Origin of the sequence: Arcicella lustrica, assembly GCF_034930985.1 — a bacterium.
Lineage (GTDB): Bacteria > Bacteroidota > Bacteroidia > Cytophagales > Spirosomataceae > Arcicella > Arcicella lustrica.
In genome coordinates this window covers 57,672-115,342 of the sequence record NZ_JAYGIM010000019.1, presented here as the reverse complement: position 1 = coordinate 115,342, position 57,671 = coordinate 57,672, and the positions used below count along the sequence as shown (strand labels likewise).

The window sequence follows — 57,671 nt, the reverse complement described above, 5'->3', positions numbered from 1 at the left end:
CCTTTACCTACTCCATAAGTAGTAATAGTAGGATCTTTTTTGGACATATAAAAAAACTCCATAATTTTATTGGCTAAATTCCCATAGCAATCTGGAGAAACCCAGCCAGGTTCATGACTTGTCCCTTTGGGGGTCATAAAATAAAAACCCGCAGCTTTAGTTGAAGAAGCAGGATTCCCAAGCGTTGGCATACTACTAGTTAAATTAGTCATTGCCCCTGTAAACTGCTCTATTCCACATGCTTCTAAAACATGGTGAAAAGTAATGGCAGGAAATGCACCATAAGTAGTAGGGTCTAATTTTGACATAGCGAGAGCGGCTCCATAAACAGACATGGCCGCTTCCATTGTTTGGTTGGTTACAGCATCACGACGATTTACTACGCCAAAATCAAAGCTTGCTTTAAATATCTTTAACCACTGAACTCTGCGAGTAAGCCCAGAACCACCACCCAAATCTACTACATCGTCCAACCCTGTCAATTGGTCGTACACGATATAAGCCCCATAAGCAGAACGTCCAAATGCACCGCCCCAAGAAGAGCTTGCGAGGATTGTTCCATTATTGGAATTAATTACATGTTGATCAATCGCATTTCTAATTTTAGTAATAACAGAAGGGTTATGGTAAGCCACTGAATTATCAGGTCGATGATAAGCCTCAGCCAATACTTCTATGGTGTTATAGTAGTTATTGGGATCTGTAACAATACTATTAGACCCAGCTAACAATGAGGTAATTTTGGCTTCATTCCTTTGAATAATTCCAGCCCTAATTGTTGCCATGTCATCAGCAGTTGCAGGTAATGTACTGTAATTAGGCGTATTACCAACTAAATCCTCTGATGGTAAAGTAAATAAAGGATTAGTATGAATATAAGCACGATAAACCCCACAAGTATTAGCATCTAATGTTCGCTGATAACTTGCATAAATATGTGGGGTTCCATAAGCATAGTATCGTCCTGTAGAGCGCAAACGAACTAAAACAGTTTTTTTCCCATCAGTCAATGATTTAGGTAAAGGTACTGTTCTAAAGAAAAAAGCTCCTTGACTGATTACTTGTCCGTCTTGTGTTTTATCCATAAATATTTCTTCATCTCCTCCTGCTCTTAAACCAACCTCTTTACCTTCTACATTTAGCAAAATACGCCCCCCATTGTATTCGTCACCACCAAACTTTATTGTAAAGTAGTTTTGCTTTGTACCATCTACCCTGAGGACAAATGATATTTCACCCCCATAAATACCTACATAACTCCCTTGATAAGGATTGGTTAAATCTGGCAAAAAACGTTTAGCTGTTTGTCCTTCCTGTCCAGTATAAGTATCAACCTTAGCAGGATTATAAGTTGTAAGTCCATGTACGGTTTCACTGGTCGAATTCCCAAATATTACTTCATCAAGATGCTGGGCTTGAAGGGGAATTCTGACACAAAAAGATACCATGAGCATGAGAAATGCTCTGTAAAAATATTTCATAGTTATGTATTGATAAAATTGTTAAAGGAAATTTAGATGATTATTACCTAGACGATAATCCTATGATGATTACTTAGTGTTTAATACAAAAAATGATTATTTATAGATATAAAAAATAGTTTATTGAAGAATAAATAAATTACAAGCAAAATTAATTTTGGAAAGGAATGACTATAACTTTTCACAACACATTACCTTTATCTAAAGCCTATTTGGCAAAAAGTACTAATGTTGACATTGGCTTAATACTTACTTCTTTACTACTAACTACTTGTCCATTTGCCACATTTTCAGCTTTTTGAAAACGTTTAGGAATAGCAACATGGTCAATATTATTGTTGGAATTATTCATTACAATAAAGTAACTACCATATTCTAATTGATAAAAATTAGCTCGTCCAGCATAAGGATTTTCGTCACCAATTTTATATTTCATCCCTGTTGGTATTTTTGCTATTGGTTGTTTTTCACCAGCATGGGCTAATACTAAACCATCTGGATAGTTTAATCCTCCATTTCCAAAAGCCATATTGGTATAATTTGGTACAGAATAGGTATTGCCACTATCCTCAAATTTTTCATCTACTGCTACAGTAGCGATATTATTATAATTCGGTGTGATATAATGTACCCTAGCCAAATTATTGATAGCACTTCTGGCACGCCAATACAGTGAAGCATATAATATTTCTTGGTTATTTTTGATCACAACTACCCCATCTTCTTCATCTGAAAACACCAAGTTAGGCTGTTTCCAGCCTAACGGCATTTCATCACTTAGTGGTTGGTGGTCTTTAATTTTCTCATATTGCTCTGGTACTGGCAATAACCCTGCTGTTACTCTAAAACCTTGATTTTTCATTTGTTCATCTAATACCGCAAAAAATTGATTTTCCATCAACATTTTTTGGGAATAAGCCACTAATTTAGGGTTCATAGTAGCGGTTGCTATTTGGAAAGGTCCACCATCCCATGAAGGGCGCTGTGCATAACAGACATCGCCAGGATAATGGCTGTCTCGCCAACCAACTATGGTTTCCATACGCATTGCTTGATTGCCCTCATTATCGACAGTTGGGTACCTGAAATAGGTTCTTGCCAAAGCTATTTTTTCTGCCTGTATTTTAATTTTGGCATCACCATTAGGCACTAAGTCAGATTTTGTAGCTTCTAAAATCTCGGCTACCCAGTCTAATACTTCGCCGTAATTGCCTACATAGCCCAATTCTTTGGTTAGTCCTTTGGCTGTTAATTGCCAATAATCATTCCCAGCTGTTTTTGTTGGCTTACCCTGTTGGTCATCACTACTCAACCAAGGTTCTAGCCCTACAGATTCATATAAATAGTGGAGTACTTTATTTTCATCTGATGCCTTTTCTGGAGCAACAACTTGTAACCCTTTATTGGCATAATATATCCCGTAAAGGTCATTAATCATCGATTGATTGGTATATAAACGACGGTTTTGTTGATGACTTACACGGCAATCAACTAACATTGCCGTGTAAGCTTCTTTACGGCTTATTGTTAATGCAGATACATTTTCTTTGAAAGATGAAACTAACTCATTGCGTAATAAATAAATAATTTGCCCGCAAATACCTAAACCAAACCAATCGGCATTCCATGTTGCTGGGTCTGAATATGCCAATTTTGGATTTTGCAAATACTTTTTATACAATTCGTCTATGCCTTTCAAGCTAACTTTTACTACTTCTGGATTATGATATGCCAGCGACCATTGCGTATGATATGCCTTAGCCAGAAACTGCATTTGTACTTGTGAAAGCGGTTTGCTTGCTTTAAGTAAACCCGAAATTTCTTTGTTCACTCGTTCTTTAAGAAGTGTTAATACCTCTTCATTTGGTGATTTTCTATTTTTGCTTGCAGGTGCTGTTCCTTGTTTTTCCTTTTTATCAGGTACAAAGTCTGGATTGGTATGGGCATAAATGGCATAAATACCTCTGGTGGGTTCTACCATATCTTTTTGGTATTTATCCCAAGTTTGTCCATAGCCCCAAATCGGGCCATTACTCCTAATTTCTACTTGAATCTGACTTTTACCTTTGGTCAAAGACAATGGTAAGGGTGTGGTAGTGTAAAAAAAGCGGTCGTTATAAAAAGGGGCATCGCTACCAACATCTAGCATATCAACATCTCCTAAATGTCTTGAACCTATTTGCTTACCTTCGCAAACCAAGTACAAACGGTTTTGGGTTATATCATTTCCCCAGAATTTACTAGTAAGGTAATTAGGTTTATCTTTATCCACTTTCAAGGTAAATGATACCGTACCACCTGTCCACGATGGTGTTTGGGGTGGCAATAAAACAATAGCGGATTGTTGTAAGCCCCCTTCAACGAGTTTGGTATTTTGGCTTTTTAGTTGATGTACCTTTTCAGTATTATTATCACCAAAATATAGCTTATCTGTAACTTGAGCCATGATTGAAAGGGTTGAGAACCAGAATAAAATCGTTAGTATCAAGCATCTATTTAAATAATAATTAAGTCTCTTTTGCATATTATGAATCATTTTATTGATTGAGATAAATTCAAGAAATACCTTAAAATGATAGGAGCATTTAATAAATGCCCCTATACACATATTGGTTAATTTATAGCACTGTAAGATTATTTACTAGCAGAAAGCTGCCCTCTTACAATTCCATTTGGAAACTTTTTGGTATGAATAACATAATACCATTTACCATTTAAAAGGTCTGCTTCTTCTTTTTCATTAAAAGCTTCTTTTGTTCCAGCAATTGCGTAAGTGGTGCTATCTGTAGGATTCAACAATTTGGTGGTAGGAATATAAATCGAACGCACAGCTGTTCCGTTCTCTCCTTTTGCCGCTGGTGAATAAAAACCAGCTTTTACGATGGTATCTTTAATGCCAGTATTTACCCAAAGATTTGCCCAACGCAAAGTATATGTCATGCTATTTAATTCAATATTATAATTTGCAGAAAACTTTCCTGTAGCTGTGTTTGTAAGTGAAGGCACCATTTGGTCTCCACTGCCATCACCCACAACTTTATAGTCTGCCCATAATAATGACTGTAGCTCTCCGCCTTGAGTACACCCAAAAGTACCGAGAACGATTATGCCCAAAAAGACATATAATATGTTTTTTAAAATACCTTTTTTCATTTTTAAAATCGATTAATATTTTTAAATCTTAGTGCTATGTGCTATGATTCATCCAAACATCCTTAATAACCCGGATTCTGCTTCAATGCTGGTGCTTTAATAATTTCACTTTGTGGAATTGGCCAAAAGTACATTTCAGGTTTAAACACATGCTGGCGAGTTGAAATCTTTGTATAAGTATAAGTACCATTGGCTAATCTGTTGATTTCCATACCTGTCATAGTTTTGTTTTCGATTTGTTCTGCAATTTTCCATCTTCTTACGTCCCAATAACGGTGTTCCTCAAATGCCAATTCAACTCTACGTTCATTCATGATGGCACTACGCATTTCTTCTTTAGTCATGTTGGCTTTCAATCCATATAAATTATCAGCACCAGCAGTAATTCCTGCTCTTTTTCTGATTTGAATCAGATAGTCATATACCTTAGTCGTTGCTCCGTAATATTCATTATTGGCTTCGGCCGCATTCAATAAAATTTCTGCATAACGAATCAAAGGGTCGCAACGTCCCGTTTCACTACCCCCTGCGGTTACTGCAGTCTTATCAATCATTTTGTAACAATAATATCCCGTTGTAGTAATCGTATAAATTTGATCTGAGCCACTACCCACATAGCTATAAACGGGTTGTTCTGTAGAAAAACCAGAACGGAAACGCAAAGCTCCATTATAAATAATGGTATAATAAAAACGTGGGTCACGATTGGTATAAGGATCATTTGGATTATAGCCTGATTTGTCATCAGTAATTGGCAATCCGTTTTTCATCCCGAAGGCATCTACCATTTCTTGGAAAGGAAAACACTTTGGTGTGTTATTTCCACGACTAGGCATATCAAACAAGTTTTCTACATACTTGTTATTACCACGCATAAAAGTAAAAATATATTCATTATTAATTCTTTTAGTGAAGGTTTCATAAAAACCAGCACCTGGCGTTGTACTTGTAGAAGTATTCAAAACATATTGATTCAAATTAATTACGGCTTCCGCAGCATCGAGGGCTTTTTTCCAACGCTCAGGGTCGGCATTTGAATAGCCTAATAATTTGGATAAATTGGCATCAGTCGTTACTGTAGCTATTCCACCATTGAATAGCGGACTAGCAGCATATAATAATGCTCTTGATTTTAGGGCTAATACTGCTCCCTTTGTAATTCTACCATAATCAGGCGTACCATTATAATTCAAGGGCAAATCTGCTGCGGCAACATCACACTCCCCTAAAATATAATTTAAGGTTTCCTCATAACTAGAGCGAGCAATGTTTAAGTTATCCGTTAATTCAAAGACCTTATCACCCATCAATGAAATGCCCCCATAATGTTTCAACAAAGTAAAATAATACCAAGCTCTCAGAAATTTTGCTTCAGCTATCATCCTTGTTTTTAAGGCTGCAGAAACGGGTATTTTATCCTTATTTCTCAACATCAAATTAATACCTCTGATACGCTGATAAGCAACCGTCCAAATTGTTTTATCAACATTGCTAGCATTCCCAGCTCCAGCTATTAATCGTAATACATAAGAGTTGGGTTGGGCATTATCCAAGTCTCCTTCATCAGACGCAGCATATAAGCCCATACCACCAACCCCCATTGTTCTATTTAAAGACCAAGAAAAGTTGATGTCTGCGTAAATACCTGTTAAATACTGAACAGAACGAAGACTATCAGTAAAAACGGTTTCTTCATTTAATACTGTGAGTACCTTTTGATCAAGGAAGTCACTATCGCAAGATGAACACCAAAGCATGATGGCACTCAGGGTAATCATTATATATTTTTTCATAGAATTTATTATCTATTGAATTAAAATCATTCTTAAAAACCAACTTGAACACCTAAATTGAAGTTACGAGTATTTGGATAGGCATTTCCGTAACCGTTAGACACCTCTGCATCTTGCTGAAACTTACTCATGTTATTTACATTCAGAAGATTATAGCCAGATATGTAAAATCTTGTACTTTTCACGATAGAGTTGTTAAAGAATTTACTTGGTAATTGAAAGGCTATTTCTACAGATCGCAAACGAATATATGAGGCATCTGCATTCCAAAAATCAGATGCTGTTGTAAATGAAGAGTTATTGACACTAGCATTTAAACCCATTCTTGGAAAGGTAGCGGTTTCGGATGTTGAGCTCGTCCAGCGTTGTATGTGCCAAGGAACAATATTCCCATAAAAAGCATCACTGCCTTCACCTATTACCCTAACAGTATAGTCGTAAGCACCCTGCACTAAAGCTGAAAAACTCAGTCCTTTGTAAGATAAGCCCAAATTTAAACCATAAGTAGATGTTGGTAGATTGGGTTTACTTGCAAAAGTTCTGTCAGCATTGGTAATAAAGCCATCGTTATTCAAATCAACGTATTTCATATCTCCTGGCTGTACTTTAGACCATGTTGGCGCTGGTACTCCTGCTTTTACATTACCACTTTCATCAAAATCACTCAGTTGATAATATCCTGCCCATTTGTACAGAATATCCATACCTATTTGACGACCCGTTTGAGCTAAATATGGATAATCTGGAGCTTCAGATATATATAATATTTTGTTTTTAGCATAAGAGAACGTTCCCATTATAGAGTAATTTAATCCATTTTTATTACCTCCTTTATAACTGACCATTACTTCAAAACCACGATTGACGGATTCACCATTATTCCGTTGTGGTATCGACTGCCCGATGAATAAAGGCGTAGCATTTTGGCTAATTAGTTGATTGTAACGATAATTATCGAAATAGTCGGCCGTAATGTTTACTTTGCCTTTAAACATATTTACATCAATCCCGATGTCTGTTTTTCGTTCAGTTTCCCAAGTAATATTGGGATTTACTAAAGCCCCTTCTCTGATATAAGGATGTACCGAATAGCTTGTTCCAAAATTAGGTGTTGCTACGCCACCACCAGAAGTAGAATACACTTGATTCAAAACAGGTGCTGAAATACCATTATCAGAACCTACTAAACCATAAGAGGCTCTGATTTTAAATAAATCAAAGACTGGAAATACCCTAGAAAAGAATGCATCTTCGGCAAGGTTGTATCCGACGGAAACCGCTGGAAAAACACCATAACGATTACTTTCTTGGAAAAGGTCGTTCCCATTTCTGGCAACGTTCAACTCAATGATGTATTTGTTTTGGTAATCGTATCCAACTCTTAGTGTAGTTGCTAAATAATTTTGAGGAAGTACAGCTCTGTCAACAAATGTTCTACGGTTGTACATCAACAATGATGAAACATGATGATAGCCAAAAGTTCTGGCATAATTCAACATTCCTTGTAGAATTACTGTACTATTGAAGCTATTATTTGGTGCCGACAACGAATAAATTGGATACCTCACTACTGTACTTTTTGGTGTATAAATCCCTGTTGTTTGATTATAGTTAAAAGAAGGAAGAGACGAATAATTTCTTAGTAAGTTCCTTGAATCCTGAACGGCACTTGCATAAGACAAATTTCCTTTTATCGACAAACCCTTTGTAATAAATTCAAGCTGTTGTTCTGCTCCTACTACAATGTTCAAATCATTATTATAGGTTCTATAATATCCACCATTAGTCAACTCATTGATTAAATTTGTTGAAGCTATACCACCACCGCCGGTGGCTTTATAAACACCATAACCGTAGCTTCCGTTGGGGTTTTGTAGTGCACTATAATAAGGTGCAGAATAATTGTATTGAGATAACTCAAACATAATTCCTTGATTACTATTGGTAGTATTGGCATTAAAACCGTTAGGTCTGTTAGTAGTTGCAAAACGACCATTAATATCAAAACGTAATTTCAAGGTTTTGGTAGGAGTAATATCAAGGTTGGATCTGAAGTTCGTTTTGTTGTAAAAAAAGTTATTATAAATATCACTACCAGCAGGTGTAAAGTTTTTCACCATACCGTCTTGACTATAAACCCCTGCTGAAACAAAATATTTTATCAAATTGCCACCCCCACTAATATCTATATTGGCCTTGTATTGCGGAGCACTTTTATTCAAAACAGCATCTACCCAATTTACGTTAGGATGCCCATAAGGGTCTGTACCATCCTTGAACAATTGAATATCTCTGTCCGAAAACTCAAGAGCAATAGGTGCACTCGATAAGACGTTGTTATCATTTACACGAGCTTCATTATTCAACATCGCAGTTGTATATGAGTCCATGTAAGTAGGCAATCGAATGGTGTTTTGTGAACCATATTCAGCAGTAACATTGATTCTTGGCGTTCCCGAAATTCCTCTTCTAGTAGTGATAACCAATACCCCATTAGCTCCTCTAATTCCATAAATAGCAGTTGAAGAAGCATCTTTTAGGATAGATATATTTTCAATTTCTTCTGGATTTAACTGCTGAACTTGATCATAAGTATATTCAATATCATCTACAATAATCAACGGTCTGACATCACGGTTTCCCAATGAGTTACTTCCACGAATATAGAAATCAACAGCATTGTTTCCAGGCTGACCAGAACGTTGCTGAGAGAAAAAACCCGGTAATCTACCCGAAAGCGTATTGGCAATATTGGTAGTAGGGATACTTCTGATAACCGCCGCATTGATTGAACTCACTGCCCCTGTATTTGTAATTTTCTTTTGTTTGGCAAAACCTACTACAATTACTTCTTCAAGCCCTTTGGTATCTGGTTCTAAAGCTATCGTCAAAGGTTTTTGTCCATCTACCTTTATTTCCTTACTGATATAGCCAACAGATCTTACCTGAATGGTTTTACTCTTACCTCTTAAAGTGAATTTAAAGTATCCCTTACCGTCTGTAGTTGTTCCGTTTTGTGTATAACCTACCTCTATGATGCTTGCACCAGCCATGGTCTGCTTGTCTTCATCAAGTACTTTCCCTTGTACAACCACCTCTTGCGAAAAAGCTTGTTGTGAACACAATAATGTTATCAATAACATTATTAGGTACATTCCTCTTGTGTGATAAAAAGTATGTACAAATTGTAATTTATCTATTTTCATGTTAGTAAATCTCTTCGTTAAATCATTAGTAGCCTTCATTTTGAATCAATTTTGAATTTTTCAAAATCTCAGCATTATCAATCGGAAAAACATACATATAAGAGGCAAAAAATGGCGTGGTTACGTCTATCTTCTCGTACATAAATTTGCCTGCAGTATTTTTAGTAATTTTAACGCCATGGAGTGTTGTGCCATAAACACTTTCTGCGGTTTTCCATCTTCTAATATCCCAGAATCGTTGCTCTTCAAAGGCAAATTCAACTCTTCGTTCATTACGGATGATGTCTCGCATTTGGGTTTGGGTCAATCCATTGGCTAAAGCATACGGCACCAACCCAGCACGGTTGCGAATAGCCTGAACAGCATCATAAACACCATTTATGGTTTTCCCGTCTGCAGTAGTTGTAGTGCTTGCTGCACCTGGACCTGCATATTCATTTAGGGCTTCAGCATACATCAATAATACATCGGCATATCTAAAGATTGTCCAAGCTCCATTTACTGTCGAGTAAGTTGTACTATTAGCATCGTTGGCTAATAATTTTTTAGAATAATAACCCGTTTTAGTTTGAACAGCTATCGAAGTACTATTGGGTTTATCTTGCCCACCCTCAAACGTTTCCACCGCTCTTCTTAACCAAGTCTGTCCGTTATAAAAAATTGTTTGATCTAAACGTGGGTCACGATTAGCATAGGGATTGGTCGCATCATAGCCCGAACCTACTTCAGTGATTGCTTTTCCATTTTTCATCCCAAAGGCATCAACTAGCTCTTGGGTAGGACTTATCCTTCCAGCACTTGCGGTATTGCCTGGACGATAACCTACAGGTGATACCTCATATACATAACCATTGGCATTACTTCCACCCTGACGAATAAAAATATTCTCATTATTTACTCTTGCAGTAGCAAGTGTATAACGGTTGGCTTCTAAAGTATAAGCTCCTAAGTCTATTACCTCTTTGGCTGCATCTGCTGCCGCTTTCCATTTACTAAGGTCGTTGGTTGTATTATAGAGAGGACTTGCCGCCAGCAACAATACTTTTGTTTTTAAGGTAAGGGCGGCGGCTTTTCCTACTCTTCCAAAAAAAGTAGAAGGAATTGGGTCTGTCCTTAATGAATCTTTAATGGCATCACATTCAGAAACAAGGTACTGAAAACATTCACTAACTGAATTTCTTGGAAAATTCAAGTCATCTGTTAAAGTAAGAACTTTATCACCAATGAGAGGAATACCTCCATAGCGTTTTACTAATTCAAAATAATGAATAGCACGAATAAAGCGTGCTTCGGCTGGAAACCATTTTTTCTTCAAGGGGTCGAGCCATGCTACTCTTTGGTAGTTTGCCAAAAAAATATTCGCCTTACGGATACCTGCATACGAAGTAGCCCATTTATCATCAAATGTACTTGTTGAAGAATATCCAGACCGTATTACCGACCAAGTTCCAGAGCCATCATCGGATGGTACAGCATCATCAGTAGCACAGTCTAATGCTACTCCGTTCAGTCGATTTCCTCCCCCTGGAAGTGTCGCATAAATACTTGAAATAAAATACTCGGCGTTCAATGTCGTTGGATCAGACCAAATGTAATCTTCAGAAATTACATTCCGTGGTTCTGATTCATACTCACTGATACAAGACACCAAAGTTGAAATGAGGCATATTGTGTAAAATATGGTTGAAAATCTTTTCATTGATTTGAATGTTAATTGTTATTGCCCAATTCAGTGGACTTACTCCTCATGATTTCGAAATTAAAATTTTAGATTGATACCAAAATTGACTACCCTTTGCAATGGATATGCCGTTCCGTAGGTTTCGGGGTCAAAACTTCTGTTTTTGATGACTGAAGTAGTTAACAAATTGAGTCCGTTTACAAACAAGCGAATACTATTTGCTCCTACTTTTTTACTAATGTTTTCAGCAATAGTATAGCCTATTTCAGCATTTTTTAAACGGATGAAAGAAACATCTCTCACCCAATAAGTAGAGGGCAATTCATTATTAGTATTGGTTCCTAGCCATACTCTCGGATAGCTTGCATTAGGATTCTCTGGAGTCCATCTATCTAAATTATGATCAAAAGCATTTCCTCTTCCTCCTGTTCCTGCAAAAGCAATTTCCCCCTGGCGATCTAAAATGTTTATTGTTGCATTATTGCCAATGCCCTGAAAGAGTATCGAGAAGTCAAATCCTTTGTATTTTCCACCCAAGTTCAAGCCAAAGAACATAAATGATTTAGTACTCCCTATTACACCACGATCATCGTTATTGATTACCCCATCATTATTTCTATCCAAATAGCGAATGTCCCCTGGACGGATTGAAGTTCTTGTTCCAAACACTGCATTGGCAGTATTATTAATTTCATCATAACTTTGCCATAAACCAATGGCAGTGTACCCTGTTCTGATACCTACTGGTAGGCCAGTAACTGCCTGATATGGATATTTTTGTACTGCTTCGTCAGAGAAAATATTTTTTGAACTACTGGAAGTAAAATTACCAGTAACAAAATAAGAGAAATCTTTTATGTTATTCTGAAAAGTAATGCTGACTTCTGTACCATAAAATCTACTAATTCCACGGTTCTCGGCTGGATAAGTTTTTCCTAAAATAGCAGTATTCAAACCTCTTTGTTGCATCAAATCAAAGTAACGGTTATTGTAATATTCTGCAGTTAGGGTCAGTTTGTTTTTCCAAAGACCAAGGTCAATACCCAGATTAAGCTTATTCGCTTTTTCCCAAGTAATGTTAGGGTTTGCCAAAGCCGTATTGAGTTCAGATGAACCACGGTCTAAGCTGGCATTTGGTCCCCACCAATAAGCATTTTCACCAAGGTTTCGACCATCATCCCAAACGGTATATTGCTGGATATAGTCAAAATATCCTGTATTCTGTTGTCCCGTCAATCCATAAGAACTACGAAGTTTTAAATTACTAATACAAGTTATATTATCTTGTATAAAAGCCTCATTATGGATATTCCAGCCTAGTCCCCCTGCATGAAAGAAACCAAATTGAGTACCTGGTCTGAATCGGTTATAACCTGCATAACTTCCTGCATATTCTGCAAAAAAACGATTATCAAAACCATACAATACTTTAGCAGCATAATCAGTATAAATTTCAGGAATAAGCCCACCTGTTGGATAAGTTGTTTGATTATTTGCTACAACAGTAAAACCAAGCTTTTGTTTACCTAAAATCTTATCGTAACCAACCAACAATTCTGCATAAGTAACAGCTATTCTATCGCCAGCGGCTCCACTATTGGCTTGGTCTGAAGTTGTATTAATTTGTCGATACGCTGTTGCTGAAGTAGGCGTAAAAACGGCAAAAGACTTATTACGTGTAGAGGTATAAACACCTGTATAGTTATATGAACCTTGTACTTTAGTATATAAGCCAGCCAGTATATTGTCTAATCGTTGAGTCAATGTTAAATCTACTGAAACATCTCTTCTATCTGTTAGTTTATACCCCGAATAAACCGATTGTCCCCAGATATTATTGCTGTAAATATCATTACCCCCTAAACTTCCATTAGGATTAAAAACAGGGTAGGCATTTTGTGGTGTTGTTACCAATGTACTCATAATACCACCTAAACCATCGTTTCCGGGTTGATTCCCGGTTTGTATTCTCCCAAAAATATTAACTTGTAAATTAGTTGTATTAGTTATATCTGCCCCGACATTAGAACGCATAATGTAGCGACTTTGCTGAGCATTGGTATTATACACATTGATATCGGATGTTTTCAATAAAGCATTATCAGACAGATAGTCTAAGTCAACAAAGTAACGTACAGTTGGTCCGCTTCCTTGAATATTAAAATTATAACGGTCTAATTTTGAAGATGGATTAAGAATAGTCTTATACCAATCTACATTCGGATGTCCAAATGGGTCAGACCCATCTTCGTAAGCTGCTATATCAGCAGTCGTAAATTTTTGAGGGGCATTACCCGTTGCTAAACCCCAATCATTTTTCTGAGCCTCATTGTATAGACTTGCATACTGCGAAGCCGATAATGGTTTGGGTAAAGACAAAGGACTTTGAATAGCAGTTTGGGCAGTGAAAGAAATTTGTGGTGTACCTTTATCTCCTTTTTTTGTGGTAACATAAATAATCCCGTTTGAAGACCGCTGACCAAACATTACCGTTGAAACCGCATCTTTCAATACTGAAATAGATTCTATTTGTTCTGGATCGATTGATGTAAACGAACGTTGCACACCATCTATCATAACAATTGCACCTCTGCTACGAAGGTTATAACCAATACCTGCACCATCGCCACCAGGTGCGCCACTGGAAATAAAAATGTTCAATCCAGTTAGCCTGCCTGGTAAGCCTTGTACAAAGCTAGCACTTGGCGTACCTAACAACGAACTTCCATCAAGGATGCCAATGGATTGAATAATAGAGCCTCTCCGTTGACTTCCGTGTAGAATTTCAACAGTTTTTTCAGAAGAAGTACTATCAATCTTAACACGCTTTGATACTTTTTGTCCGTTTGCTTCCAAAATTCCAGTACATAATACAATAGGAATAATCAGAACAAGCCTCCTGCAAAATAAAAATGATAATCGTTTATTCATCTTAATTATGATTGGTTAAAAATACAATGCTTCAAATTTTAATTATAAAAGTTAATCGTTTGTGCTACTAAATACTTTAATTCGGGCTGATTATAAAAAAACCTATATTATTCAACATTAAAGACTAAAAACTATGCTACTATTTTGATAAAATACTATTTTTTTAAGCTTTTACACTCCATTAATTCAGTACTAAGAATATTTAGACTATTTTCAAAATACTTACTTAATTGTTTAAGCGTTCATTTAAAAAAAGCCTGATTTAATTAAAAAGATATTATTTATATTCTTCTGAGCTACAAAATGGTTTTGTACAAAATAGTCAAGTTTATTTCATATTATCCTTGACGAACTAAGAATTAGAATTACTTAGTCTATTTGAGGTTTTTTTAATCTTTTTTCAAAGAGAAATAAAAAGGACTAATTAGTAATTTGAATAGTTAAGGCTTTCTGTACTTCCTGAGTACCAGAGATATTTACATTAGAAGCGACAAAGACAACGTTGTAGATACCAGGGGAGGTAAATTTATAAGCATAATTAGTAATTAACTGAGATGTATTTTTGATAGGAGTTGCTAAATCTGGAGCAATACGAGACATATTAAATGCTTTAGAAATCACCCAGTCTTCTTCTAGGCTAGAAAGATTTGTAGATAATCCCTCATTAATCATCAAGGTACTATTTATTGCCCACTTGATGGTTGCTCCTTTTATACTTAGTGCTTGAAAACCCGCAAGTCTAATATCATTAGTATTGGTATTATATGGATAGATTTTACCTTCAGGAAAAATATTATTCCAGACAAAATTACTTAATGTCCATCTACTGGCTTGTAAACTTGGGGAATCTCTAAGATATTTAAAGGCTATATAAAGCGTATCACGCTCAGTTTGAAATGCTGTGACGTCTATTATTCCTGAAAACAAAGGTGTACTTGTACTTGCCCATGTTATTCTACTAGAAATATCTTTCCAACTAGCTTTATAAATACTGGTGGAATCCATTATTCCGTTAAAATCATTTGACAATAATACTGATAAATTTCTCAAAGCATTGTTTGGAGAAACTGAAGAATTAAATGAAAAAACATTAGTAGCATTTGAAGCATTAGTCCGTTGGCGGTTCTCGTATTTTTTTCCGACTTCTCCAGAATAAAAATAAATTTGATCTGGATTTCCCTTGAACTTAAAAATAACATTAGTATTTACTTTGTAGGAATTACTATCAATCAATACTTCAAAATCAGGCGGTAAAACATCTTTACTATTGCAAGCAACAAAACATAGAACAAACCCAATTAATAATCCAACAAAAAGGTATTTTATCTGTTTTCTACATTTCATTGCTAAAATATACTTTAACAAATTGACTATTTGATTTTGCGTAAATGGTGCTTGAATATTAAATTTATCACTATAAGCTATTAGCCAACAAATATACTCTATACAACTAAATCTCTCTTTAATACTATTATATTCTCTATTAAATGATATTGAAGTTAAAAACCTACATTTTGGGCCATTTTAGGATTTAGAATAAGGTCTCTGATAGGAATTGGCCAGAAAATGTCTCTAGCAGAAATATTATTAACTGGACCAAGGGCTTCAACAGCTAAGTTGACAGGTGCGACAGGAATACTTAGACTATTTCCATTAATATCATTTGCTAGACTTTTGAAGGTAGAAACCAATATTCCCCAACGTCTTAAATCTGCAAAACGTAACCCTTCAAAAGCTAATTCTCGATAACGTTCATCTTGAATCGCTTTTCTGAAAGTAGATTTTGAAAAATTCATCGGTAATTCTACAGTCGGTTGATTACTCAAAATCGCTATAACCTGAGCCGACGGCCCAACGTAAGTAAATACTGCACCTGTTGTTGCAGCACTAGAAGACCCAGAGCCATTACTTGGAGCGGTATTTGTACTTGTTCCTGCCAATGTTACATTATATAATCTACTCGCTACAGCCACTTGTGTACCTGCACTGTAATAGGTATTGTTTTGCCATTGATTCCCGATACTAATCGTCGGCGAACTGGTATAAGAATTACCCTGATTACGAAGAATAAGATGTACCCTTCCTGATACCACTGTGGGTAAAATACTTAAGCCTATTCCACCTCCCCCAGTAATTGTAATGCTTGGAACACTCGTATAACCAGAGCCTTGATTGGTCATCAATAATGTATTCACTACTTTTGTTGGAATAATCGCCCTTCTTCTTACTTGATTTATAGCTTCATAGGCTAAATCTGTAGGTCCATTTACTTCATTTTCGGCTTCTGCCAACATCAATAGTACATCAGAATAACGTAATAAAGGAAAATTAGTAGAATTAGAACGTTGCTCAGAGCGTATCTGTGCAGATTCATACTCTCTTCTCCATTTAGCTGGCATTCTTTCCCATAGTTGTGTTGGGCTTAAGTAGGTACGTATGCCATTGTTATAATTATAGTTGCCAATTGTCCAATCTCTGCGTACATCACCAGCTTCATAAATATTATAAAGCCTTGGATGTACTTTTTCATAACCATATACATAACCACTATCATAAGACACCACACCATTTACCATGGGTGTGTATGTTTGTGCTACGCCAGCATATACGCCGACTACACCAGAAGCATTTTGGCTTGAACCAGAACCCACGAAAGAATAACCAACCTCCCAAATGCTTTCTTTTAAATCATATTTATCTTGTGAATGATTGATAAATATTTGCCTGAAATCAGAATTAAGAGCATGTTCGCCACTGGCAATCAACTTTTTAGCCCAAAACAAGGCATCTTTATATCTCTTTGTATCATTGACTGGTTCACCTGCGGCATATAAGCAAACTCTTGCCAATATTCCCTCTACTGCACTTTTGGTAACTCGTTCGGCATAACCTATCCTTATTAAAGTTTGATCTTCCAACAAGCTGTCGGCTTCAGTCATGTCTTTAATAATCTGGTCATAGACTTCTTTTACGGGTTTTCGTTCACGAATGCCATCGTTTGCATTTTTACTAGCGTCAAGGTGTAACGGTACATCTCCAAACCATTGAGCCAATAAAAAATAATAATACCCTCTTAAAAATTTGGCTTCTCCTCTTGCATGGTTTTGAGTCGTAATATCCAAAGTAGAAGATTTTTCAAGCCCTTCAAGCAAATTATTGGCATAATTAATAGCCACATAGCAAGCCTGCCATACTTGATATATATCACTATCATCTGCAGAATTACTGATGGTTGCAGGGCCAATTCTTACTTTTGAAAAATAATACCCTTCATCAGAAGGAGCTATTACTCGAATCAAATAATTTTCCCCTAAAGCCGTACCTTTTAATGGAGCATAAAGTGCCGTTAAAGCATTATTTATCTGTTGTTTAGTTTGATAATAGGATGATGTAGTCAAAGAGTCTTCGGGCTTAATATCTAAAAAGCTTTGACACGATAAGCTCATGAAAGCCATTAATATCCCCAAAAAAAAGCTAGTTTTATTAAACATCGTTATAATATTTAAAAAGTAATGTTTAGTCCTGTTACAATCGTTTTAGCCCTAGGATATGGCGAAAAATCAAAACCTGGTGTTAAAGGGCTATTTTTGGTAGATACTTCAGGGTCTGGCCCTTGGTATTTAGTCCATGTCAATATATTTTGTGCAGAAAAATAACATCGTAGGTTTTCAATTCCCAAATTTTTAAGCCATTTTTTGGATAGTCTATAGCCAAACGAAAGTGTTTTTAACCGTAAATAAGAGGCGTATTCAATCAAATCTGAAGTATAAGCACGCCTAGAACTTGAGTTTACCAAAGCCCTTGGATAACGAGCTGTCTGGTTTTCAAAAGTCCAATGGTCAGCATAAGCCGCAAACATATTCAGTCCTAAACCTCGGCTATCTCCAGAGGTAGTTCCTTCCATTTGCAAGCGGTTGCCATTAAATACTTGATTACCATAAGACCATTGCATAAATACCTGTAAATCAAAATTTTTGTACGTGAGTGTGTTGGTAAAACCCCCAATATGAATTGGCAATGGATGACCGATAACGGTCATATCATTATTATTTAAGATTCCATCGCCATTGAGGTCTTTTAATTTTATATCTCCTGGTTGAATGGCACTTCTATTTGTTCCTCCATAAGGTACTCCTTCTTTTAAAATATAAGTAAATGTGCTTCCTGTCGGAATCTTTTCAAAGTCTGCTACTTGGTAAAGTCCATCTGAAATAAATCCATAGAATTGGGCAACAGGCATTCCAATTTTAGCAATATAAAGCGGTATGTTATTGAGATCGGCTGTATAAGAGTTTGAAACGGAACTTTCTAGTCGAGCTATTTCATTATTAGCTAGCCCTAATACTTTGTTACTATTAAACGCTATATTAAAATTACTATTCCAAGTAAAGTTTTTTGTTTTGATATTTTTCCAATTCAAGGTTGTTTCTAATCCGTCATTTTGAATATCACCAATGTTTTGAATGGTACTATTAAAACCTGTAGTACTAGAAATATTTGCATCTAATAAAAGATTGTAAGTGTTTTTTCGATAATAATCAATTTCAAAGGATACTTTATGATTAAATAGAGATAATTCAAGCCCCACATCTAGCATAGCAGCTGTTTCCCAACTAAGGTTTGGGTTGGCAATAGAAGCTGGTGCTACTGCTTGTGTTATAGAATTATTAAAGTAGTACCGATTATTATTCACTATTCTTGCATAAGTAGCAAAATCTCCTATTCTATTGTTTCCCGTAAAGCCATAACTAGCTCTTAGTTTTGCTTCAGAAACAAAGTTTAATTTACCCATAAAAGGCTCATCGCTAAATCGCCAAGCAATAGCACCAGAAGGGAAATATCCCCAACGGTGATTTCCTACAAATTTAGAAGAGCCGTCTGCCCGCATTGTTAGAGTCAATAAATACTTACCTTGATAACTATAATTGATACGACCTAGGTAAGATAAAATAGCATTTGTTGTTGACGATTCTCCCACTCTGTAAGCAATCCCTTCATATAAACCATTTATTCCTAAGCTTTCGTTCGGTACTTGTATCGCAGTAAACCATCTTGCTTTACTGGTATTTTTTTGAAGTGTAAAGCCTGTCATTACATTCAAAAGATGATTTTTGTTGATTTTTTTAGTATAAAACAAAAGGTTCTCATTTTGGTAACTCAAAAAATTATTGCTATTGATTGATCCATTAGGACCATTTAAAATACCTAGGCTTGATAGATTACTTCCGAGTCTTGTTTGAGAATTATAAAACTGACGACGTTCGTCGTCCCAAATGTTAATCCCCCCTGTTAATTTAAGCTTAAAGTTTTTGGCAAAAGAATATTCCAAATACACATTTGAAGATAAACTGCGATTGGTGTACTCGTTTACTTCATTCATTGTTTGTATATAGGGATTGAATCTATCTGTATCTCCTATTCCCGCTCCTTGGTCTTCTAGGTTATTCTCTAAATCTGTTAAACTTCCACCACTCAGGGGTCTGTAAGTCCAAATGTTATACATTAAATTATAAAAAGGATAATTGTTGTAAGCGCTAACACCCGATAAAGTTTGAGTATTGGCAATATTCCCGAAGGTGTTAACTACACTATAATTATTGGTAATCCCAACTTTCATGTTTTGATTAATCTCTTGATCTAAAGTAAATCTACCTTGATAACGCTTAAAGCCACTTTTGATAAGAATACCTTTTTGGTCAACAAAATTTCCAGATAGTATATAACTTGTTCTACCTGTTGAGCCCGAAAAGGATAAAGAATGATTTTGATATGGTGCTGGATTGAACATTTTATCTTGCCAATCAATCGTCTGAGCATTTCGGTAACTTTCAAGTGTTCTACCGTTGGTAAAATAGTTTTGGGTTGCCCAAGTAGGATTAATTTCTGATTGAAGTTTTACAAATTCATAGGCATTCAATAATTCCATCTTCTTGATGATACTTTGTGTGCCATAATAAGCATTGTAGATAAATGTCGGTTTGGGTTTTGTTCCTCGTTTAGTTATAATAATTAATACACCATTTGAACCTCTAGCACCATAAATAGCAGTTGAAGAAGCATCTTTTAGGACTTCTATCGAAGCAATATCGTCCATATTCAAGGCATTGAAATTGATGCTTTCCTGAATAAAACCATCAATAATATACAAGGGTCCTGTACCTTGTGATATTGAACCAATTCCTCTAATCACAATATCACTATTTGCTCCTGGTTGCCCATCTGGTGAAACTACTTGTACTCCAGCTATTCTTCCTCCCAAAGCTTCATCAACAGAACGCACAGGGGCTTTAGATAAATCTGACATTTTGATACTCCCTGTTGCACCTGTATGATCTCTTTTATTAATCATTTCATAGCCTGTGGAAATGATTTCAATTTCATCTAAAGTATTGGTTTCTTCACGTAAAACAATGCTAAAGTTTGTCTGATTTTCAACCAAAATCTCTTGGCTTTTAAATCCTATATAACTAAATATAAGTGTTGTATAAACTGGGGTAGATATTTTGAAATGCCCATTTTCGTCTGTATAAGTCCCTTTTTTTGTGTTTTTAAGGAGGATATTTACTCCTGAAATTGCTTTACCTGTGCTGTCTTTTACAATTCCTGTAATATTGATTAGACTAAGAATATTGTCTGATGATTGTTTATTATTAGCTGTTTGAGGAGCGATGTTTTCTTTAATAGAATTCGCTTTATTAGGAAAAATAACATAAACTCCTGTTTGGGTTTTGCTATAGGTAAGGTTGAAAGGCTTTAGGAGAATATCTAAATTATATTCTATTTTCTTGTGGAAATCTAGTTTTGCTGGATTTACTGTAAATCCTTCTACATTTTTGTCGAAAAACAGAATATCTATTTGATAATATTTCTTGAGCTCTTGGAGTACCTCTTTGAGCTTTTTTTTTGGTGTAAACGTGTGCTTATTATACTGTTTTTCAGTAAAGGACAAGTTAGCTTTTAGGTTATTCCTAAAAAGAAAAAAAACTACTAAAAGCAGTCCAAAACGAAAAGACAGCAAGTCTTTTTTCATGTTAAATATACTTTCGGATTTCAGTTATCACTACTGAACAATAATTACTTTTTTTCCTTCTTTTTTAAAATTAAGATTCGATGCTACCGAAATCGTTGCTAGTAATTCTTCTATATTTTTGGCTGGGAATGACCCAGAAATAGTCCATTTTGCTATTTCTTTATCAGGAAGTACTAAGACTAATCCAAAGTTTTCTTGGATAATAAAAGCTAATTCTTCAAGGGTAGTTTCCTCAAAAACAAAGCGATGTTCTTTCCATAAAGAAAATTTTTCAGGATTTTTACTTTGTGAGAAAGCCGTTACACCATTGGCTGTCACCGTCACCAAATCACCTGGTTTCATTGTGATTTGCTTTTCTAGTCCTTTAAATTGTACTTCACCTTTTAAAAGCACAACTTTTCCACCTCGTTCCCGACTAAATATTAAAAAATCTGTCCCTAATACTTCTACTTCAAATTGATTATCTGTCCTAACAATAAAATGCTGATTATCAGGCAAGTGCTTGATTGAAAAACTGGCTTCTCCTGTCAATGCAACCGAACGGGTATAATTACTAAACCCAAAGCGAGGTACAGTTAAGGACGAGTTAGCATTCAAGAATACTTCTGAGCCATCATCCAATGTAATTTTTTGGGTTTCTCCGAAAGTGGTTGTATAGGTTATATTGAAAATTGTTTCTTTGAAAAAAAAACTTAATCCTATCAAACATAATAATCCAACAGATGCCGCAATCAAGAATGAGAATGGTTTCTTTTCCTGATTCGGGGCTGTTGTTTCAGCTAGATTTTTGTCTGCGTTGAAATCCTTTATTCTTCTTATATGACGGTGATATCCCTGCTGTGCAGGAGCCCAATATTGCAGATGTTGTTTTTCCCATTGTGCTAAACATTCATAGAAAAACTCCATATTATCAGGATGTTTAACCCATTCATCAATGTATTGTTTCTGCAATGATGTTGCCTTGCCGTCGAAGTAATGATATAAATATTCTTTGGTGATAAGCGGTTTCATAATTTATTCCGTATTTCTTACATGACGAACGCCAAGAGACTAATACTTACTGTTAGTAAAAATTAAAGAAATAAATTTACAAAACATGCTACGATTAAGCTCCATTTTCCTTGAAGAGTTTCCTTTATTTGTCGTACTGCTTGGTATAAATGTCCTTCAACCGTTCTGATAGAGACATCTAAGTCATCCGCAATTTCTTGGCTTTTCTTCCCTTCAAAACGATTTAGAAGATATATTTCTCTCCTTTTTAAAGGCATTTCATTTATGGCTTTTTCAACATCCTGATATAGTTCTTCATACTGTATTACCGAATCTGGATGGTTGTCTTTTTCTGCGACTACATAAATGGCTTCATCTAAAGAAGTATTTTTATGGCGAATTTCTGCTCTGATATAATCGTAAGCTCTATTTCTTACACACATAAACAAATACGCTCTGAAAGATGTATTAATTGTTGTATATAATGCTTTGGTATGAAATTCAAAGAATACATCTGATACAATATCTTCTGCAATTTCTTTTGAAGTAACATAACGAATGGCATGATTACACAAAATGGAATAGTAATTCACAAAAAGTAACTCTATACCTTTGTCAATATTCTCTTTAAACGCTTCTTTAATCAAATATTCGGTATCAAGCATCTTGGTAGTATTCACTCGAATATTATCATTATTTACAATAAAAAAAGATTCAGGTTCTTTTTCTTGAACTGCTATTTTATCATTTAGAATACTCATTGCTTTCGTTAGTATATCGCTTTAAAATCAATAACAGAAAGCCTGAATAAACATTTATATTGAACCTTCTATATTAAAGATAAAAAAAACTACAAATTGTACTCTTTTTCGAATACTTTTTATTTAAAAAAACTTGAAAATTATTTTTGGCACATAGGTATTGAAGAATATTGTAAAAAATGTTAAAACACTTCACCATAGTCATACGTTTGATTTTAAACTCTTTTAATGTCTCTAATCAGCTTATAATTTATAATTGGCTTTAATTGTCATTTTCTTTCAATTGTTCTTCGATTTCCTCAATAGTTGGTAAACTACTTTTTAGATTATCTGGTAAATTAGGTGTAACAATATACTCACTTACTCCTATGGGTTTTGACATATCCCTAAGTGAAAATTCGACTTCTAGATTGTTTTTTTCTTTACAAAGCAATAAGCCGATAGTTGGGTTATCATCAGGCATCTTCACCAGACTATCCACAGCTGAGAGGTAGAAATTTAACTTTCCAGCATATTCTGGCTTAAACTTGGTGTTTTTCAGTTCAATAACCACGTAGCATCTAAGACGTGTATGATAAAATAGTAGGTCAAGGTAATAATCATTATCGGCAATGGTCAAATGATATTGTTGTCCCATAAAAGCAAATCCTTTTCCTAATTCCAACAAGAACTTACTTACGTGTTTGATTAATTGATTTTCAATATCTTTTTCTCTATATTGTGTGTCAAGTGTCAGGAAATCAAAGAGATATGGATCTTTGAGTGTTTGTTGTGCCAAGTCAGATTGTGGCTGAGGCAATGTAGTTCCAAAATTGCTAATGGCTTTATTTTGGCGTAAATGTAACTGATTCTTAATTTGCCAATCAAGCGTTTCACGTCCCCATCCATTTTCAAGACACTGTTGTGCATACCAAAGCCGAGTATCAGTATCTTTTATTTTCTGTATAAGCAAGATATTATGCCCCCATGGCAATTTTGCCACAGCTTGTGGCAAAATTGCCATATCAGGATATTCGTTAAAAAAAGTGAGCATTCTGCTCAAATTTCGCTCAGAGTAACCTTTTTGTTCTGAAAATTCATTTTTTAGATCTGCGGACAATCTAGGAATCACTTTAGCAGACCATCCTTCATTAGCTTGCTTTTTGGCTATCATTTCTCCAATTTGCCAATAAAGTATAATTCCTTCGGAATTTACTGCTAAAGTCGCTCGAACTTGAGCTTGATGAATGGTTGACTTTATTTGATTTAAAAGCGTTTGATATTCTTGTAATTCCATACTAATCAGATATTAAAATTTATTGAGGTGTTGATATTTTTTATTATAATAGAAAATAAAGAATGTATTGAAAATTTAAACCTCTACCCTATCCACCCTAAAGTTCTAAGTTCTTGTTTCAGGCTATTCTCTTGTCTCACAAATGGCTCATCAAGCTCTTTAAATATGGTTGGATACAATTCTCTTACTTTTGTATTTAATACTGCGACAAATGAAGCCCTAGATAAATTAGCTTCAAGACTAAGTTGCTTGTTATATTCAGCCCCAAAGGTTAATCCTTCTATGATTTTTTCTTGAATATCAGGATTTTTGATGAAAAATTCTGATACTAATCTATTTTGATTTTCATAGTAATCAATTCTCAAACTTTCTAGTTCTTTTTCTTTTCTCTTAATTATTACTTTTATATTTTCTTGTTGCTTCGTATCAGTTTTTGGACTTTTAGCTTCTTGCTTTTGAGGAATGAAAAGAACATCCTGAAGCATTAATTTTTGTAAATAACCCATTGGATTTTTAATAACCCTCCCCTCCTTTTGATACTTTTTTAGGGTTTCTATTCTTTCTATAACATATTTAGGTGGATATTTTTCTAACCACTCATTCACAGTTTTAATATTAACCCCTTGAAAATGTTCTATCAAACTATGTATTTCTTTTGATGTTATCTCTTGTTGTTCTTGTTGACTAGCTACTGGCACTATTTCCTCTATATTTTCAGGAAGTTTTCGTTCATCTACAACGGTTTTGTTAGAAAAAATAAAAAAGACGATAGAATGAACAGCTTTCCCTCTTTTATCTTCTTCAAATGTAAACTTGATGTCAGTATAATTCTCTAAATCTTCTTGTGCTTTTAGAATTACCCGTTGTTTGAAATTGGCATACAACGGATACTTGTCCGCTACAGCCAATGTATCTTTTAGTTCTGTAAGCGTAAATGTTCGTTTCCCAATACGTTCATATTGTTTTAATAATTCGTAAATACGTACAGAGAAAGAGCTTTGTAACTGTAAAATATTGCGCACATCATACATCAAGAATTGCGTTTGCAGCTGCAAAAGAAAAGGTTTCATCTTGGGATGAAACGAAATATCTATATAACTTCCCTGACTTTTACTGGTGAAGCTATCTAAGCCCACAGCAATATGCGTCAAAAACTCTTTCTCCCCTTCATCTGTATCCCTTACTATTTTAATTTCCTTTTTCATTAACTTAACTGCGCCACCTTTCAATAAATTATAGGCCTGTTTATCAGTCGTTAAGTTAAAGTCTTCTATTACATCTTTTAAATAAATTCTATATTCTTTAAAATCTTCATCATTAGGTAAGATAAGGGTTAGCATTTTAGTGAAAACACGCATTTCCCAAATATCAAATCGATATTTGCCTTCTACAAGATTGTTAGATTTTCTTATCAATTTAACTGATTGTGATCCATCTTTACCGTTATCCTTTTTTTTCATGCGCAATATTAAATTATATCCTGTAAATATACCTAAATCTGTTATAGTTAGCCCTAATTCTGTTATAGAAAACCCTAAATCTGTTATAGTTAATCCCTAAAAAAGTTATAGAAAACCCTAAATCTGTTATAATAAACCCTAAATTTGCTATAATAAAAGCTATAACCAATTGGTTTTAAAGTAGTTACAAAGCCTGAAAATACATAAAAAACATAAAATAAAAAGTAAAATACTCAAAACAGCAGTTTGCTGTTTTTTTCTAATTTTGTATACTTTTTTAATGATTATTTAATAAAATATATATATTTGTAATATTAGCTTATTATCTTTTTAAACTATCAAAGATTAATAGCCCTAAATTTGGTATAATTGATAATAAAGGCTAAACCATTAATTTCTCCCCTATTTTTGTTATAGATAAATAGCACTCCAACCCTAAATTTGTTATAATATAACCTTCTATATGTATTCCTGATAGCAATTTCTTCCCTAAATTTGTTATAATAAGTCCTTTTTTAAACAAATTGACAACTAAAAATTTAGGGATGACGTAAGAATAAGTCATCCCTAAATTTGTTATAGTAACTTTTTAAGTGCCTCTGAAGCTTGTATTAATTCATCACAAAGCGTTGGATTGGGATTAATAGATAATTTATCGACTATTGCTTGAAGTTTTTTCTTAATTATTGTCAGTTCATCAATATTATCTGAGTTGTTTGGTGAATCTAATGCACTATGTTCGTCCAAAAGGTTAGATACTTCTTCTAATGATGCAATAGATTTTTGATTTACATTTTCAAGTTTAGCAAGTTGTTGTATTGAAGATTTCTTTGCTTTTACTTTGCCTGATAAAATATCTTTTTTAAGACTAGGTGCTAGTAGGTCGATACCTTCTGCAAATTCAGCATCTCTTTTTATAGTTTTTTCACTAACGTTATATTGTTTGGCAAGTTTAAGTGAAGTAGCTTCTTTTTTGACTTCTGGAGCATAAGGGACATTTTGACCTTTATGCTCTTCACGAGAATATTTACCCTTTTCGAGCTTCTCTGTATTATATCGAATACCTCTTAAATAAGAAGCCTGTTCTGGAATTAGATTTCTCCTTCCTAATTGATTATCAATCATATATTCCTTTGCGTCTTTTAATGATTCAAAAGAAACAAGGTGGATTTTAAAATTGATTTGATGTTTTTGGCAAATTCCGTATCGGTTGTGTCCATCTACCAAAACATAGACAGTTGAGTTATCTGAAGTAGTATTATTAATAATGTTTTTGGTAGTTTCCCAAACCATCAAAGCTTCTCTACAACCTTCAGCTAAAATATTTTTTTCTAATTGTGAATATTCTTCTTCTTGGAGCGGTGGAATAAGGTCACGAAGTTCGTCAACGATATAAATCTGTTGTTTGATTGCTTCATGATTTAAAAGACTTTGATCTTTAATGATTGTGGCCGTTCCGAGATTGCCCATATATTTTTTTGCCATGATATTATTCTAAGAAGTTTTATGTGTTTGAGCAAAATTCTTTTGCCAAATTCATATAATCTACTGCCCCGTTTGAGTTTTGATCGTAATCAAAGATGTTGATTTGTGAAATCTGCGATTCCTTTACTGATACATTATTTCTAATCTCTGTTTTGTATATTCTGAAGTTACTTAGCGTTTTATACACATACTCAATCATGTCTCTGTGTACTTTTAAACGCTTATCTACCATTGTTAATACAATCCCTTCCACTACAAGCTCAGGATTAATTCGTTCTCGTACTTGAGAAATTCGTTCAAACAAATTGTTTATTCCTTTCATCGCAGAAACCTCTGGCTGTAAAGTAACCAGACAGCCATTTGAAGCAACCAAAGCAGAGTTTGTAAAGATATTTAAGGCTGGTGGACAGTCAATTAAGATATAATCGTATTTATCTCTAAGTGGATTTAATTTGTTTTTAAGTTGATTGACCCCTCCTACTGCTTGAACAAGTTCTAAATCAGCAAAAGCTAATTCTAAATCACTTGGAGATAAATCGTAATTTTCTGCAATTTGCACTACAGGCAAGTCTTCATTTTTTAGTAAAGCATTAACTACCTGTTTTTCAGGATTATCTATACCCAAGGCCTGAGATAAATTTCCTTGAGAGTCCATATCAACTAATAAAACTTTAAATCCTAGTTTATTTAAAGCTCTACCAAGATTAATGGTTGTAGTTGTTTTACCTACTCCTCCTTTGTGGTTAACGATAGAAATAATTCTAGCTTTATTATGCTGAACCTCATTATATCCATACTTAATCAAAATAGGATAAAGTGCATTGAGATGTTTCGTATTGAGAATTCTATCGCCGTTGAGCGCTTTTGAAAGCGTACTTGCAGGCAATCCAGCTTCTTTTTCAAGAATTGAAACTGAAAGAGCTGGATTTTTTCTTAGAAATAAGATTGTTTTATCGTGAGAGAGCATATTTCTGATTTTATTTGTCTTAAAATTAAGATAAATAAAATTATTTGTCAAGTATTTTTGACAAATAATCGTGACTGTTTTAATTTTTTCTTTCTTCCTTTAGTTATTTAATCACAATTCCCTTCTCCACTTTCCTAAAATCCTCCTTCCGAATAAAATAGCTTCCTGATTGTTCATCAAACTGAATTACCTTAGCAAGGTGTTTGTAATGAGCGAATTGTTTTTCATTGGATTTTAGCATCACCAAACCCATCCAAAACACGGATAAAAAAATAGATATAGCCAAGACAATGCTACCATATTTGCCAATGCCAAGGATTAAAGCCGTTTTAGGATGATCACAATAAATAGCAGGAGCTTGTTGCTTCATCAAAATTTCAATCTGTTTTGATTGATGCTGAAAGCTATCTACAGACTTTTCAAGACGATTTGCCATATTATCAATTGCCATTAAAATAGGAATGATAGAAGGATCTAAATCCTCAGCAGCGATGTCGTATTTATAGGCAAGTTGATGCCTAGTTTCTTTCAAATTCACCATGATGTTCAGCAATAATTAGTTTTACCTGTTCTAATACTTTCCTAATAGTTATTTTACCCATCAGATTGAGAGCATCTTCCCCTTTACCTTCGGTTAAAATTTTAATCACATCTCTACCAGATTCAGCATTTCCTAAATTGCCAAAACCTTTGAAAAGAGCACCAGTATCTATAAAATTTTGCTTAACTAAAGTTATTGTCTCGGCATCTGAAAAAGTACCTTCGTTAATAAGTACTATTATTTGGAAGTGTGTTTCAATGAGTAATTTTAACTTTTCATAATATGAATAACAAGCTACAAAAGCATCTCTACCAGCCATAATAATATAAAATCTAAGGTCTATCCCCATTTGAGAAAGTTCCTCTTTAAGAATATGAGCAGGAATATCAAACTCCAATAACTTTTTAAATTCTTCAGATTCAGCCGCACCAAAATCAATAAAAATAGTAGGGGATTGTACTTTAGACAAAGACTCAAAAAGTGCAATAATTTTCTCCCGTTCTAACCTTTTATAATCGTTTAAAATATCAACATGACGGATTCTATTCTTTCCAACAACCGATTCAAGCCGATTAGCAGATGTTTTGGTCGATTCATCCAAGTCAATAAATGAAGTTTTTTTATCTTTTTCAGCTTGTGCCACAAACCAAGTAAAAAGTGATTTGCCAACGCCTCCTTTGGCTTGTAGGATTAGATTAATTTGTTTCATGATAAAGATGTAATAAAGGTTTTTGTTTTATTAGAAGTCGTTTCCAAAATCAAATTCGTTTGTTTTTTGGTTGGCGAGCTTCATTTGAGCAAATAACTTTTCTGCGGTCGGAGATTCTTGATTTTGTTCAATACTGGATTGAATACCCTTGCTATTATTTTTGAGACTCAATGTTGGGTCTAATATTTTCTTCGTACTCTTTTCAGTATTGTAATACCTGAATTTAATTTGGTAGAGAACCTCTTCAGAGATTACGAAATTATATGTTTCCAAAAGGAATTTTGTGATGGCATCCATAGGCATATTTTCATCAAATAAAGGTTTGATAAATGGGAGTAACGATTTTCTCCACTTACGTTTTCCTGCTGATTTTCGTTGTTTTATTTCATCAATCGTGAGCATAAAAATTAGGTTTTTTTGATTATTCCTCTAATATATTTGAAGTCGTATAGTTTAAAAAAGCTTAAAAAAACACTATTGTCAAATTAATGTAAGATTAATGAAAGACTATTGTCAGATTAGTGTAAGAATGCCTGTTATGGTAATATTTATACAATAATAGTGTAAAAATGATATAAAATTAAGGAATTTAGATAAAAATATTAGTTTGATATATATTAAAATATTTTTCGCTACATTTGTAGTGAAGCAAGATGGAGATTATGTATACATAAACTGGCGTGCAAGCACTTTTTGAGGAAGGAATCATTTTACAGAAAATACACATCAACCTAAAATATCACAGACCTATGGAAGCAAAGAAGCCAAAACAATCAGGACGACCTAGATTAGAAGATGCCTTGGAATGTGTTATTCCAGCGAGGTTCACCCAGACAGAATTTGAAGAGATTAAACAAAAATCAAAAGGTTTAAAAATGTCAAGGTCAGCTTATATTCGTTCCATGACGCTCAAAGGGAAGGTTCAAAATTTGTTTACGGAAGAAGAACAAAAAGCCAAAAAACAATTGATAGGTATTGCCAATAATCTTAATCAACTCTTGAAGCTTTGTCATATTCATGGCATAGAGAAAATGATAAAGCAAGTAAATCTACAGCTAGGAAATATTGATAAAATCTTAGATAAGTACAATCATGGTGGGGGTAGTGAGTGAAAAAGGAAAATCATTTGAAGGCTTAATTAATTACTTATTTGAAGGAAGACTAAAAGATAGAGGAAGTGCTAATAAACGCCCTGAAATCGTGGGTCATGCAGAAAATCTGAGAGTTCCTTTTGGAATAGAAGATAAAGTAGGTCGAAACAGGCTTATCTCAGATTTAATCAATCAAGCAAAACTACATCGCAATTATGGTGATTATAGCACGAAGTATGTTGGAGAGCATATTTTATCTTTTACGGAAGAAGACATTAAAAAATTAGGAAAAGACCAAATAAAAGAACTTTGCGAACAGTATGTAAAAGATGCTGGTTTAGATAAAACTCAATATGTAGCCATCTCACATGCTGATACAGAGAATTATCATATTCATGTTATCTTTAATAGGTGCCAGAATGATAAAACTCTGTATCCAGATTGGAAAGAAAAAGCAAAAACAGCAGAGAGAGCTATAGCGCTTGCTTTAAAATATGATTTAGGTTTAACAGATAAGCAAGAGCAAATGGCAGATAGTAAAGGAGTTTTGGAAATAAGGGCAAATCACAGAGATATTATAGATTTAGCCAAAAATCCAGTTCTCAATAGTATCAGAAATATAAAGCATTTAGAAAAAATCTGTGAAGCTCAAAACATTCCATTTTCACTAAAGAGAGACAAATTGAATGTCGGAAATAAGACCTTCAAGAAGCGAGATTTAGAGGCTGTGTTCTTTAGGAACCGTCAAATGAGCAAAGAAGAAAGAGACAATAGAAAAGCTAATGAGTATTCATCTCAAAAAAGAAAAATCAAACAAAAACCTGCCTATACCCTCAAAAAAGAAAAGATTAAAAGAAAAGCAGAAGAGCAGCAAAATCAAGAAAAGTGTAATATTGACCTGAACATTCCTGATGAACCATTACAAAGTATTCCTCAACCCTTAGAAGAAAATCTGGAGTTTAATTATAAAAAGGCATATGGTAAAAGTGATAAAGAAGAAAAAATGTACTATAAAAGAAGAAAAAGGCGTTAGTATTTTGAAAAATCAGTATTTAGCTCTATAGTTCCCTTAATAATTTGAATACTTCCTATGAATGAACAAACCAAAAATGCAGAGTTTATCAAAGTGATTGGTATTACACTTATTCCTGTACACCTCTTTTTCTTTTACTATCCATTGATGCGCAGAAGCCTACACATTTCATGGCTAGATCCTATTTATTTGTCATTAAATGGAAGGCTTTCCATGGTAAATTCTTCGATACTAATGAACACTTTAGCTGTTTTTATGCTATTAGTATATGCCATTACAACGCCAATAGGTAAAGATAAAGAGCTTAAAAAATCACAAATAGTCAGGAATACTAGCTTTGGTTGTTTACTTATTCTAATGAGTGCTTTCTTGTTTTATGTATTGCCTTATAACCAATGGGGATTTTACGTATACATAATAGGGTTGGGGATAGGATATTATTGCTACATGAGTAATATTGCTTTACTATTACAACTGGTTCAGCTCAATCAATCAGAGGAATTTAATGTTGAAAAGGAGACATTTCCTCAGATGCTAGAAAAAGTAGAAACAGCGCATAGTATTAATATCCCATATCATTTTTACTACAAACAAAAATGGCACAAGGGCTGGCTTAATTTTGTTAATCCCTTTCGAGCCATCTTAGTAGCAGGTTCCCCTGGTTCAGGAAAATCTTTTGGAACAATCAATTTAGCCATCCATCAATTGATTCACAAGGGTTATTGTTTGTACGTGTACGATTTTAAAATACCGACTTTAGCACTAGAAGTATTCAACGGGCTATGGCATTACAAAGAACTACTCAAACAAGAGTACGGGAGCATAGCCCATTGGGAGAAAAAGACAGGAAAGCTTTTTCCCAAGTATTATCAAATAGACCTTAAAAGCCCTCTTAAATCCAACAGAATCAATCCCATAGGTTCCAATTTAATCCTAGAGGTGGTAGATGCCGCAGAAAGTGCCAAATTTATCATGCAAGGCTTAAGAGGAACAGAAGGTGGGGGAGATGGGAGTAGTAAATTCTTCGACCAATCAGCAGAAAACTTATTAACGGCCTGTATATACTTTTTAAAACGAAAGTCTAATCAATATGGAAAGGAGTTTTGTAGCCTTCCCCATGTGGTAGAATTATTACAAAAGCCCTATGAAATACTCTTTCCACTTTTAATGTCCGATCCTTATGTCAGAAATCTCGCTTCAACCTTCAACAATGCTTTTGAGAAAGGCGTTTTTGAGCAGTTACAAGGCCAAGTGGATTCCTTAGTGATACCGATGGGACAATTAAGTGATCCCGGCATCTACTGGGCCTTTACAGGAGCAGATTTTGATATTAATATTTCTAATCCTAAAAACCCCTCTATTTTAGTGATTGGGAATGACCCAGATAGAGAAGATACCTATGGAATATTACTTTCACTACTCAATGGAAAACTCACCAAAACCATCAACAAAAAGAACCAATTACCATTAGCTGTTATTTTAGACGAATTACCCACTTTACCTTTTAATTCGGTTAGTAATCTGATTGCCACAGCACGTTCGAATAAAGTAGCCTGTATTTTAGGGATTCAAGACACTTCACAATTTGTACTGAGGTACGGACAAGAAAAAGCCAACATGATTATTAATATGGTTGGTTCTATTTTGACAGGGCAAATTCGAGGAGAGTTAGCCAAGACGATTTCTGAATGTATTGGGAAAATTAATCAAGAACAGGTTTCAGAAAGTATTTCAGCACAAGGAATTTCCTATAGTGTATCGACCCAGCTTAATGAAGCAGTAACCATTTCTACGATTGCCAATTTATCGCAAGGAGAGATGGTAGGAACCATTTCAGATGATTTTGTTGCACCACTCAAATACAAACGCTTTCACGGGAAAATAGATGCCTTAGCCCATGAAGCATCACCCACGACAAAAATGCCCATCAAAGAAATCCCAGATTTGAATCCAGCCTTTCGTTTAATGAAAGGCGAAACAGAAAGCGATAGAGAAATGCGAGTAAAAATTATGGTGAGAGAAAACTATGAAGCAATCAAAAAAGATTTAGTCCTCTTACAATATTTAGAGCTGATACGCTTTCAGTTTCAAAAGGAAGAAAGTCAAGATATTAATTTAGAAGTACTGGCAGAAGGAATGCTGAATTATATCATGAAAGTGAATAAATACCTCACCAAGGAAGGCTTAAGTCCTCAAGGAGAAGTATTTATGGATAAATTAGAAATCATGAATACCATCTTTCAGAACAATATTGCTAGTAAAATAGCCTTGTCAGAAACTGAAAGTCAGGATAGTTTAGTGGATGGAAAGATTGTGGCAGCTCCCAAGAAATTGTATAATGAATATACCTCTGAAGAAGCCCAAAACTTACAAACTCATTACAGAGAGTTTTTCCAAGTGTATAGCAGTGCTTCTGTTCAAAAACCGATGAATGATTATGAAAGTTATGATGGCGATGATTTTTAAGATTGACTCCACTTTCTCCAAAGCATTTCAAGGACACCCATGTTATTAACCACCAAGAATTTGCTAAAGAAGAGTATCACTAATTGAATGACACAATAGGAGAGGAAGAACTCATTAAAATACCCTTCTATATTGCTGTCAGACCAAAGCCAAATGCTTGTAATAATCATATTTTGAAGTAAATAAATGGTAAGACTTCTTCTACCAAAAGGGATGAAGAAAAGAGCCAAAGAATAGTACTTTTTAATGAGTAGATAAAAGCCAATGACAAAAGATGTAGATAAAGAAAGGATATAAGTAAAGAAGAATATTTTAACCAGAGGACTTCCATTTTCAAGTATAAAAAAGATAGTAGCTAACGCTAAAAACATCATTGATAAAGAAAACCACAAGAGCGTAAACCTTTTTCTAAGAATGCATCCTTCTAAATGAAAGAAGGAGATAAAAAAGCCTATTGAAGCCATTAAAAGCATTTCTAAGTGATAACAAATAGCAAAATATAAAGAATGAAGGTTTAGGTTAATACAGTATTTGAGATTAGCTAGAAAGATAGTTGAATCATGGAAATAGTCTTTTGAGTTACCCGCTTCTTTCATATCAAATGGAATATAATAAAGTGCCAAGAAGGTCAGGAAGCAAATGAATAGGAGGGAAGAAACAGGATATTTTGCTAAAATAGGACGAGCATAAAATAGTATTAAACCAATGATGGCATATTCTTTTAAAATATCTCCGTAGAAGAAAAGATTATTAAAAATTCCCAACAAAAAAAGCAAAAAAATTCTTTTAGCAAAAGCAGATGGCTTGTCTTTAGAAAGCTTAATCAATAGACCAAAACCATAGCCAAAGATGGCACTTAAACAGAACCATCCCTTATCGTTAATGAATAAAAGAATGGAAGAAAGAATAAGATTAGGCTGTATTGCATTAAAAACGGCAAAGGTGTTATATAACCCAATCCACAAAATAAAATAGCCACGAAGCGCATCAATGACGCTGTTGCGATTGTTCTTAGGATTCATGTATGATAGGTTTTAAGGGTAACTCAGTACTCATGTAGAGAGTACTGAGGAGTAAGTATATTGTGTGATTACTTCTTCAAAGACTTAGGAGTACTGATTTCATTTTTAGGTACTTCAAGCACTTCTTTCACAACCTCTTTTTTATCAAGGGAAATGGAAGGTGTTTTTTTTAAAAGTCCTGTATAGGCTGCATCCTCCAAGAGTGGAATTTTTAAGGCTTTTTCATTGGTTTTTGTCTCAGCACTTGGTACAACAGCTTGAGGTTCCCCTTTCTTAAAATTGAAAATGATACCTTTGTCAGCATCTAAAGTAATGTTAGCATCAAATAACTTACCTGTCTTATTGCTGGTAAGTCCTGTGAGGGAAACGGACTCCCCTACACGTAATTGATTTCTTTGCTCCTCAGTGAGTTCTAAACCCAACAATTTTTTAGGAACATCTTGGATGGGTTTAAGTTCCAAATGGCCATCTTTCAAGGAAACAGTGGCACTAAAGAGATTTCCTGTTTTAGCTGAGCGTAAATCGTATAGCAAAACAGTCTCTCCATTTTTAATTTGCTGTTGTTGCTCCTTGTCCAGTTTTACGCCCAATATTTCTTTAGGAATGGATAAATCAACTTTTTTAAAGCTTAAACCTCTGTTAAGCGCATCTACACTGACGACAGCATCCCAATTTTCACCACCATCTTTTGCGCTAAGTCCTTTTAAAAGAATAGGATTACCTTGTTTGAGGTTTTCTTTTTGTTGCTGGGTTAATGTTACACCAAGAATCGTATCAGCAACAGATAATTTAGAAGCACTCATGGTCGCCAAAGTATTAGTCTCTTTATCTAATGAAACATATTTAGGCGTAGCCACTCCCTTTTCGTCCACATAAATGACTCTATTGGCATTACCAAATTGCTGTAATTTATCAATATCCTCCTGACTTAAAAACTGCTTTAAGGCAGCTGGAATTTGTAAAGTTTGCTGTTTTTCAATAAAATGCAAAGTTGGTTTCTGCTCAGGATAGGTTAATACATACTTTCCTTGGCGACTTTCACCTTCAGGATTCATTTCAAGGAGAGGCGTTCTTTTCCCATCCATGAGGTTTTTCGCCATTTTACTTAAATCCCCGATTTCCTTGTAATCATTTTGAACGACAATCATTGCATTCTTTAAGATTTTCGCTAATTCTTCCGAAAGGGCTGTAATATTTTGCAGATGTTCTTTTTCATTAAATTGTGCCATGAGATGAATGTTTAAAAGGTTAAATTATACCTGATTGGCAGGCTTTGAGGAATTACTTTGTGTATTGGCTCCCGATTGAGGAAGTCCGTAAATTTTACTAACATGATTATTACCCCCGCTATTCCCGCCACCATCAGCACTATTGCCACTAGTCCTTGCCATTTCTGCTGCTTTAATAGTCCGAGCCGCTTCAGCGATAGGTTTACTAATGGTCTGTGCGGTTTTAAGGACAAGAAAACTAGTGGCTGCTACAAACGTTGAGCCAGAGATAGGAGAGTTGGTCATTCCTCCCGAAGCGCCACTGACAATTAAAGTCACCAAAGAGGGTGTTTTGAGGACAGCAAAACAGCCAATGATGGTAACACCGATGGACAGAAATACAGGAGTCCAATCAATGTATTGAATGGTATTATAAGCTTCTAGTGTACTATTAGCCGTCGCTAAAGACCCACCAATGATGGTTCCTCCAAGAATATGCGTGTTTTCTGCAAACTTAAGCAGTACATCATAAGCATTTTGGTCAGAAATGTTTTTAAGACGGTAGGCGATGGCTAAACACATATTTGCCACAGGAAACCAGAGTAATTTCCCGACATAGTTGGCATAAAAATTCTTCCAATTATCAGAAAAAGCATGAAAAACAGAAAGACCAATAGCGATAGGACCAAAGGCAATTAAAATGGCAAGATTAATATTTTGCATGGTCAGTATTGCTAGATAACTAATTTGCAAAGCCACATTAATTAAGGCATTGATAATGCCTACAATCATTCCTATCCACCATGAAACAGCAGTAAATAGCTTGACATTGTAATAAATATTAGAAACCGTTTGCTTGATAGTACCCAAACCATCACTAACGGCATTTTTTATATCATCCAGAAAGCCCTCATCTTGTTCTACAGGGCTGGTTGTACCATTGCCAGGTGTATTGTTGATATTATCCGCTTCAACTGCTTGATTGTCTTTTATCGTCTTCTCTAGGTCAATTTTGTATTGCTCCTCTAATGCTTGATTTTGCTCCATGTAGGAAATTGCCCAGCCTTGAGTAGAAGCACCAACGGGAGAGATTAGAAAATCACAAAGACTAAGGGTCGTATTATAGAAAATCAGTAAAAGAGCCAGCATAAATGGACGAACAAATGCTTCTAAGTGCGTTGCTAATCCATCTACTTCTCCACTGGCCATGATTCTCCACATTTTAATGCAAATCCAAAAGAGTGAACCGACTCCTGCGATGGTTCTACCCACGGCAATAAAAGGAGAAAATGCCGATTTTATATCGGAAGTAATCACATTGATTTCGGAAACAAGGGCTGAAATATCCATCGGTTTATTGGCTAAGTAAGAAGCTACAGGTTAAGAATTCAGCGCCTAAATCAGACTTTTTGTTATCATAATACACATTCAGTGTATCCCCATGAAAACTGATAGTATGTTTATGCGGGAAAAGTAATGGAAAGAAATAAACAGTGGAACTTTGATGGTCTATTTGATGAATCTTTCTATTCAAATAAAGAGCCTTTAGGATTGATACAACCGTATCTTTTTGATTTAAACCTCTTGTATCTGTTTTTTTAAGGATTTCAAAAGCACTGTTATCATCCTTGATTTTTATTTGATCAGTCCATTGGATTTCAGATACTTTAGTTCCATGGTCAATGAGTTGAAAAGTAGCCGTTGAATCGAAAATGTTCTTTAAGTCCAAGGTGATATATTTTTCATATCGATTGCCCAGCCAATTAGCAGTTTTCCCTTTATACCAGCGATAAATTTTATTTCCGTAACGGAAATGGGCTTCAATGCCAATGAGCTGAAAATTCTTAGCCGAATAGGCTTTAATGACATCTGAAGCAGTTTCTATCTTAGCATCGTTTACTTCAGATGTTGAAGAACAAGCTACAGTAAAGATTGATATGAGTAGGAGCGAGATTCGCTTTAAGTTAATGGTTTTCATAAGCATAAGAGTTAAGAGAATTAGATTTTAAAGGTTTATTTATCGAAATTCATCATTTTTCCAGCATCCATAGCACCAGAGTTTTTATAGAAATCAGAAACATTAAACTTATTGTCTTTACTAAACAGAGCAGTTTCATGTTGCTGTTTAAGGGTGATGAGTTCGGCATGAAGTTTATTGATTTCTGAATCAATTTTTGTGTACAAATCAACCTGTTTATTGATTAATTGAATTCTATCAATGTCGGATAATCGCCCTAATTTGGCATTGATTTCAACAGCTTGACCTTTCCCTTTTTCATTGGCAGAGCCACCAAATATTCCTCCAAGGTTTAGGCCTAAAGCATCTGATAGCGTAGAAACCATTTGGTCTTGAAAATTAGAGGCAAGTTCATCAATAGAATTTGAAAGACTTGATTCAAGGTTATTAAAGACGTTCCCAAGATTGCCACCAGACTGAAGTGTTTGGTAGAAATTATTCAAAGCTTGAGTATTGCCAAACTGAATAAGGTGCTGTTCTAGCACAGCGAGTTTGATTTGTTCTGAGCCATCGGAATTCTCAAACTCACTCTTTAAAGTACTGAGAGTCGTTAGTTGATTGGTGACTGACTGGGTAGCCGCATTAAAACTGTTTTCAATGCCCTTGGTATTGACCTGTGCGCCAAGTCCCGTACCTGTTTCTCCTTGATTGGTATAAGAGGCAGGGTTTGTATCAAAAGAGATTGGTGCAGTATTACCCTGTGTATTGGTAAAGGGTTGATAACGAGTATCTATGCTGATAATTCCTTGATAGAGACCATTAAACTTTGTGATGTATAATTGCTTTTGAAGGGGATTAATAAAGGGTATGATAGCCTGCTGAAAATAACTTTTTACTTGTTGTAAATGCGTTAAAACCGCTTGATTTCTCCCTCTGATATTCATGTCTTTTTCATAATAGTTCTTAATTAAGTCAGAAGGATTGTTGTTGTAGTTAAACTCAGCTATTTCAAGGTTTAGCCTCGTTTTCTCGGTTGAATTCATGCCAATGACATCCGCCGTTGTTTGATTTTCTGTTTTTAATTGAGAATTCGCAATTTCTTTATGGTCTCCCTCAATTTTACTCATCAGTTTTGATTGGATAACTTGTGCAATATTTTGCGCAAGGTTTGAAGGGTCAATCACTGCGGCATGGCCGGTAAAGCTTAATAAAATACCCAGTAGGAGGTAGTGTGATTTTTTCATCTTTTTATTATTTATGATTTAGAAAATAGGAAAACAGTTTTGCAAAAAAATAGGAATTACTGATGATAAAAAGTACAGGTAAAGTACATGAATTCAACAGGAAACAAATTTCAAGAAACGTAAAATGAGTCGATGCTTTCTCTTGTAAAAGTTCTTCTTTTTGCTCATCTGAGGCATTCTTTGAGGGAATTTTAAAATATTTAAGATGAAGCTTTAGCAGTACAAATCTTAGTTGCTTATAAAAACCAACAAAGGTCATTTTGTGTCTGCTTAGCCATATCAACCCCTGAAGAAAAAAAGCGATTAAAAAGTAAAGTATTTGCCCGAAAAATGGCTTTATACCATACACAGTTTCAATATCATTCAAAAGCGTAATGGCATAGAAATATGGAAGCACATATAGTCTATTATTCTTATAAATCAATAAATTGAGTTTCTGTGCAAGTGGCAATGAGAACTTCATCTCATCCCTGATGATTCCCCTTCTTTCTAAAAAGGCAATGAATGCAAAAAAGCATAAGGTGGTGAAAAGGTCTATATAAAAAACAGTCATAGTTTGTTTGAGGTAGCAGATGTATGTACAACAAAAGTAAAATAAAATTATATTAGTATATACTAAACTAATAAATTTATTTTCTATTGCTTTTGATGACGGGCAATAAAGAAGATATTTTCGATTTGTTGGGTTACTTAAGTGTAAAATTTTAGCTCATATATCTTTATATATGGCGATTATTCAAGTATATTTGAAATGTAATTTAAGATTTACTTGAATAATGATACATAGAACTCTTTTAGATGAGATACCGCATCTACTTTCATTTTTCCCTGCATTAGGTTTAGTTGGACCAAGACAGATTGGAAAAACAACCCTAGTGAAAACCTTATCTAATATAATATCCAAACCAATATTGTATCTTGATTTAGAGAATCTGAATGATTATGCTCTTTTAGAAAAAGATCCGCAATGGTTTTTGGAGCAAAACATTGATAAGCTAGTGGTAATTGATGAAGTGCAAAGAATGCTATCTTTGTTTCCGTTGTTAAGGTCTTTAATTGATCAAAAACCAGAAGGGGGGAGATTTATTTTGTTGGGTTCGGCATCTCCTGAGTTATTGTCGAAAAGTTCGGAGACTTTGGCGGGGAGAATTGTGTACCGGGAGTTAACATCAATAAGGTTTGACGAAGCACAGAAAGAAGGAATAGATTTATCAACACATTGGCTAAGAGGTGGTTTCCCGAAAGCTCTTCTAGCTCCTGATATGGGCTTATGGTTTGATTGGCAGGAATCATTTATTAAGACATATATTGAAATAGACCTTAGAATGTTAGGATTGAAAGCCTCACCTGTTGTTTTGCAGAAACTGATTCGCATGCTTACAACAATACAGGGATCTACCTTAAATTATACTAATTTGGGTAATTCTATGGGTATAACAGGGAGTACTTTACAAGGGTATCTTGATTATTTAGAACACTCCTTTGTTATTCGTAGATTACCTCCATACTATGTCAATGTTGGAAAGAGACTTGTAAAAAGTCCCAAACTCTATTTCAGAGATACAGGGATATTACACTATCTATCAAATATTATGAATTATGATGAATTGATTTCAAATATAGCCGCAGGACATTCTTGGGAGGGTTATGTAATTGAACAAATTATTGGACGTTTGGCAGGCAATGTTCAGGCATTTTATTATAGAACACAAAATGGGGCGGAAATAGATTTATGCCTTTTAAAAGGTAATGAAATGATAGTATCGTTTGAAATAAAACTATCAAATAACCCTTCGTCTAGTAAGGGAAATACGGAGGCAATTCAAGATTTGCAGACTAAACATAACTTTATAGTTACTCCCTCATCAAAAAACTATAAAGTAAATGAATATTGGGAAGTATGTAGCCTAAAAGCATTGTGGGAGCGCTTAGAACCGTTGAGGTTGTTGAAATAGTTATTATGGAATTACAATTACCATGACAGATTTATCAATCTGCTTATTACTTCCATTCCAATGATTTTTATTGATATAACAAATTTACCGCATGTACTAAAGTTCAATCAGGTTTATTAGGCCTACAGGGCATCAAAGAGTTTAAATTTTAGACCTACTTGAGCATTTGCTTTGATTTGCCGAGTAATCGCAGCGGTTGTTCCATCGGCATCAACTTTGGCGAAAACTGCTATTTTAGGAGAGAAAAACTTCTCTACATTAAAGCCAATTGTCAAGAATGGATAAGCCTTACCTTGACTAGCACCATTAGCTGTTCCATTACTAAGTAATTGAAATCCAGCACCTAATCCATATAAAAATCCGAGATATGAAAGATGATATTTTCCTTTCAGTAAAGTTGCTTCATAGCTGTATTTTAGTTGATAGTTTTTAAGTAAAGCGGTAGTATTATCTTGCATTTTCTCTTGTCTATAAGCAAAACCAATTCGATGATAATTGGATGTAGCAGTACCAAAACACAAGGATATGGCATAAAATCTATCACCTTGTTGCCAGTTTTGTGGGAAATTGTTATCCTCAAAAAGTAACGGTATTCCGCTTGAAACTTCAAGGTATTTTGTGCTTTTATTCCTGATTTGTGCCTGAGTGTCAGTTAAATATCCTGTTATCAAAATGGCTATCAAAACGTATGTTTTCATAATTTATTCATCTGATAGTAAAAGGTTTCATAGTCAACTTTAAGGTTCATATTACGGCTACCGTCTTTCTCTACAATGTCAATTTCAAAGTTTTTGTCTTTACCAATTGAAAACTTGGGCATCATAAACACAAAGTTGAAATAAGCACCAGCGTCTCCTAGTTTTCGTCCATCTGGAGCACCCTCTTGTTCGAGGTAAACGAAATTGGGTTTAAGTTCAATTTCTTGTGAAACTTCCTTTTTGCGCTTTGTTTTATCACGCACATAGAATTTTATGTACTCCAAGCCATAATCTAAGGGCGAGCTATTTTTCATGCTAATACATGCAATAATCTTCCCTTCCTTAGTAGCCAACTGTATGAGTTTGAACTGTACTTTTCCGACTTTATCAGCAATGTGTTGAATAGTATGTCTAGTTTTTGATAGCTCAATCATCTTTTTAGAGAAATGAATCATCTCCGTTTCCGTATAATAAGTATCGCTAAAGACTATTTTCTCTGGTCTATCGCTAACCTGTTTCTCAAAAGCATCATTTAAACCTGCTGCCATGGTAATATTGAGTTTATTGGGAGATTCGTTATAGGAAACCAGAAAACTATAATACTTTCCATCATGGGTAATGACAGTGACATTGGTTTCAAAAATGCCTATTTGAGCTGCTTTAAGCTTTAATACATTATCGACACCTTCCACTCTATCACAAATAATTCGGTTAGAACCAGCATCAAAATACTTAATGGGAGCATCAAATACAATATGAGTAGTCTTATAAAAAGCGACACTCACAGGATAACTCCCTTTGATGTTATGCTCTTTGAAGGTTAAGACCTTCTTCTGATTGGCGGAAGAAATAAGACCCGTAGAATCAGTTTTAATCAGGTTCAATGTCTGTGCTTCCATCAAGAGTGAAAACAGCACCAAACAGCAAGAGAGTAGATATTTCAGATTTTTCATAGATTAGTATTTGATTAAGAGGAAGAGTTGCTGTCCAGTTTTAATGCTAACTTTTACATCTCTAATTTTTGCATTGACATATTGATTAGCACCATTGAGGGACTGATTTACCAAAGAACCCACCACCTGATTGCCGACGGATTGGGCAAGACTTCCTTGGGGATTATAAACCAATAGCGGATTCATAGAGCCCAAAGTACTTCCTACATTTTGCCCCCAAGCATTCTTTTTCATTTCGTTTTCAGCATCAATACTTACTTTCAAGCCTAACAAGCCATCAAGATCCATTACCTGAGCGTTAAGGGCTTGATAAACATCATTTTTGATATAGCCCTCTACAGTAAGTAATAGTCTATCTCCCTGAATATGGCTTTTTGCCCCAATAATATCGCCCGCTTGATAATGAAGATTACCCAAGGATTTACTTTCAGTCAGCATGATTTTGACTGTTGTGTTATTACGTACTATTTTAGATTCTAATAATTTCCCTTTGATTAAAATATGTTGTTTACTCTTTCCTAAGTTGCTACTGGGATCAATGCCAATGGTTGGCATATCTTCTTTCATTTGATGATTAGCATAAAAGCGATTATTGACAGGTGATAAAAATGGATTATCCCATGCTGTGGATTGATCGTTTTTAGCTTTTAAATCATCATCACTAAAGCTAAATCCATCGTTTTTAGATTTTTCGGAGTCTTTATTAGCTCTAAGCGGAGTAGTCACATTGTTTTTAGGTTTATTGACCGTTTCTAATACTTTGATTCTTTCCTCCAATCGCTTAATGCTTTGAAGGTTTTTATCCTGATAAGAAGACCTATTTTCATTTGAATAAACCTTCTTCTTTTTCTCCAGTATTTTAGAAGAATCAACGTGAGTTTTTCCTAAATACTCAGGATTGTTCTCCCATGAATTGGGCGAATTTTGTGCTGGCTCGGTAGCCCAAAAACGCTCATTCTCCATTTCCTTTTTTTGATTAAAAGGTGTTTTTTCTTCAATCTTTTTATCAGCCGCAGGAATGTCAAAATTGATGGCTGAAAATTCATTTTCATGCGTTTTGGCAGTTCCATCTTTAGGAGGGAAGATGTACAAGTAAAATCCCACAAGAATCATATTGATTATCAGTGAAATAGGATATTTAAGAAAGCTTAAGTTAAAATACTTTTCCATATTGTTTAAAGGGTAAGAGCCAACTATAACAAAATTAGGGATTGAAAATGCCTTGAAATCTAAGGATTGACGGGGCTAATGACCACATCCTTTGTACCCCGACTATTGATTTCCTTATTGCCAATGACCTTCATTTTATTGAGAAAAAAGCCATAAAGATTATTATCCGTTCTATCTCTTTCTTCCATCGAAAATTCAGTCACTAGAAAACTTTCTTTGGTAACGCCCCCTTGTCCTCTGAGTAATACTTTCCCATAAAATCGCCCCATAGAACCTCTAAAGACAATGCTATCGACTTTGATATACTGAATGGCATTTCTTTGAACGATGTTATTATAATAGTTTTGACTATTGTAAAATTCGTACAATGGAATAAAGTCAGCATAGTAAAAACTCTTTTGGATATTGCTATGGATTTGCTGCTCATCTGGTTCTAAGCGAAAGAAAAGCTCATGGGCTTTAGCCACCATCGCCTTTTTGGCTACTAATTCAAAGCCATCATTATAAACATCATATACTTTACGGATCTCTCCATTTTTATCCATGATGTAGGGTTTAGGCTTTTGAGAAGTGACAGCATCTTTATACAAAACCATTGAAGTAATAATCAGGATGAGAGCAAAACTCAATACGCCAAAAACAAGGTATTTTCCTGTATGGTTAATGCGATCAATATCTCTGAGATACTTGATTTCAAAGCTTTTTTCTTTACTCATATTCATAGGAAATCATGCGAGGATTATGACTGATTTTAGAATTATAATTGAATTTTTCATCACAGAATTTGATAACTGCTTGAGGTGAGCCATTGAGCATCATCATTAATTCAGCGAGGTAATTAATCGTTAATTCAAAATTTCGGTTGAACTCCCTCAGATAAAGAAATTTGACTAAATTCTTCTCAGGAGCTTCGGTAGTATATGCCCAGTATTCTTTATGAGATAATAAAATGCCATAGACGCCATACACCTCATTTGTCCAAAGAATCAATAATTCTCTGAACCTGTCATCTGTTTTTAAATCACGATTAAGACTTAACAACATGGTAACATGTTTATCTTCCAAAGAAAGTACCTGAGCGATTTTATCAATCTTCTTCATGTACTTAGCCATAGAAAGAATAAACTTAATGTCTGACTGAGTAACGACTGTTTCTTTGATAATAGGAGAGGAGATGATGTCATCTAATTCCTGGGTTACCAAACCAATAGTTCCTTTAAACTTTCTAGCAGTTTTATAAACCTCTTTGATGTACTCTGCAAACATATCCGACATGATAGCCTTCCAAGCTTCTTCGATAATGAGATATTTTCTTTGGTTGAGCTTTTCTTTGAGAATCTCCTCATAAGTACCCATCATGTAAATGACGACGAGCGGGAAAAGCACTTTATTCCCTTTGATATTATCTAATTCAAAGACGATAAAACGCTCATTTTTAAGGTCAATTTGATAAGAAGCATTTAATACCTCTGCATAAATACCACCCACATGAAAAATCTTTAATACATCTAAAAAGTGGTTGATATCAAAAAGCTTAGAAGTGTTCAAATGCGGTAAATCCTTTTGTCTAAAAACACTCGCCATGTATTCATAATAGCTATTAAAACAAAGTGGAATGCTTTCGTTTTCCTCTCTTTTCTTTGTTGCTACATAATTGTAATAATAGCAAATGGATTGTAACACAATGTTTTCATCTAGTTTACTAGGCAGGTCATCTCCTTTCCAAGCTTTGAGAAGCATTTTTAGCATCATATCCAAACGCCTTTCGGAGGGCATTTCAGTATCAATCACAAAAGGATTAATTTGAATAGGTACTTCATCACCAAAAGAAAAGTAAGAACCTTTGAGATAATTTTTGCAAAGGTTTTCATAACTATGTCCTACGTCAACAAGCATCACAAATGCACCACTTTCTACTGCCCAGCGGACTAAATAATTCATGCTTACTGATTTTCCTGAACCCGTTGGTCCCAAGCAAAAGAAATTATACCCTGTAATGGCTTTTCGCTGTCTTGAATTACCACTTTCAGCAAATACATCAACAATTACTCTTGCCCCATTGCGATTGACAAGCGGCAAACCCAAGGCTGATTTCCCATCAAAGGCAAAGGTTTCTTCAAAGTTTAAAAAAGATGAACCCACCGCATCATAGGTCAAAATCATTTGGTCAGCACCGATGTTACCAGCATTGCCCGGCATGGTATTCATAAAGACAATGGGTAATTCTTCATTGGACTCAAAAGGAATTAAATCAACTTTTTTGAATCCATCATTGATTTGAGACTTGAATACTTTAAAATCTTCATAACTATGAGCATGCCAGAAAACTAGATTGGCATAAAAGCGAATAGGGGATAAGCGCCCAGATCCATCAATCAAGTTTTGAAGAAAGAGTTTGGTATCCTGTAAAGAGTGTTCATTTTCCTCTGAAAAGGAGAGAATTCCACTTTTTTGCTTGATAAGGCTTTGCAGAGATGACTTCACATTTTCAAGACTTTCTTTATAAATCACCACATTGTAAATACACTCTCCGTCTATTTTATGCGTAAAAGATTTACACAAGGCAGCAGGGAAAAAACTAATTTCAGTCGAAAGGTTTTTATCCCCCGTAAAACTTGAAATGGTATCGTTGATAGACAGGATGGAGTCAATTTGATAGATTCCACAGTATTTATCACCCACTTTCAAGCAGTTTTTATCAGGCAGGTAAATTACATCCTTGATCGCATCTTGAGTATCTTGGGTGAGCATCATGTATTTTTCACAGAGATTAAGATGGCTTTTAGTGCCTAATAAATCCTTCTCACTCACCAAATGAAAAGAAAAGTTCATGCCTTGTGCTAATGTTCTAAGAAAAATCTCAATACTGCTGGTAAATTTCTCAATAGACTCTTTTTGTATGTTCTTCTTTTCTACTTTGATAAGCGAACTAAAAATACCATTGGTAGAGAGCGTTTTCTTGGTAGGAGGAGTATTAACCAAAGTGAAAAATAGATAACTTTTGGTTTGCTTAAACCTTTTTTCAAAAAGTAAACGTTCGTTAGCTCCTCCAAGATAAGTTTCAGAGGAAGCTTGTAAGTTAATATCACCCTCAGCATAATCGTTAAAACAAAAAAATGTCTGCGCATGTAAAAGCGTATGAGCAGGAAGGCTCGAAAACGCATTTTTAAAATTGAGGTTAACTTGCTGATAGCTATCAGCTGATAAAGTATTTAGGTTAGCAAAAACACCTTCATAACATAAGGTTATATCACCATTTCGACTGAGTAAAGCCCCAAAATCAGTCGCACCGATAATGGGAAAGCTTTCTTTGTTATTAATAATCATAGAATAGATAATTAGGTTTAGCGGTGAAACAAGCTTAGAAACCAATACCTTTTTCAAGTAAGTACAAGAATAAGTACAAGAGTAAATACAAGGACTGAGTTTAAAACAATCTTATCTTGGTCATAGTAGGTCTTCCACCTGCTATTTTATGAACCCGAAAAAAATACTTTACCAACATCTTTTCATAACCGAAAGGCCCAATTTTTCTAAGAAAGATGAAAGAGAAAAAGCCAACACAAGCAACCGTAATGATTGAAAATAAAGAACCAATCAATAAATGCCCAATTTTAATAGCAATGATTAAACATACTAACATGGTTACTAGTAAGATAACAGCCCAAACAATGATTAAAGACATGGGGAAGCCTTTAAAATAAGGCGGTTGATTCACGCCTTTGTGGGTGTAATATTGGGTAATCATTTGCTAGAAAAATAAGATTTTCGAAAGCCCAACACCAATGAGGATGACTAATGAACCCATCAAAACACCCTGAAGGTTTTTAAAGGCTTGTTGATCGCCTTGTTTATACTTAAAACCAGCAGAGGTAATGCCTATGAGGAAAACTACACCCGAGATTGCCATGAGTAGTGTGGTTACACCATCAATGATACTTCTGATTTCTGTAGCCCCAGATTCAGAGGCGGAAGCCACTTTAGTCCCCCAATTAGATTGAGCTTGGATATAGCATCCATACAAAGAGAAGAGAGTAGTCAGCAGTAAATGCTTAACTTTTTGCTTGTTTGATTGCATGATAGAATAGATTTAGGGTTAAAAAATTTGCTCATAAATTCAGAAAGAAAACAATCACTGATTAATCATCGCATCAAACTCCACCTTTTCGGCTTGAATTTGGGTACGAGTATCTAATGATTTACCTAAAGAAGAAGGATTGTCAAACATAGATTCTTTGCTATGCTGACCACTGATAAAGTAATCATAGAAGAAGAAAACAGCCCAAGTACAGAGGGTTAAAGTTCCTACCCCTATTCCATATACGTTCCAGTTAAATAATAAAATTGAAGAATGATTCATAATTGTATAATTTTGAATTGACTATTTATATATCAAATATAATAAAAAAATAGATAAGTATATACTAAACTAATAAAAATGAAAGAAAATATTTTACAGTATTGTATTATCTTTTGCACTAAGTATAAAAAAACACTTTTGACTGAAGAGCTTCATGCAGATTTTTTGAATCTTACATATCGTTATTGTTATGAAAACTCCATAGCATTATTGTCATTAGACATTAGAGATAAACATACGGTTATCCTTGAAATAAGTACAGAGATAGCGATGGAGTCTCCTCATGTAATCATTACTAATTTAAAGGCATACTTGGCGGGAGAATTAAAAAAGAGTTATCCTCAGCTTAAATCAAAAACCCCAAGCCTTTGGACAAGGCAACATTTTATTCAAACGATAGGAGTAAGGAATGATGAATTAATGGAAGCTTTTGTATTCAATCAGAAAGGATTAAAAGATTAGCTTAGCGTTTTAAGATTAAATTTAAATATATATAATATAATCTTTTTGTTAGTTTGGTGGTAGTGTATTGAATAAATTAAACAAATTGTGTAATTTTACCAATATAACCACAATTCAATTCATATTACTTTTATGCAGATGGATTTATTGTCAGGTCTCAAAGAGCGATTCTTTGTGAGTGCTGAACAAATTGAAAAGATTAAGTTAAATGCTATTCATGATAGTATCCTTCATACAACTCCTTCAGAGAAACCAAGTTTGATTATTGTGGGTGGGCAATCAGGGAGTAAGAAGGAAGAGTTAATTCTTATGGCTAGAGAAGAGCTTGCTGGAAATTCCATGCTATTGTCAGCTGATACTTTACGTAACTACCATCCTAATGTTACTGAGATTAAGCAGGAATATCCTGATATGTTGCTGCCACTAACAGCAGATTTTACCAAAGAACTTTTGCTACATATTGAGGATTATGCCATTCAAAACCATTACAATGTTGTATTGGAAGCAAGTTTAGGTAATGCAGAAAAAGCAGTTCAACGATTAAGTAAATACAAAGAGCAGGCTTATGTGATAGCCTTGAAAGTACTATCCATCAATAAAATGTTTAGTTATTTGAATGCAGAAGAAGCATATGAACATCGGTTACTAACTGAAAAGAGCGGAAGGCTAGTATCTAAACAGTATCACGATCAGCTATGTAATAAGATTCCTCAGACACTTCAAACGTTATATGAACAGCAATTACTGGATAAAATAAGTATTTACCAACTTCATACTTTTGAAGAAAATGGGGTATTAAAATCCAAGCCAACCATCTTGGAAGAAAAGAAGGAGAAGGCTTTAGAAGCTTATTTGGATGAACAAAACAAAGATTTTACTTCGACAGAATTAGCTTATTTAAAAGAGAAAGCTCAAAAAGTAAAAGCCATGAAAGCAAATAGAGAAGCTAACTTTTTAGAGAAAGTACGTTTCGATTTTAACTTCAAGTTTATTTTAGAAGGTAAGGAAGGAAAAACTAAAAGTAAAAAGATGACGGCAGCGTGATTATTTGAAAGGATTGTTTTGTAAGCAGATAAACACACTCATTTAGCTTTTTTACTTGCCCGTTTTTTGACCAATAAATCAGCATCTTGTAATTTTCTACCTAAAGTATCATCATTGGCTAGGTTTAGAAAGTTTTTTTCTAAACCCAATACAAATAGTACTTGCAAGTATGCCCCCATCGTAACACTTGGTGTACCTTTTTCAATTAGCCATAATGTGGTACGACTAATATTAGCACGTTCAGCAACTTGTTCCGTACTCAAATTCCTTCTTAGACGAGCCAGTTTAATATCTTCTCCCAATTGAGCTAATATTTTAGCCGCAGTCGGTAATAATATAGTTGTTTTAGCATTCATAATGTTTGATATTATGAACAAATATCAAACTAATGTTTATAATATCAAACATTATGAATTAATCTGATTATTTCAAATTTTAACCCTCATCCCTTTCTTTTCCATCTCAACAACCTGCTCATCAGCATTGCTGGATGGAGTAATATTGATGGACTTTTCCTTCTTTTCAATGGTTTGATCAATCTTTTCTTTTAGGGAATCAAGTTCTTTCTTGACTTTAATGAGTTCATTTTCTCCTTTAAAGTCCTCTTGGATAAACTTTCTTAAATCATTGATGTTCTTGTTAATGTTTTCAATGTTCTGTTGAACGCTTTCTAATAATACAGGAATTTTGATGAGTGCTCTTTGAGGATATTGTACAGCAATGTCTGGCGTACTGGCAAGATAACCACTATTGAAAGCATACTTTTCATTACTCTGTCCCTGCAAGATTAAGATATTCTCTAAACTTACTCTGTTATCAAAGTCCCTTATCTTAGTCGCCTCAAAATACATTTTAAAGCCTGCATAAGTGCCAACTTCTGTAATTCCTTCTTGAGAGATGCTATCTCTTAATTTAACAAGATAGGTGCCTAATCCTTTTTCAGTCCTTATATCAAGTTCCTTTTTATCAAAAAGGGAGTCTGAATGACGAGTAATAAAACTTTCTAAGCTCTTGGAATTAATCAGGTATTTGTCAAGATTAATTTTTTCTGACTTAAAATCTACATGTTGCTCTAAAAGGAACTTTTGATCTTTCAGCAATGCTTCTTTTTTTATTTCATTTAGCCGTAAGGAAGTTTCCAAACCCTCTATCTTTTCTTCAGCCAATCGTTGATCTTTTAAAAACATAAACTTTTCAGATTCTACCTTTCCAAGCTCACGTTCTAATTTAGCTTTATCAAGGAGCATGGTATTTCCAGAAAGAATGGCGCAGTACTCGGCATAATTCATGCCATTGGCTTCGTCCATACCACCTTCATCAATTTTTCGTACACCCAGCTGATTCGATTTAATCTGATTGATAAAAATACTCTTGTTAAGTAGGAGATTGAACTTATAAGAGTCTAAAGTCTGTTCAACGGCATAGACAAAATTATGTACTTCATTGTTATTAAACTTCATGGCATATTCGTTTCCTTGTCTGGCACCTCGACCAATGCGCTGTTCAAACTCAGAAGGCTTCCATGGAATATCTAAATGGTGCATGGCAATCATTCGACGCTGTGCATTTACGCCTGTACCTAAAGTACTAGTCGAGCCAATCAAAACTCGTACTTCACCATTATTCATTTTTTCAAAGAGTTTTTCTCGTTGTTTATCCGTTTTGAAAGATTGAATAAATGCGATTTCCTCAGGTTTTAAGCCTTTTTCTATCAACTTATCCTTGATGGCAAAATATACATTGAAGCCGGTACTTTTAGAAGAAGGAGTACTTAAATCACAGAAAATCATTTGAGTCGCTTTGAAGTTGTTACCTTCCTGATAGTAATCTAATACTTTATGACAGCATTGATTGATTTTATTATTGACATCGTCGTTAAAGCTGGGATGAATCAAGCGCATGTCCAATGCCATTTTTTTACTCTCATTGGTGGCAATTAGCATCTTCGCCTTTTCTTCACTTTCACTTAAAGGATTACGATAGATTAAAGTACCATCACCAGAATTGGCAAAATCTTGTAAGCGTAAAGAAAAGTCTTGTTGCTCCTTGGTTTGCGGTAATACCACTAATTCAGTTTTAGCTTTAGCTGGGAAAATACCAACCATATCACTTGTTTTATAATCTGTAATTTGACTATAGAAAATAGCTAATTCAGGGACTTTGATGTACTCTCGAAAACGTTCTTTCTGAATGATATTATTGGTGATGGAGATTTCGTACTCGGTTGATTTAACACCATAAGTAGCAATCCAAGAATCGAAATTAAAAATCTGTTGTTTCTTTAATTCTTTGGGTCGAAGGTATTTAAATAACAAATACAGTTCATTCAAAGAATTCGAAATGGGCGTTCCAGACAGAAAAGTAACCCCTAAATCTCTCCCTTTTTTCTCTTGTAAAGTTCGTAGCGCAACCAACATATTTAAAGCTCTATCACTTCCTTCCATACTTCCTAGTCCAGCCACATTATTATGACGAGTGCTATAAGTAAGATTTTTGTAAATATGCGATTCATCGACAAAAATATGGTCAATCCCCATAGAATCGAAGTTGAGTACATCGTCACGATGTTCCTTAATCGCTTCCATTTTAGTTTTAAGCTTACTTTCTAAATTAGCTTGTCGTTTCAGTAAGCCTTTGTATTGTTGTTTGGTCTCATACGTTTGAGACATAGTATTCATCACTTTCAAATCTTTGTTTAGATTATTCAACTCATCACCAAGAACAGCCGAAAAGGCTTCATGGGAATGAGGTATTTTGCTAAACTGCTCATGAGTAAGAATAACACAATCCCAATTATTATTCTTGATTTGATTGAAGATATTCTCCCGATTCTTTTTACTAAAATCAACATCACCACTGTAAAGCAAGCTGGCATCAGGATAAGCCTTTTTATAGGTTTCAGCAATCTGAGCAATGTTAGCTTTCAAGCAAAGTATCAAAGGTTTATTAGCCACGCCCAAGCGTTTCATTTCATGGCTTGTTACAATCATCGTCAATGATTTACCTAAACCCACTTGATGGTCAACAATGCCACCATCTTGCTGAATCAAAGCCCAAGCGGCATCTTTCTGCGATTTATATAAACCAGGAATGCCTAAATTCTGTAGGTTTAATTGGGGGAAAGTTAAATGTCCACCATCATATTGAGGTTTTACGTAGCAATTAAACTTCTGATTATAAGTTTTGGCTAAATCGTTCTTAAAATCAATGTCTTGTTCATTCAAAAAGGCGACGAATTTGTTTCTGATATCCTCAATCTTGTTATTGACCAGAATGGTTTTATCCTTATCAGTTACATAAATATTTTTACCTCTGTCAGCATCATAGCCAATTAACTTTTCCATTTTTGGCGTAGTATTGTACAGAGCATGTTCTAGCAAATCAATTCCATTTACTTTATTGTTGTCGGCAGTAACGGCATACAAAGTATTAATATTCTCATTGCGTTCATACTTTTGGTATCTAATCATGTAGTTGTCAGTATTTTCTAAATAATCTACGGTAACACTTGAACTATTAAAAAGCTGACGAGCAAAGCGTTCATAGATTTTAGGAGAAATCCATCTTTCCCCCAGATTAAAATCTAAATCATTATAACTAATAGGAGTGGGGAGAACCTCCTTTAAACAATCTAAAGTATGCTGTAATCTTTCCTTTTTTTGTTGGTCTTCAATATGAGGTAAATTGTTTTCTAACCAATTGATTTTCTCGACCACATTCCCTGAAATGACAGAAGTAAAACCTTCAAACCTTGCTGTTTTAGGATTAAAAGCAATAAGTTTTTCCGCAAGTAATTGCTGTTCAATGGCCGCTTCATTATGTTGACTAAGTTTAGCTATGTAAGGCACATCAGCAAAACCATATTGATTGAGCGAAAAATAGAAAGCATCCTTGACAGAATATTCATGTACCTGATTAAAACCAACAGGTTTATGAAAAATATCGGACTTGACAAACTCTTTATTTTCAACCCGCTCTAATCCGAAAACTTGCTTATTCTTCGGGTCTTCGTCTAAATAAATTCTATTGGTATTGAGGGTTCCATAAACACTCTTAAAGTTATCGTATAGATCATTCAGTGATTTTCTTAAAAAGGAATGCTCAATTTTTTCAGCTAATTCGTAGCGATACAAATCATCATAAGTCTTGCGGATTTGCATCACAGCCAAATACATATTTTGCAGTTCCAAAGTATAATCAGTGGGAACAAGGTAATTAGCACCAACATCAATTTTAAGCTTATATAATTTATCATTTTCAACCACAAATTGACCATCAATATCTCTTTCGGTCAGTGGCGTTTTATAAGGAATATTTTTGGGCAATGCTTGCGTAATTGATAAAGTGGTTTCAATAGGATTAACAGGAGCAGCAGGGGCAAAGAGGTCTAATTGAAAAAGATTAGTCTTTTTCCCCACAAGATTTGCTTGAAAAAGCGAAGGTTCTGGCGATTTCACAGCAAGATTAATGGTAAAGTTTTTCTTGAAATCAGATGCCAAAATTTCATCCACCACTTTACAAATTTCAGGGAGTCCACCCGCTTTTAAATACGCTAAATTGGGTCTTCCATATTGATCTTTCCCGAAGGTCAACTCATCAGAAATGATAGCATTACGATTCAGATGGAAGAATTCATTGAGTTGAAATTTATGGGAGGACTGTTCATGAGTAATCAAAGCAGTTCGCACTAAAGATTGCTCCATTGGATTCAGCGAAGTTTTTGGACCAGTCTTTTGTAAAATCAACAAATCAGCACCAGCCTGAGTCCCGGCATCTAAGAAAGTATTTTGAGGTAATCGAATCGCTGAAATGAGATTTGCATTAGCCATAACAAATTGTCTGATGGGCAAATGGGCAGGACTATCCAAAACACCATAAGGCATAATATGCGCTAAGACCCCGCCTTCCTTCAACAAGTCAAGCGATTTGACGAGGAAGAAATTGTGAATATGATTACTCGCCTGTCGTTTTACTTTATTCTTATTGAGATTATAAATTGGGTCAAAAACCTTAAAATCACCAAAAGGAATATTGGAAGATATTAAATCATAAGTACTCATTTTATGCTTACCAACAGTTTCAAAAGGAGCATTTACACCGTTAGCATGAAGAGCCTTTAAGATTTTAGCGGTTAAATCGTCTTTCTCCAAGAGTAGGCTATCTTTCATGGCAATTCCCAGTTTTTGAAACTCGCTAAAAAATAGGCCAGAACCCGCACTTGGGTCAAGATAATTATCAGCTTTCACACCATTTTTTAGTAGGGCATTTCCAATGGAGCGAATGAGTTCAGGGGAGGTATAAAAACTGGTAAGAATACTGTTTTTGATACTCTCGATATTTTGCTCGTAGTTTGGCTTTGAGGATAAGTAAGTATGTAGTTCTTCAATGTGAGGCTTAATTTTTAGCGACTCTAAACTCCAAGAAGAGATATTATCCAAAGGCAAGAGTAATTCTTTTAGACCACCCCAGCCCTTAAATTTTGAGAGTATCTCTTTCTCTTCAGGGCTGGCAGCTCTATTTTCTTCGAGGATTTGGTACGCAGTTTTGAGGCCCTCCAAATTATCTTTGAGGACTTGCTTTTTTTGATAGGACATTTTAGTTAGATAGGAGGTTTAGAATTATGTAGTTCTGTGTGTATTTAATGAAGTTGATTTAATCTAGGAAAAAGGACTCAATCAATGTTGAGATAGATTTTTCCTCATCAATCAAAGAGCGATATTCTTTGGAGAAATAGCGCATTTTTGCGCTAGTCTCACCATCAAAAACATCAATGCTAAAGGCGTACTGCTCCACCAATATATCATAGAGTCTCGAGTAGCTCGTCTGAAAATCAAGAAGATTTTTAGTGACCATTTCCTCGGCTTCAGCTGATTGAAAGCCTAGGAGTATAAGCCTTTCCAATTCACTATAATAGTGCTGAATTCTTTGATTGATAAGTGTTTCCAAATCGTTTTTTGGATAATAATCCAAGATGTCAGGATTGTTTGCTTCTAAAAAAGCAACGACTGTTTTCTGCTTTTCAGTAATGACAGAGTTTTTGAAAGATAATTGCGCCTGCATATATAGATAGTTTAGTGTATATATAACTAATTTATTGTAAAGGTAATAACTTAAAACATTATTCAAAATTTAAAAAGAATAATTTGGAATAATACATCAAAAAAGAAGAGATGAATTAAAAGAAGAACCTGAAAATCGGCATAACTGTTGTCCAAAGACAGCCTTCTCTGGGCTGATACACAAGGCTTACGAAGACAGTCTTTGGAAGTAATTGCAAGAGTTCCTATCATGAAATATAGTCTTTAGCTACACACGATTTCATGATGGGAACACTCGCTTGGGCTATATTAGTGGAATAATACCTACATTTTGTTGCCTATTTAGAGAAGAATGAGCCCATAGAGGTCGTTTTAGAAGTTTAAAAACCTAGCTTACATGATAGAAAGTTTCGGACTTCTGTGACTGAAGTATAATATAAACAACATATAGTGTCTTCTTTTTATCATGAAGTTAACCTGTAAGTTTATGGAATTTGTCGTTTTTGTCTTTTCTGATAGAGCATAAACAGACTAAGTCTTAATCGTTTCCATTGTAGCTATCCAATTTAGGGTGTTATTTTTTTGCAATGAAGTGCTGGAGTAAATTACAGCTATATTCCCACCTATCTTTTAAGAGATTCACAATTTTAATAATATTGTGAAACGATTTTCATTTGAACAAATGTGCTTATATACATTTATTCATTTGTAAAAGTGTATATTTGTACAAATAATCATTTGAATAAATGTTAAGAAGCCTTTATAAAGACTTAATCAATTGGAAAAATTCGACCAATAGAAAACCACTTATCTTGCAAGGAGCAAGGCAAGTGGGTAAAACTTGGCTCATGAAGAATTTTGGAAAAGCTGAATTTGAAAATACTATTTATCTGAATTTTGAGAGTAGTGAAAGACTGAAAAATATATTCTTAGTCGATTTTGATATTAAACGTATTATTGCTACAATAGAAATTGAAGTGGGTTATAAAATTCATGCAGACAAATGTTTAATCATTTTTGATGAAATTCAAGAAGCAGGAAAAGGGCTCACTGCGTTAAAGTATTTTTATGAACAAGCCCCAGCGTATTATATTATTGCCGCAGGCTCACTTTTGGGAGTGTCTTTACAAAAAAACACATCTTTTCCTGTTGGTAAAGTAGATTTTATGAGGATGTATCCCATGAGTTTTGTTGAATTTTTAGAAAATACAGGTCAACAATTACTCTTAGAACAGCTTGAGGCTGAAAACTGGTCTGTCATTGATACCTTTCACGATAAATTAGTTGATTTGTTACGACTATATTATTTCGTTGGTGGAATGCCGGAAGCTGTTTCCAATTATATTCAATTTCAAGATTTATACCAAGTCAGAGAGATTCAAAATAAAATACTACTTGGTTATGAAAACGATTTTGCCAAGCACGCACCAATCGAAACAGTACCAAGAATTAGGTTGGTTTGGAGTCATTTGATTAGCCAATTAGCGAAAGAAAATCGAAAATTTA

General features: G+C 34.6%; 42 protein-coding genes (2 of these 42 cut by a window edge). 7 read left to right on the top strand and 35 right to left on the bottom strand.

The genetic code is table 11. The features are described 5' to 3' along the window. From VB798_RS22065 to VB798_RS21975, 19 genes are all read right to left on the bottom strand, one after another. On the bottom strand, nt 1-1,454 hold the start of the coding sequence (locus VB798_RS22065) for a cellulose binding domain-containing protein (protein ID WP_323689412.1). The gene continues 5,314 nt to the left of window position 1, outside the view; only the first 1,454 of its 6,768 coding nucleotides appear in the window; its start codon is at nt 1,452-1,454; its stop codon lies off the left edge, out of view. 235 nt (nt 1,455-1,689) lie between these two features. Next, nucleotides 1,690-3,927: a hypothetical protein gene (locus VB798_RS22060; RefSeq protein ID WP_323689411.1), complete on the bottom strand. Its 2,238-nt coding sequence runs from the start codon at nt 3,925-3,927 to the stop codon at nt 1,690-1,692. Nucleotides 3,928-4,115: 188 nt separating this feature from the next. Beyond that, nucleotides 4,116-4,634, bottom strand: coding sequence for a CHRD domain-containing protein (locus VB798_RS22055; protein WP_323689410.1), 519 nt, complete (start codon nt 4,632-4,634; stop codon nt 4,116-4,118). 62 nt (nt 4,635-4,696) lie between these two features. Beyond that, entirely contained in the window at nt 4,697-6,427 is a 1,731-nt protein-coding gene (locus VB798_RS22050; protein WP_323689409.1) for a RagB/SusD family nutrient uptake outer membrane protein, read from the bottom strand. A gap of 32 nt (nt 6,428-6,459) precedes the next feature. Continuing rightward, a complete protein-coding gene (locus tag VB798_RS22045; RefSeq protein ID WP_323689408.1) occupies nt 6,460-9,672 on the bottom strand; it encodes a SusC/RagA family TonB-linked outer membrane protein in 3,213 nt (1,070 codons plus the stop codon). Then, complete coding sequence (locus VB798_RS22040; protein ID WP_323689407.1) at nt 9,659-11,332, bottom strand: RagB/SusD family nutrient uptake outer membrane protein; 1,674 nt, start codon at nt 11,330-11,332, stop codon at nt 9,659-9,661. The genes VB798_RS22045 and VB798_RS22040 overlap by 14 nt, the downstream gene beginning before the upstream one ends. A 60-nt stretch (nt 11,333-11,392) precedes the next feature. Beyond that, nucleotides 11,393-14,245, bottom strand: coding sequence for a SusC/RagA family TonB-linked outer membrane protein (locus VB798_RS22035; protein ID WP_323689406.1), 2,853 nt, complete (start codon nt 14,243-14,245; stop codon nt 11,393-11,395). 420 nt (nt 14,246-14,665) lie between these two features. Next, nucleotides 14,666-15,589, bottom strand: a complete 924-nt coding sequence (locus VB798_RS22030; RefSeq protein WP_323689405.1) for a DUF5017 domain-containing protein — start codon at nt 15,587-15,589, stop codon at nt 14,666-14,668. Nucleotides 15,590-15,744: 155 nt separating this feature from the next. Further along, the gene (locus VB798_RS22025) at nt 15,745-17,691 is read right to left on the bottom strand and encodes a RagB/SusD family nutrient uptake outer membrane protein (RefSeq protein ID WP_323689404.1); all 1,947 of its coding nucleotides are present in this window, start codon (nt 17,689-17,691) and stop codon (nt 15,745-15,747) included. A 56-nt stretch (nt 17,692-17,747) separates the two neighbouring features. Then, nucleotides 17,748-21,275, bottom strand: a complete 3,528-nt coding sequence (locus VB798_RS22020) for a SusC/RagA family TonB-linked outer membrane protein (RefSeq protein WP_323689403.1) — start codon at nt 21,273-21,275, stop codon at nt 17,748-17,750. A gap of 30 nt (nt 21,276-21,305) precedes the next feature. Further along, on the bottom strand, nt 21,306-22,286 hold the full coding sequence (locus VB798_RS22015) for a FecR family protein (protein ID WP_323689402.1): 981 nt from the start codon (nt 22,284-22,286) through the stop codon (nt 21,306-21,308). Nucleotides 22,287-22,348: 62 nt separating this feature from the next. Continuing rightward, nucleotides 22,349-23,026 carry an RNA polymerase sigma-70 factor gene (locus VB798_RS22010; RefSeq protein ID WP_323689401.1) on the bottom strand — a complete coding sequence of 226 codons (678 nt, stop codon included), beginning with the start codon at nt 23,024-23,026 and terminating at the stop codon, nt 22,349-22,351. A gap of 262 nt (nt 23,027-23,288) precedes the next feature. Continuing rightward, on the bottom strand, nt 23,289-24,302 hold the full coding sequence (locus VB798_RS22005; RefSeq protein WP_323689400.1) for a PDDEXK nuclease domain-containing protein: 1,014 nt from the start codon (nt 24,300-24,302) through the stop codon (nt 23,289-23,291). A gap of 83 nt (nt 24,303-24,385) precedes the next feature. After that, on the bottom strand, nt 24,386-25,762 hold the full coding sequence (locus VB798_RS22000) for a replication initiation protein (RefSeq protein ID WP_323689399.1): 1,377 nt from the start codon (nt 25,760-25,762) through the stop codon (nt 24,386-24,388). Between the two features lie 576 nt (nt 25,763-26,338). Beyond that, nucleotides 26,339-27,247 (bottom strand): ParB N-terminal domain-containing protein, encoded by a 909-nt coding sequence (locus VB798_RS21995; RefSeq protein WP_323689398.1) that lies wholly within the window; start codon nt 27,245-27,247, stop codon nt 26,339-26,341. 19 nt (nt 27,248-27,266) lie between these two features. After that, complete coding sequence (locus VB798_RS21990) at nt 27,267-28,265, bottom strand: ParA family protein (protein ID WP_323689397.1); 999 nt, start codon at nt 28,263-28,265, stop codon at nt 27,267-27,269. A gap of 52 nt (nt 28,266-28,317) precedes the next feature. After that, nucleotides 28,318-28,755: a hypothetical protein gene (locus VB798_RS21985; protein ID WP_323689396.1), complete on the bottom strand. Its 438-nt coding sequence runs from the start codon at nt 28,753-28,755 to the stop codon at nt 28,318-28,320. After that, a complete protein-coding gene (locus VB798_RS21980; RefSeq protein ID WP_323689395.1) occupies nt 28,733-29,464 on the bottom strand; it encodes a P-loop NTPase family protein in 732 nt (243 codons plus the stop codon). The genes VB798_RS21985 and VB798_RS21980 overlap by 23 nt, the downstream gene beginning before the upstream one ends. 30 nt (nt 29,465-29,494) lie before the next feature. Continuing rightward, nucleotides 29,495-29,866, bottom strand: a complete 372-nt coding sequence (locus VB798_RS21975; RefSeq protein WP_323689394.1) for a hypothetical protein — start codon at nt 29,864-29,866, stop codon at nt 29,495-29,497. Between the two features lie 278 nt (nt 29,867-30,144). On the opposite strand from VB798_RS21975, the gene VB798_RS21970 reads away from it, so the two are divergent. From VB798_RS21970 to VB798_RS21960, 3 genes are read left to right on the top strand one after another with little or no spacing between them, the layout of a single operon-like run. Then, nucleotides 30,145-30,576 carry a plasmid mobilization protein gene (locus tag VB798_RS21970; RefSeq protein WP_323689393.1) on the top strand — a complete coding sequence of 144 codons (432 nt, stop codon included), beginning with the start codon at nt 30,145-30,147 and terminating at the stop codon, nt 30,574-30,576. Beyond that, nucleotides 30,557-31,588, top strand: a complete 1,032-nt coding sequence (locus tag VB798_RS21965) for a relaxase/mobilization nuclease domain-containing protein (protein ID WP_323689392.1) — start codon at nt 30,557-30,559, stop codon at nt 31,586-31,588. Before VB798_RS21970 ends, VB798_RS21965 begins: the two co-directional genes overlap by 20 nt. 57 nt (nt 31,589-31,645) lie before the next feature. After that, complete coding sequence (locus tag VB798_RS21960) at nt 31,646-34,054, top strand: type IV secretory system conjugative DNA transfer family protein (RefSeq protein ID WP_323689391.1); 2,409 nt, start codon at nt 31,646-31,648, stop codon at nt 34,052-34,054. Here the strand turns inward: VB798_RS21960 and VB798_RS21955 are convergent. From VB798_RS21955 to VB798_RS21935, 5 genes are all read right to left on the bottom strand, one after another. Continuing rightward, complete coding sequence (locus VB798_RS21955) at nt 34,051-35,076, bottom strand: DUF418 domain-containing protein (protein ID WP_323689390.1); 1,026 nt, start codon at nt 35,074-35,076, stop codon at nt 34,051-34,053. The two genes, VB798_RS21960 and VB798_RS21955, sit on opposite strands and share 4 nt — an antisense overlap. 68 nt (nt 35,077-35,144) lie before the next feature. Then, nucleotides 35,145-36,305, bottom strand: a complete 1,161-nt coding sequence (locus tag VB798_RS21950) for a DUF3945 domain-containing protein (RefSeq protein WP_323689389.1) — start codon at nt 36,303-36,305, stop codon at nt 35,145-35,147. Nucleotides 36,306-36,329: 24 nt separating this feature from the next. Further along, complete coding sequence (locus VB798_RS21945) at nt 36,330-37,634, bottom strand: hypothetical protein (RefSeq protein ID WP_323689388.1); 1,305 nt, start codon at nt 37,632-37,634, stop codon at nt 36,330-36,332. A 4-nt stretch (nt 37,635-37,638) separates the two neighbouring features. After that, entirely contained in the window at nt 37,639-38,262 is a 624-nt protein-coding gene (locus tag VB798_RS21940; protein ID WP_323689387.1) for a hypothetical protein, read from the bottom strand. A gap of 35 nt (nt 38,263-38,297) precedes the next feature. Further along, nucleotides 38,298-39,485, bottom strand: coding sequence for a hypothetical protein (locus VB798_RS21935; protein ID WP_323689386.1), 1,188 nt, complete (start codon nt 39,483-39,485; stop codon nt 38,298-38,300). 776 nt (nt 39,486-40,261) lie between these two features. On the opposite strand from VB798_RS21935, the gene VB798_RS21930 reads away from it, so the two are divergent. Next, on the top strand, nt 40,262-41,440 hold the full coding sequence (locus VB798_RS21930; protein ID WP_323689385.1) for an ATP-binding protein: 1,179 nt from the start codon (nt 40,262-40,264) through the stop codon (nt 41,438-41,440). A gap of 122 nt (nt 41,441-41,562) precedes the next feature. On the opposite strand, the gene VB798_RS21925 is transcribed toward VB798_RS21930, so the two are convergent. The 8 genes from VB798_RS21925 to VB798_RS21890 form a co-directional block, all read right to left on the bottom strand. After that, nucleotides 41,563-42,138 carry a hypothetical protein gene (locus VB798_RS21925; protein ID WP_323689384.1) on the bottom strand — a complete coding sequence of 192 codons (576 nt, stop codon included), beginning with the start codon at nt 42,136-42,138 and terminating at the stop codon, nt 41,563-41,565. Then, nucleotides 42,135-43,091: a conjugative transposon protein TraN gene (gene traN, locus VB798_RS21920; protein WP_323689383.1), complete on the bottom strand. Its 957-nt coding sequence runs from the start codon at nt 43,089-43,091 to the stop codon at nt 42,135-42,137. The genes VB798_RS21925 and traN overlap by 4 nt, the downstream gene beginning before the upstream one ends. A gap of 3 nt (nt 43,092-43,094) precedes the next feature. Continuing rightward, on the bottom strand, nt 43,095-44,261 hold the full coding sequence (gene traM / locus VB798_RS21915) for a conjugative transposon protein TraM (protein ID WP_323689382.1): 1,167 nt from the start codon (nt 44,259-44,261) through the stop codon (nt 43,095-43,097). 59 nt (nt 44,262-44,320) lie between these two features. After that, nucleotides 44,321-44,977, bottom strand: a complete 657-nt coding sequence (locus VB798_RS21910) for a hypothetical protein (RefSeq protein WP_323689381.1) — start codon at nt 44,975-44,977, stop codon at nt 44,321-44,323. Continuing rightward, a complete protein-coding gene (locus tag VB798_RS21905; RefSeq protein WP_323689380.1) occupies nt 44,970-47,588 on the bottom strand; it encodes a TraG family conjugative transposon ATPase in 2,619 nt (872 codons plus the stop codon). Before VB798_RS21905 ends, VB798_RS21910 begins: the two co-directional genes overlap by 8 nt. A gap of 100 nt (nt 47,589-47,688) precedes the next feature. Next, entirely contained in the window at nt 47,689-47,946 is a 258-nt protein-coding gene (locus VB798_RS21900; protein WP_323689379.1) for a hypothetical protein, read from the bottom strand. Nucleotides 47,947-48,012: 66 nt separating this feature from the next. Next, the gene (locus VB798_RS21895) at nt 48,013-48,339 is read right to left on the bottom strand and encodes a DUF4134 family protein (protein ID WP_323689378.1); all 327 of its coding nucleotides are present in this window, start codon (nt 48,337-48,339) and stop codon (nt 48,013-48,015) included. 54 nt (nt 48,340-48,393) lie between these two features. After that, a complete protein-coding gene (locus tag VB798_RS21890; RefSeq protein ID WP_323689377.1) occupies nt 48,394-48,621 on the bottom strand; it encodes a hypothetical protein in 228 nt (75 codons plus the stop codon). A gap of 78 nt (nt 48,622-48,699) precedes the next feature. Here VB798_RS21890 and VB798_RS21885 point away from each other — a divergent pair, with 78 nt between their 5' ends. Continuing rightward, nucleotides 48,700-49,083 (top strand): transposase, encoded by a 384-nt coding sequence (locus VB798_RS21885; protein WP_323689376.1) that lies wholly within the window; start codon nt 48,700-48,702, stop codon nt 49,081-49,083. Nucleotides 49,084-49,215: 132 nt separating this feature from the next. Continuing rightward, complete coding sequence (locus VB798_RS21880) at nt 49,216-50,127, top strand: zeta toxin family protein (RefSeq protein WP_323689375.1); 912 nt, start codon at nt 49,216-49,218, stop codon at nt 50,125-50,127. Between the two features lie 38 nt (nt 50,128-50,165). On the opposite strand, the gene VB798_RS21875 is transcribed toward VB798_RS21880, so the two are convergent. The 3 genes from VB798_RS21875 to VB798_RS21865 form a co-directional block, all read right to left on the bottom strand. Beyond that, nucleotides 50,166-50,483 (bottom strand): helix-turn-helix domain-containing protein, encoded by a 318-nt coding sequence (locus tag VB798_RS21875; RefSeq protein ID WP_323327697.1) that lies wholly within the window; start codon nt 50,481-50,483, stop codon nt 50,166-50,168. 72 nt (nt 50,484-50,555) lie between these two features. After that, the gene (locus tag VB798_RS21870; RefSeq protein WP_323689374.1) at nt 50,556-55,721 is read right to left on the bottom strand and encodes a helicase-related protein; all 5,166 of its coding nucleotides are present in this window, start codon (nt 55,719-55,721) and stop codon (nt 50,556-50,558) included. A 58-nt stretch (nt 55,722-55,779) separates the two neighbouring features. Beyond that, nucleotides 55,780-56,187, bottom strand: coding sequence for a hypothetical protein (locus VB798_RS21865; RefSeq protein WP_323689373.1), 408 nt, complete (start codon nt 56,185-56,187; stop codon nt 55,780-55,782). A gap of 724 nt (nt 56,188-56,911) precedes the next feature. Between VB798_RS21865 and VB798_RS21860 the strand changes: the two genes are divergently transcribed. Continuing rightward, nucleotides 56,912-57,671, top strand: partial view of an ATP-binding protein gene (locus tag VB798_RS21860; RefSeq protein ID WP_323689372.1) — the 5' portion only. It continues 524 nt past the right edge of the window; 760 of the gene's 1,284 nt are visible here — the first part of the coding sequence; it begins with the start codon at nt 56,912-56,914; its stop codon lies off the right edge, out of view.

What these genes read in the sequence shown, in the direction of transcription:
- VB798_RS21890 (WP_323689377.1), bottom strand. Translation starts at nt 48,621, where the DNA reads ATGAATCATTCTTCAATTTTATTATTTAACTGGAACGTATATGGAATA.
- VB798_RS22025 (WP_323689404.1), bottom strand. Translation starts at nt 17,691, where the DNA reads ATGAGCTTATCGTGTCAAAGCTTTTTAGATATTAAGCCCGAAGACTCT.
- VB798_RS22040 (WP_323689407.1), bottom strand. Translation starts at nt 11,332, where the DNA reads ATGAAAAGATTTTCAACCATATTTTACACAATATGCCTCATTTCAACT.
- VB798_RS22050 (WP_323689409.1), bottom strand. Translation starts at nt 6,427, where the DNA reads ATGAAAAAATATATAATGATTACCCTGAGTGCCATCATGCTTTGGTGT.
- VB798_RS21980 (WP_323689395.1), bottom strand. Translation starts at nt 29,464, where the DNA reads ATGAAACAAATTAATCTAATCCTACAAGCCAAAGGAGGCGTTGGCAAA.
- VB798_RS21865 (WP_323689373.1), bottom strand. Translation starts at nt 56,187, where the DNA reads ATGCAGGCGCAATTATCTTTCAAAAACTCTGTCATTACTGAAAAGCAG.
- VB798_RS21870 (WP_323689374.1), bottom strand. Translation starts at nt 55,721, where the DNA reads ATGTCCTATCAAAAAAAGCAAGTCCTCAAAGATAATTTGGAGGGCCTC.
- VB798_RS22000 (WP_323689399.1), bottom strand. Translation starts at nt 25,762, where the DNA reads ATGAAAAAAAAGGATAACGGTAAAGATGGATCACAATCAGTTAAATTG.
- VB798_RS21885 (WP_323689376.1), top strand. Translation starts at nt 48,700, where the DNA reads ATGAAAGAAAATATTTTACAGTATTGTATTATCTTTTGCACTAAGTAT.
- VB798_RS21925 (WP_323689384.1), bottom strand. Translation starts at nt 42,138, where the DNA reads ATGAAAACATACGTTTTGATAGCCATTTTGATAACAGGATATTTAACT.
- VB798_RS22030 (WP_323689405.1), bottom strand. Translation starts at nt 15,589, where the DNA reads ATGAAATGTAGAAAACAGATAAAATACCTTTTTGTTGGATTATTAATT.
- VB798_RS22005 (WP_323689400.1), bottom strand. Translation starts at nt 24,302, where the DNA reads ATGGAATTACAAGAATATCAAACGCTTTTAAATCAAATAAAGTCAACC.
- VB798_RS21950 (WP_323689389.1), bottom strand. Translation starts at nt 36,305, where the DNA reads ATGGCACAATTTAATGAAAAAGAACATCTGCAAAATATTACAGCCCTT.
- VB798_RS22010 (WP_323689401.1), bottom strand. Translation starts at nt 23,026, where the DNA reads ATGAGTATTCTAAATGATAAAATAGCAGTTCAAGAAAAAGAACCTGAA.
- VB798_RS21945 (WP_323689388.1), bottom strand. Translation starts at nt 37,634, where the DNA reads ATGGATATTTCAGCCCTTGTTTCCGAAATCAATGTGATTACTTCCGAT.
- VB798_RS21905 (WP_323689380.1), bottom strand. Translation starts at nt 47,588, where the DNA reads ATGATTATTAATAACAAAGAAAGCTTTCCCATTATCGGTGCGACTGAT.
- VB798_RS21965 (WP_323689392.1), top strand. Translation starts at nt 30,557, where the DNA reads ATGGTGGGGGTAGTGAGTGAAAAAGGAAAATCATTTGAAGGCTTAATT.
- VB798_RS22055 (WP_323689410.1), bottom strand. Translation starts at nt 4,634, where the DNA reads ATGAAAAAAGGTATTTTAAAAAACATATTATATGTCTTTTTGGGCATA.
- traM (WP_323689382.1), bottom strand. Translation starts at nt 44,261, where the DNA reads ATGGAAAAGTATTTTAACTTAAGCTTTCTTAAATATCCTATTTCACTG.
- VB798_RS21960 (WP_323689391.1), top strand. Translation starts at nt 31,646, where the DNA reads ATGAATGAACAAACCAAAAATGCAGAGTTTATCAAAGTGATTGGTATT.
- VB798_RS21940 (WP_323689387.1), bottom strand. Translation starts at nt 38,262, where the DNA reads ATGAAAACCATTAACTTAAAGCGAATCTCGCTCCTACTCATATCAATC.
- VB798_RS22060 (WP_323689411.1), bottom strand. Translation starts at nt 3,927, where the DNA reads ATGGCTCAAGTTACAGATAAGCTATATTTTGGTGATAATAATACTGAA.
- VB798_RS21995 (WP_323689398.1), bottom strand. Translation starts at nt 27,247, where the DNA reads ATGGCAAAAAAATATATGGGCAATCTCGGAACGGCCACAATCATTAAA.
- traN (WP_323689383.1), bottom strand. Translation starts at nt 43,091, where the DNA reads ATGAAAAATCTGAAATATCTACTCTCTTGCTGTTTGGTGCTGTTTTCA.
- VB798_RS22045 (WP_323689408.1), bottom strand. Translation starts at nt 9,672, where the DNA reads ATGAAGGCTACTAATGATTTAACGAAGAGATTTACTAACATGAAAATA.
- VB798_RS21975 (WP_323689394.1), bottom strand. Translation starts at nt 29,866, where the DNA reads ATGCTCACGATTGATGAAATAAAACAACGAAAATCAGCAGGAAAACGT.
- VB798_RS21875 (WP_323327697.1), bottom strand. Translation starts at nt 50,483, where the DNA reads ATGAATGCTAAAACAACTATATTATTACCGACTGCGGCTAAAATATTA.
- VB798_RS21955 (WP_323689390.1), bottom strand. Translation starts at nt 35,076, where the DNA reads ATGAATCCTAAGAACAATCGCAACAGCGTCATTGATGCGCTTCGTGGC.
- VB798_RS22020 (WP_323689403.1), bottom strand. Translation starts at nt 21,275, where the DNA reads ATGAAAAAAGACTTGCTGTCTTTTCGTTTTGGACTGCTTTTAGTAGTT.
- VB798_RS21930 (WP_323689385.1), top strand. Translation starts at nt 40,262, where the DNA reads ATGATACATAGAACTCTTTTAGATGAGATACCGCATCTACTTTCATTT.
- VB798_RS21985 (WP_323689396.1), bottom strand. Translation starts at nt 28,755, where the DNA reads ATGGTGAATTTGAAAGAAACTAGGCATCAACTTGCCTATAAATACGAC.
- VB798_RS21910 (WP_323689381.1), bottom strand. Translation starts at nt 44,977, where the DNA reads ATGAGTAAAGAAAAAAGCTTTGAAATCAAGTATCTCAGAGATATTGAT.
- VB798_RS21900 (WP_323689379.1), bottom strand. Translation starts at nt 47,946, where the DNA reads ATGTCTTTAATCATTGTTTGGGCTGTTATCTTACTAGTAACCATGTTA.
- VB798_RS22035 (WP_323689406.1), bottom strand. Translation starts at nt 14,245, where the DNA reads ATGAATAAACGATTATCATTTTTATTTTGCAGGAGGCTTGTTCTGATT.
- VB798_RS21895 (WP_323689378.1), bottom strand. Translation starts at nt 48,339, where the DNA reads ATGCAATCAAACAAGCAAAAAGTTAAGCATTTACTGCTGACTACTCTC.
- VB798_RS21880 (WP_323689375.1), top strand. Translation starts at nt 49,216, where the DNA reads ATGCAGATGGATTTATTGTCAGGTCTCAAAGAGCGATTCTTTGTGAGT.
- VB798_RS22015 (WP_323689402.1), bottom strand. Translation starts at nt 22,286, where the DNA reads ATGAAACCGCTTATCACCAAAGAATATTTATATCATTACTTCGACGGC.
- VB798_RS21935 (WP_323689386.1), bottom strand. Translation starts at nt 39,485, where the DNA reads ATGAAAAAATCACACTACCTCCTACTGGGTATTTTATTAAGCTTTACC.